Origin of the sequence: Porphyromonas macacae DSM 20710 = JCM 13914 (assembly GCF_000379945.1) — a bacterium.
In the GTDB taxonomy this organism is placed as follows: Bacteria; Bacteroidota; Bacteroidia; order Bacteroidales; family Porphyromonadaceae; genus Porphyromonas; species Porphyromonas macacae.
This window is the reverse complement of sequence record NZ_KB904126.1, coordinates 1-57,671: the sequence shown is the minus strand read 5'-3', so window position 1 is coordinate 57,671 and position 57,671 is coordinate 1. Positions and strand designations below refer to the sequence as shown.

Annotated in this window: 49 protein-coding genes, 3 tRNA genes, 3 pseudogenes and 1 riboswitch; of the genes and pseudogenes, 35 read left to right on the top strand and 20 right to left on the bottom strand. The window is 43.5% G+C overall.

All coding sequences use genetic code 11. The features are described 5' to 3' along the window. The first annotated feature begins 1 nt into the window (after position 1). On the top strand, positions 2-937 hold the full coding sequence (locus A3GI_RS0103950) for a DMT family transporter (RefSeq protein WP_018360180.1): 936 nt from the start codon (positions 2-4) through the stop codon (positions 935-937). 50 nt (positions 938-987) lie between these two features. Here the strand turns inward: A3GI_RS0103950 and A3GI_RS0103945 are convergent, their stop codons facing one another. The 5 genes from A3GI_RS0103945 to A3GI_RS0103925 all read right to left on the bottom strand — a co-directional run bounded on the left by A3GI_RS0103945 (position 988) and on the right by A3GI_RS0103925 (position 5,974). Next, the gene (locus A3GI_RS0103945) at positions 988-1,683 is read right to left on the bottom strand and encodes a GNA1162 family protein (protein WP_018360179.1); all 696 of its coding nucleotides are present in this window, start codon (positions 1,681-1,683) and stop codon (positions 988-990) included. After that, the gene (locus tag A3GI_RS0103940) at positions 1,680-2,036 is read right to left on the bottom strand and encodes a DUF4810 domain-containing protein (protein ID WP_018360178.1); all 357 of its coding nucleotides are present in this window, start codon (positions 2,034-2,036) and stop codon (positions 1,680-1,682) included. The genes A3GI_RS0103945 and A3GI_RS0103940 overlap by 4 nt, the downstream gene beginning before the upstream one ends. Positions 2,037-2,057: 21 nt before the next feature. Beyond that, positions 2,058-2,411, bottom strand: coding sequence for a hypothetical protein (locus tag A3GI_RS0103935; RefSeq protein WP_018360177.1), 354 nt, complete (start codon positions 2,409-2,411; stop codon positions 2,058-2,060). An 11-nt stretch (positions 2,412-2,422) separates the two neighbouring features. Then, entirely contained in the window at positions 2,423-3,361 is a 939-nt protein-coding gene (locus A3GI_RS0103930; RefSeq protein WP_018360176.1) for a CsgG/HfaB family protein, read from the bottom strand. Positions 3,362-3,502: 141 nt separating this feature from the next. Further along, positions 3,503-5,974 (bottom strand): glycoside hydrolase family 2 TIM barrel-domain containing protein, encoded by a 2,472-nt coding sequence (locus A3GI_RS0103925; protein ID WP_244861545.1) that lies wholly within the window; start codon positions 5,972-5,974, stop codon positions 3,503-3,505. A 617-nt stretch (positions 5,975-6,591) separates the two neighbouring features. Here A3GI_RS0103925 and A3GI_RS0103915 point away from each other — a divergent pair. The 12 genes from A3GI_RS0103915 (at position 6,592) to ribF (ending at position 17,824) form a co-directional block, all read left to right on the top strand. After that, positions 6,592-6,665, top strand: a tRNA-Asn gene (locus A3GI_RS0103915). Positions 6,666-6,701: 36 nt separating this feature from the next. Further along, positions 6,702-6,775: transfer RNA gene (locus A3GI_RS0103910), tRNA-Asn, on the top strand. A gap of 173 nt (positions 6,776-6,948) precedes the next feature. Continuing rightward, positions 6,949-8,385 carry an MATE family efflux transporter gene (locus A3GI_RS0103905; RefSeq protein ID WP_018360173.1) on the top strand — a complete coding sequence of 479 codons (1,437 nt, stop codon included), beginning with the start codon at positions 6,949-6,951 and terminating at the stop codon, positions 8,383-8,385. Positions 8,386-8,395: 10 nt separating this feature from the next. Continuing rightward, positions 8,396-9,547 carry a metallophosphoesterase gene (locus A3GI_RS0103900; RefSeq protein WP_018360172.1) on the top strand — a complete coding sequence of 384 codons (1,152 nt, stop codon included), beginning with the start codon at positions 8,396-8,398 and terminating at the stop codon, positions 9,545-9,547. A 116-nt stretch (positions 9,548-9,663) separates the two neighbouring features. Continuing rightward, positions 9,664-10,044 carry a glycine cleavage system protein GcvH gene (gene gcvH / locus A3GI_RS0103895; RefSeq protein WP_018360171.1) on the top strand — a complete coding sequence of 127 codons (381 nt, stop codon included), beginning with the start codon at positions 9,664-9,666 and terminating at the stop codon, positions 10,042-10,044. Then, positions 10,041-10,550, top strand: coding sequence for a 5-(carboxyamino)imidazole ribonucleotide mutase (purE, locus tag A3GI_RS0103890; protein WP_018360170.1), 510 nt, complete (start codon positions 10,041-10,043; stop codon positions 10,548-10,550). The genes gcvH and purE overlap by 4 nt, the downstream gene beginning before the upstream one ends. Positions 10,551-10,747: 197 nt before the next feature. Beyond that, a complete protein-coding gene (ispG, locus tag A3GI_RS0103885) occupies positions 10,748-12,505 on the top strand; it encodes a (E)-4-hydroxy-3-methylbut-2-enyl-diphosphate synthase (RefSeq protein ID WP_051074580.1) in 1,758 nt (585 codons plus the stop codon). A gap of 7 nt (positions 12,506-12,512) precedes the next feature. Next, complete coding sequence (gene dut / locus A3GI_RS0103880) at positions 12,513-12,965, top strand: dUTP diphosphatase (protein ID WP_018360168.1); 453 nt, start codon at positions 12,513-12,515, stop codon at positions 12,963-12,965. 53 nt (positions 12,966-13,018) lie between these two features. Further along, on the top strand, positions 13,019-14,764 hold the full coding sequence (locus A3GI_RS0103875; RefSeq protein ID WP_018360167.1) for a tetratricopeptide repeat protein: 1,746 nt from the start codon (positions 13,019-13,021) through the stop codon (positions 14,762-14,764). A gap of 128 nt (positions 14,765-14,892) precedes the next feature. Continuing rightward, on the top strand, positions 14,893-15,630 hold the full coding sequence (locus A3GI_RS0103870) for a DUF4292 domain-containing protein (protein WP_169333226.1): 738 nt from the start codon (positions 14,893-14,895) through the stop codon (positions 15,628-15,630). A 2-nt stretch (positions 15,631-15,632) separates the two neighbouring features. Then, entirely contained in the window at positions 15,633-16,922 is a 1,290-nt protein-coding gene (locus tag A3GI_RS0103865) for a murein hydrolase activator EnvC family protein (RefSeq protein ID WP_018360165.1), read from the top strand. Beyond that, complete coding sequence (gene ribF / locus A3GI_RS0103860; RefSeq protein WP_018360164.1) at positions 16,910-17,824, top strand: riboflavin biosynthesis protein RibF; 915 nt, start codon at positions 16,910-16,912, stop codon at positions 17,822-17,824. The genes A3GI_RS0103865 and ribF overlap by 13 nt, the downstream gene beginning before the upstream one ends. Positions 17,825-17,858: 34 nt before the next feature. Here ribF and A3GI_RS0103855 read toward each other — a convergent pair whose 3' ends face one another. From A3GI_RS0103855 to A3GI_RS0103835, 5 genes are all read right to left on the bottom strand, one after another. Further along, entirely contained in the window at positions 17,859-18,557 is a 699-nt protein-coding gene (locus tag A3GI_RS0103855; RefSeq protein WP_018360163.1) for a thiamine diphosphokinase, read from the bottom strand. 4 nt (positions 18,558-18,561) lie between these two features. Next, complete coding sequence (gene pnuC, locus A3GI_RS0103850; RefSeq protein ID WP_018360162.1) at positions 18,562-19,170, bottom strand: nicotinamide riboside transporter PnuC; 609 nt, start codon at positions 19,168-19,170, stop codon at positions 18,562-18,564. A 78-nt stretch (positions 19,171-19,248) separates the two neighbouring features. Then, the gene (locus tag A3GI_RS0103845; protein ID WP_018360161.1) at positions 19,249-21,510 is read right to left on the bottom strand and encodes a TonB-dependent receptor; all 2,262 of its coding nucleotides are present in this window, start codon (positions 21,508-21,510) and stop codon (positions 19,249-19,251) included. Positions 21,511-21,600: 90 nt separating this feature from the next. Further along, positions 21,601-21,702: riboswitch (TPP riboswitch) on the bottom strand. A 197-nt stretch (positions 21,703-21,899) separates the two neighbouring features. Further along, complete coding sequence (locus A3GI_RS0103840) at positions 21,900-22,709, bottom strand: hypothetical protein (protein WP_018360160.1); 810 nt, start codon at positions 22,707-22,709, stop codon at positions 21,900-21,902. A 21-nt stretch (positions 22,710-22,730) separates the two neighbouring features. Then, positions 22,731-23,981, bottom strand: coding sequence for an ABC transporter permease (locus A3GI_RS0103835; RefSeq protein WP_018360159.1), 1,251 nt, complete (start codon positions 23,979-23,981; stop codon positions 22,731-22,733). A 909-nt stretch (positions 23,982-24,890) separates the two neighbouring features. On the opposite strand from A3GI_RS0103835, the gene A3GI_RS0103820 reads away from it, so the two are divergent. Then, a tRNA-Ser gene (locus A3GI_RS0103820) sits at positions 24,891-24,975 on the top strand. Between the two features lie 240 nt (positions 24,976-25,215). Here A3GI_RS0103820 and A3GI_RS11385 read toward each other — a convergent pair. Next, positions 25,216-25,395 (bottom strand): annotated as a pseudogene (locus A3GI_RS11385) (tyrosine-type recombinase/integrase); the annotation flags it as partial. Between the two features lie 288 nt (positions 25,396-25,683). Here A3GI_RS11385 and A3GI_RS0103815 point away from each other — a divergent pair. Genes A3GI_RS0103815 through A3GI_RS0103805 form a run of 3 tightly spaced genes read left to right on the top strand, consistent with a single transcriptional unit; the run spans position 25,684 to position 28,509 of the window. Then, the gene (locus A3GI_RS0103815; RefSeq protein ID WP_018360157.1) at positions 25,684-26,913 is read left to right on the top strand and encodes a site-specific integrase; all 1,230 of its coding nucleotides are present in this window, start codon (positions 25,684-25,686) and stop codon (positions 26,911-26,913) included. Positions 26,914-26,937: 24 nt separating this feature from the next. Beyond that, complete coding sequence (locus A3GI_RS0103810) at positions 26,938-28,140, top strand: site-specific integrase (RefSeq protein ID WP_018360156.1); 1,203 nt, start codon at positions 26,938-26,940, stop codon at positions 28,138-28,140. Between the two features lie 6 nt (positions 28,141-28,146). After that, positions 28,147-28,509 (top strand): hypothetical protein, encoded by a 363-nt coding sequence (locus tag A3GI_RS0103805; protein WP_018360155.1) that lies wholly within the window; start codon positions 28,147-28,149, stop codon positions 28,507-28,509. Positions 28,510-28,580: 71 nt separating this feature from the next. Here A3GI_RS0103805 and A3GI_RS0103800 read toward each other — a convergent pair whose 3' ends face one another. Both A3GI_RS0103800 and A3GI_RS0103795 read right to left on the bottom strand, forming a co-directional pair. Continuing rightward, positions 28,581-30,278, bottom strand: coding sequence for an ABC transporter ATP-binding protein (locus tag A3GI_RS0103800; RefSeq protein WP_026215917.1), 1,698 nt, complete (start codon positions 30,276-30,278; stop codon positions 28,581-28,583). 2 nt (positions 30,279-30,280) lie between these two features. Further along, positions 30,281-32,026 carry an ABC transporter ATP-binding protein gene (locus A3GI_RS0103795; RefSeq protein WP_018360153.1) on the bottom strand — a complete coding sequence of 582 codons (1,746 nt, stop codon included), beginning with the start codon at positions 32,024-32,026 and terminating at the stop codon, positions 30,281-30,283. A 201-nt stretch (positions 32,027-32,227) separates the two neighbouring features. Between A3GI_RS0103795 and A3GI_RS0103790 the strand changes: the two genes are divergently transcribed. From A3GI_RS0103790 to A3GI_RS0103760, 8 genes are all read left to right on the top strand, one after another. Then, the gene (locus A3GI_RS0103790) at positions 32,228-34,618 is read left to right on the top strand and encodes a TonB-dependent receptor (RefSeq protein WP_018360152.1); all 2,391 of its coding nucleotides are present in this window, start codon (positions 32,228-32,230) and stop codon (positions 34,616-34,618) included. An 18-nt stretch (positions 34,619-34,636) separates the two neighbouring features. Next, complete coding sequence (locus A3GI_RS0103785) at positions 34,637-35,845, top strand: NHL repeat-containing protein (protein ID WP_018360151.1); 1,209 nt, start codon at positions 34,637-34,639, stop codon at positions 35,843-35,845. A gap of 125 nt (positions 35,846-35,970) precedes the next feature. Next, positions 35,971-36,951, top strand: a complete 981-nt coding sequence (locus tag A3GI_RS0103780; RefSeq protein WP_018360150.1) for a helix-turn-helix domain-containing protein — start codon at positions 35,971-35,973, stop codon at positions 36,949-36,951. 87 nt (positions 36,952-37,038) lie between these two features. Beyond that, positions 37,039-38,334 carry a hypothetical protein gene (locus tag A3GI_RS0103775; protein ID WP_018360149.1) on the top strand — a complete coding sequence of 432 codons (1,296 nt, stop codon included), beginning with the start codon at positions 37,039-37,041 and terminating at the stop codon, positions 38,332-38,334. 26 nt (positions 38,335-38,360) lie between these two features. Further along, positions 38,361-40,646, top strand: coding sequence for an efflux RND transporter permease subunit (locus tag A3GI_RS0103770; protein ID WP_018360148.1), 2,286 nt, complete (start codon positions 38,361-38,363; stop codon positions 40,644-40,646). A gap of 147 nt (positions 40,647-40,793) precedes the next feature. Further along, entirely contained in the window at positions 40,794-41,594 is an 801-nt protein-coding gene (locus tag A3GI_RS0103765; protein ID WP_018360147.1) for an outer membrane lipoprotein-sorting protein, read from the top strand. Positions 41,595-41,705: 111 nt separating this feature from the next. Next, positions 41,706-41,939: a hypothetical protein gene (locus tag A3GI_RS10460; RefSeq protein ID WP_018360146.1), complete on the top strand. Its 234-nt coding sequence runs from the start codon at positions 41,706-41,708 to the stop codon at positions 41,937-41,939. 22 nt (positions 41,940-41,961) lie between these two features. Then, a complete protein-coding gene (locus tag A3GI_RS0103760) occupies positions 41,962-42,288 on the top strand; it encodes an RteC domain-containing protein (protein ID WP_018360145.1) in 327 nt (108 codons plus the stop codon). Between the two features lie 87 nt (positions 42,289-42,375). Here the strand turns inward: A3GI_RS0103760 and mobA are convergent, their stop codons facing one another. Further along, positions 42,376-42,792 carry a conjugal transfer protein MobA gene (gene mobA / locus A3GI_RS0103755; RefSeq protein WP_018360144.1) on the bottom strand — a complete coding sequence of 139 codons (417 nt, stop codon included), beginning with the start codon at positions 42,790-42,792 and terminating at the stop codon, positions 42,376-42,378. A 694-nt stretch (positions 42,793-43,486) separates the two neighbouring features. On the opposite strand from mobA, the gene A3GI_RS0103750 reads away from it, so the two are divergent. From A3GI_RS0103750 to A3GI_RS0103735, 3 genes are all read left to right on the top strand, one after another. Beyond that, entirely contained in the window at positions 43,487-43,915 is a 429-nt protein-coding gene (locus tag A3GI_RS0103750) for a DUF3408 domain-containing protein (protein ID WP_018360142.1), read from the top strand. A 790-nt stretch (positions 43,916-44,705) separates the two neighbouring features. Then, positions 44,706-45,689 (top strand): hypothetical protein, encoded by a 984-nt coding sequence (locus tag A3GI_RS0103740; RefSeq protein ID WP_018360139.1) that lies wholly within the window; start codon positions 44,706-44,708, stop codon positions 45,687-45,689. 1 nt (position 45,690) lies between these two features. Next, the gene (locus A3GI_RS0103735; protein WP_018360138.1) at positions 45,691-46,590 is read left to right on the top strand and encodes a putative phage abortive infection protein; all 900 of its coding nucleotides are present in this window, start codon (positions 45,691-45,693) and stop codon (positions 46,588-46,590) included. Here the strand turns inward: A3GI_RS0103735 and A3GI_RS0103730 are convergent. The 3 genes from A3GI_RS0103730 to A3GI_RS0103720 form a co-directional block, all read right to left on the bottom strand. Beyond that, entirely contained in the window at positions 46,570-47,553 is a 984-nt protein-coding gene (locus A3GI_RS0103730; RefSeq protein ID WP_238319994.1) for a tyrosine-type recombinase/integrase, read from the bottom strand. The two genes, A3GI_RS0103735 and A3GI_RS0103730, sit on opposite strands and share 21 nt — an antisense overlap. Positions 47,554-47,621: 68 nt before the next feature. Beyond that, positions 47,622-48,794 (bottom strand): HNH endonuclease family protein, encoded by a 1,173-nt coding sequence (locus A3GI_RS0103725; protein WP_018360136.1) that lies wholly within the window; start codon positions 48,792-48,794, stop codon positions 47,622-47,624. A gap of 237 nt (positions 48,795-49,031) precedes the next feature. Next, positions 49,032-50,132, bottom strand: coding sequence for an adenine-specific methyltransferase EcoRI family protein (locus A3GI_RS0103720; RefSeq protein ID WP_018360135.1), 1,101 nt, complete (start codon positions 50,130-50,132; stop codon positions 49,032-49,034). Positions 50,133-50,337: 205 nt separating this feature from the next. Between A3GI_RS0103720 and A3GI_RS11605 the strand changes: the two are divergent. Next, a pseudogene (locus A3GI_RS11605) lies at positions 50,338-50,433 on the top strand (DUF3853 family protein); the annotation flags it as partial. Beyond that, positions 50,430-50,720: pseudogene (locus A3GI_RS0103715) on the top strand (AAA family ATPase); the annotation flags it as partial. The pseudogenes A3GI_RS11605 and A3GI_RS0103715, both read left to right, overlap by 4 nt. 61 nt (positions 50,721-50,781) lie before the next feature. Here A3GI_RS0103715 and A3GI_RS0103710 read toward each other — a convergent pair. Together A3GI_RS0103710 and A3GI_RS11600 are read right to left on the bottom strand one after the other, a co-directional pair. Next, the gene (locus A3GI_RS0103710; protein ID WP_018360133.1) at positions 50,782-51,000 is read right to left on the bottom strand and encodes a hypothetical protein; all 219 of its coding nucleotides are present in this window, start codon (positions 50,998-51,000) and stop codon (positions 50,782-50,784) included. Positions 51,001-51,726: 726 nt separating this feature from the next. Beyond that, a complete protein-coding gene (locus A3GI_RS11600) occupies positions 51,727-51,900 on the bottom strand; it encodes a hypothetical protein (protein WP_018360131.1) in 174 nt (57 codons plus the stop codon). A gap of 71 nt (positions 51,901-51,971) precedes the next feature. On the opposite strand from A3GI_RS11600, the gene pheS reads away from it, so the two are divergent. Both pheS and nth read left to right on the top strand, forming a co-directional pair. Next, entirely contained in the window at positions 51,972-52,997 is a 1,026-nt protein-coding gene (gene pheS, locus A3GI_RS0103695; RefSeq protein WP_370445995.1) for a phenylalanine--tRNA ligase subunit alpha, read from the top strand. Between the two features lie 9 nt (positions 52,998-53,006). Further along, positions 53,007-53,678, top strand: a complete 672-nt coding sequence (nth, locus tag A3GI_RS0103690; RefSeq protein WP_018360129.1) for an endonuclease III — start codon at positions 53,007-53,009, stop codon at positions 53,676-53,678. Between the two features lie 81 nt (positions 53,679-53,759). Here the strand turns inward: nth and A3GI_RS0103685 are convergent, their stop codons facing one another. After that, the gene (locus A3GI_RS0103685) at positions 53,760-54,800 is read right to left on the bottom strand and encodes a threonine aldolase family protein (RefSeq protein WP_018360128.1); all 1,041 of its coding nucleotides are present in this window, start codon (positions 54,798-54,800) and stop codon (positions 53,760-53,762) included. Between the two features lie 166 nt (positions 54,801-54,966). Between A3GI_RS0103685 and A3GI_RS0103680 the strand changes: the two genes are divergently transcribed. The 3 genes from A3GI_RS0103680 to A3GI_RS10455 form a co-directional block, all read left to right on the top strand. Further along, positions 54,967-56,154: an ABC transporter substrate-binding protein gene (locus tag A3GI_RS0103680; RefSeq protein WP_018360127.1), complete on the top strand. Its 1,188-nt coding sequence runs from the start codon at positions 54,967-54,969 to the stop codon at positions 56,152-56,154. A 41-nt stretch (positions 56,155-56,195) separates the two neighbouring features. Next, positions 56,196-57,362: a BPL-N domain-containing protein gene (locus A3GI_RS0103675; RefSeq protein ID WP_026215915.1), complete on the top strand. Its 1,167-nt coding sequence runs from the start codon at positions 56,196-56,198 to the stop codon at positions 57,360-57,362. A 150-nt stretch (positions 57,363-57,512) separates the two neighbouring features. After that, the coding region (locus tag A3GI_RS10455) for a DUF4372 domain-containing protein (RefSeq protein WP_018360125.1) at positions 57,513-57,671 on the top strand (159 nt) is incomplete at its 3' end.

Here is a 57,671-nt window from a genome sequence, read left to right as displayed (position 1 = left end):
AATGACCACTGAAGTAAAGAAATCGCGCGGGCATCTTGCCTTGATTATTGCTACCTTGATATTCGGCCTGAATGGGCCATTCTCCAAGATTTTATTGTCGCCGGGCGGTATCACCCCCGAAGTACATATTCTGGTTCGCTTTGTCGGAGCCACGTTTCTCTTTTGGCTGACCTCTTATTTTTTACCGAGCGAACCTGTTAGAAAAAAAGATCGGTATAAAATTCTTGCGGCATCATTGCTGGGCGTATTAGGCAATCAGGGGATATTTGCATTGGGTATCTCTATGACCTCACCGGTAGATCAGTCGCTTATTTCCACCTTAGGCCCGATCATTACCATGATATTGGCTGCCATATTCCTGCGTGAGCCCATAACTTTGAAGAAAGCCGGAGGGGTTTTGGTCGGAGCAACCGGTGTGGTCTTTTTAGTTATGCAGGGTACGCACTCGGGGCAATCTTCTGCCTTGGGAAATGTATTATGCGGAATGGCTATGCTCTGTTACACACTCTATCTGACGCTTTTTAAGGATATTATAGACCGCTATTCTCCCATTACTCTGATGAAATGGATGTTTCTGATTTCTACCGTTATCACTATGCCGTTTTTTGCTCCCGCTTTTGTTCATACCGCATGGCGTTCTTTCGATCTAACGTTTTATCTACAATTGGGATTTGTGGTTTTCTTCTCCACTTTTATTGCATATATGTTGTTGCCTATTGGACAAAAAGCATTACGCCCTACGGTAATCAGTTCGTATAATTATGCCCAGCCGGTACTGACGACTTCGTTTGCTTTACTTTTGGGATTAGACCGGCTGACTCTGGATAAAGTAGTGGCGGCTATTCTGGTATTTACAGGAGTTTATCTGGTTACTCGAAGTAAGAGTAAGGCTGACCTGAAAGCACGGAAACGAGATTGCAGTTATATAAAAACATAAGGACTTCCGAGGCAATTCCGGAAGTCCTTTTTCGGTAAACTAAACGTATTTTAGCGCACGGTGGTACCGCTTATGTTTTGCGGTTTTGCACTTTGTTTCTTATCTATACCATACATGGGTGAATATTTTCCCTCCGGCATATCGCTGACGATGAAACTGTTTGTTTTACGTGCACCTACGATTTTGTCCGTAGCAGCTGTGGCCAAAGCGTTTGCCACCATTCCCAACAATCCTGCATTTTGAGTTACACTGCAATCGACAACAATATCTGCATTGCGCCGGAAAAGCACTTCATTCGTGTGCGCCGATTTCAGGATATATTCTGCTTCGACGTTGATTGTAGACAGAATACCGGATTTATCCCATTTCTTTATGATTGTAAACAAAACAGCATCGGTATTGAATACATTCAAGAAGGGCTTTAGAGACGTATCGATAAATTGTTCGGCATCATTCGCACTCTCTTGTTGCAGAAGTTCTTCAGATAAATATGGAGAGAATATGTAATAGCCTTTTTCTGCCAATGGCATCATCAGAGAAGAATAGAAGTATTCTTTTGCATCAACATGGTTCGTTTGGTTGATAGGAGGCATTATCAGTATGGATACCGGTTTTTCTGCATGAATTTTCGGATATAATTCTTCTCGGGTAAGCGAGGTGCCGCATCCGGTCAATACTGTCAAAATCAAGATTAATAGCGGGAAAGACTGTAGCTTTTTAATGAAATAGCTATCGAAGGTGTTCATTTCTGTAGCTGTTTAATGATTCTATTGATAAAGACTTCACTCTCAGGGTAATATTTAATTTCCATTTCCAGCATTTGGATTCCTTTCTCCACATTGCCTTTCCTGGCTAAAATATATCCGTATTCGGCATAAATGCCCGGAGGAACCATATTTCTGCTGCCACTCTGTTTTTGAATCATTTTCTCATATGTTTCAATTAATTCAAGTTCTCTTTCCGGAGTCCTTGTTTTATAGTAGGCATAAGAAACATTGTCGTATCCATGCCATGAGTAAAGGTGCTTTGATGGAAAGCAGCCGGTAAGAATGGATGCTGCAATAATTCCTGCTGTATATAAACAGAGTTTCTTTTTCATTGCTGTTATTTGATTTTCAGGTTAAGGTATCCGGATTATTTTGCTGTTGCGTGTAGATACAAAAATATCTTTATCAAATAATTTGTTTCCCATCTTGTCTACAACCATTATGCGATGTCTTCCCGGGGAAACGATTAATCGATCTCCTTTACGAACTGCCTGATTTTTTCTGAGTGCTTTCGTTAAGACAGGAGCTTCTTTGTCTATATGCACTAAAACTTCCTGTTTGTGGTATCTGTTCTGAGCAGCAACAATAATGAATGATTCGTCATTGAGCCCTCCGCTTACGGATGCTGTTGAGCCGCAGGATGAAAGCCCGATTATGGTTGCCGACAAGAGTGTAACCAAAGCGATGATGGATTTTATCGATTTCATATTGTTCGTTTTTATTTACGTTCTTGAATGTAATATTGGCCGAAGTTGTTTTTATCGAATTCTCCCTGCGTGAGTGTTACAATAGAGAATTCGGTTTCAGGGGTATCTCCTCCTGTCATTTCGATTTTTACGGACGCCACTTTCTTCCCGGGAAGTTCGAATGTCACACCGGTCTGCGGATTTTTCACTTTTTTTCCACGTGAGAAAACATCGAAAACATCGCCTTGACGCAAACCCTGAGTAGATCCTCCGGCTATAATGATGCCATCTTCATCTGCATTAATGATATAGGTTCGCCACGGTTTGTCGGTGCACTTATTAATAATGTTTTCCACAAGCATGTCGATTGCACCGGAAATCGCTTTGTCGCTTAGCGTGGCATCGAAACCCGCTTTACCTCCGAATCCCAAAGTGCTTTTAGAAGTTGTCTGAGCCATACCCTTACCTTCTTCCGAATAGATAATCAATCCGGTGGCAACATCTACGATACGTATGCTTACACCGGCTTCTACGATTTGATTCTTTTCGGAATTGAAAAGTCCCTCTTTCCCGGTCGTTTTTCTACCGAATTCCGTAATCGAACCGAGAATCAGGTAGTCGGCATTTATCCGTTGCCTCTCGCCTCCGCCGGTTATCTCTGCTTCCAATTTATCAAGGTCGTCCCGCTCCAACAGGATAAATTTATCGGAGGCGCTCAGTTTCGTTGAGAGAATGTCCAATGCCTGCTTGGCCATCGGATCGTTTTCCCTGTCATAGAAAATTCCTTTGCCGTATTGCGTCTCATTGGAGAATCTCCCGATAGCCACTTTCCATTTAAGCGCTCGATTCGTTTGTTCTTGCGAGGATGCATTGACTTGCTCATTGACTACGATACGCTCCGGTGTTTGAGCATGTAATGAACAGATGCAAGACAAAATAACGAAAGCTGTTGTTGCTAAAATTTTGTTCATGATGTATTCTTATTTATGTTTATCTAAATCCATTTGTGAAAAGACCTTTTTCGGAAAGATTCCGTAATTTATGAAATCCTGCGCAAAAGTTCGTTGATTTGTTTCTTTTATTTCTGAAATGTATCCTTTTGTCTTTGACGATCAGGGATGAATGTCTAATTTGACGGAGGCTTTTTTAAGACCTTTTCCTTCGACTGTCAGCTCTGCTGTGCCTGCTTCTTTCTTACTTTGTACCAATACCGTGAGCATGCCGTTGAATGCATGGTGTTTGGGTTCGTGAAAGAGATCCAGCGAAGCCGGATTGCCCGATGCAGCAGCCCTGAAAGTTCCGGCCCCTTTGACTTTGAAGCGGAGCAAGCGGTTATCCGTAGGGCACAGATTTCCGTCTTTATCTACGATCCGTACAGTTACGAAAGCCAAATCTTTTCCATCGGATTTCAGTGTGTTACGGTCTGCATCTAACTCTATGCGTTCCGCAGCACCGGCTGTTTTCACCGTTACGGAATCAGCGGGTAATCCATTGTTGTCATATGCGACTACTTTGACTGTTCCCGGCTTATATACGGTATTCGTCCACATCAGGCGATAACGTTTTTGGCGTGTCAGGTTGTTTTTATCTTCGTCGTTTTCTGTTTTCTGCCAATCTATGGAAAAGTCTTTCTTTTGCCTGCCCATGCTTTTACCGTTTATCCATACTTCGGCCTCCGGATGGTCTGTATAAACGAAGATGGGGGTAATCTCTCCTTCGCGTCCGTGCCAGGTCCAATGCGGAAGTACATGCAGCGTATGTTCTTTTTCGTTCCAATGACTTTTGTACAGATAATAGCGATCTTTGGGAATTCCGGCCAGATCCACAATGCCGAAGAGCGAACTGTGGCTGGGCCAGTCGCTGTAGTAAGGAGTAGGCTCTCCAATATAGTCGAATCCTGTCCAAACAAATTCGCCCATAGCCCAAGGCATATCCTCGTGGACCATCCAGTCGTCCTCCGGCAAATTGCTCCAGCCACAGTGTTCGACATCGTAAGAAGAGGCTTGGTGATCGTTGTATTTGTGCATCGATCGGCGTTTAACCGGGAATTTGTACACCCCTCTCGAACTTAAAGTCGAAGCAGTTTCCGAGCCTAAGATAAAACCTTGCGGCAAACGTTTCTTTCCTTCGGGGAACAGGAACGGACGGTAATTGAAGCCCGGAATATCCATTGTGGCTGCCATACCGCTGTTCATTACTTCACGCGGAGCGTCCATACCGTTGCAAACAGGCCGGGTAGGATCTTCGCGATGGCATATCGCCTGTAGCATATAGGCTGTTTTTGCACCATCGACATCTTGCTGTTCGACCACTTCATTGCCAATGAAATACATCATTACGCTGGCACTGTTTCTGTATTGGTGCAACATATTCACAAGATCCCGCTCGTGCCATTCATTAAAAAACTTGTTATAGCCGTTCGGTACTTTGGCTTTAGCCCAACTGTCGAATGTTTCTACTGCAAGCATCATACCCATTTCATCGCAGATTTTTACGAATTTCGGGTCGGGCATATTGTGGCTGGTGCGTATGGCATTGGCTCCCATCTCTTGCATCATCCTAATCTGTCTGCGCATGGAGGCTTCGTTTGCCACAGCTCCCAAAGGCCCCTGATCGTGGTGCAGGCAAACACCTTTGAATTTTATTTTTCTTCCGTTCAGGAAAAAGCCTTCATTCTGTTTTAGCTCGATACTGCGGATACCGAAGGTAACAGTATCGGCATCGATCACGGTTTTCCCATCCAATAGTGCAACCGTGTATTTATAAAGATTCGGCTGTCCGATATCCCAAAGAAGAGGTTTATGTACCGTCAGGCCGGCATGCAGATTTTTATGGGCACTTTTTGACAGCGTATTTTGTCCGAAATCGTCCCAGATAACAGAGCCGTTTGGGGCAATGACGCTCCGATGCACGTTTAGTGGTTTTTCGGTGTATTCGAGTCCTTCGATAGTGGTATTTATGTGTACGATTGCTTTATCCTCGTCGATAAAGGGAGTCTGAATTTGCGTTCCCCATGTTTTTATATGCGTTTTATCCGTAATACGCAAATGAACGTCCCGGTATATCCCGGCTCCGGGATACCAGCGGCTGCTTTCGTGCTCATTGTTCAGGCGAACGGCAAGTACATTATCCTTGCCGGGTTTCACAAAAGGAGTGATATCCAGATAGAAAGAATTGTATCCATACGGCCAATGGCCTGCAAAGTGTTCGTTCAGGTAAACGTGTGCATTGCTCATCGCTCCGTCGAATCGTATTTCTATGTATTTGTTGCTCAGATCTTCCGGTAAGTGCAATTTTGTTCTGTACCAACCCGTGCCCACGAATGGCAGTCCGCCTGTTCGACCGGCATGCTCCATAGCTTTTTTTTGCCCGTCTTGCGTTATGGCCAGATTTTGCCGGTCGTTTTTGTAATCGAACGGTCCGTATATAGCCCAGTCATGAGGCAGATCGATGCATTGCCATTTACTGTCATCAAAAGTTTTGTTCTTGTTGTCTTCGCTGTCCGATCGGCTGAATCGCCAGCCTTTGTCGATTAAATGAGAGCTTGATTGCTGTGCATAAAGTTTTGGTGTCGTCTGTGCCATGAAAAGAGCGAGTATCCCCGCAACCGTAGCAAATCTTTTCTTCATGTCGATGCTTTATGTTGTGTAATTATTTATTTTGTAGAGTCTTATTTATAAAGATAATGAGATAAGTTTAGATAGAAAAAGAAAATTGATTGCTGCCATAACGGATAACTGCTTTGGGATTTCTGTCTGAGAACAAATTGTGTTCGGAACATTGCTTTTTCTTTGATGTGAAATAAAGAAAAATGGAATTTCAAAAAACCTTCCGTTGATGGATGGAAATTCTCTGCCTGACGGTTGAAAATTCTTAGCGCAATGGATTTTTGACGAAGTTAACTTGGATTTTTTTTCTTTGCCTGAAGAATTTTCAACCGTCAGGCAGAGAACTGACAAAGAAAATGTTATTGGAAAGAGGTTGAAAGGTAAGTGATTGTCAATGAGAGAGAACCGTGATACTCTCTGCTGTGATTTCCCCGGATAGAGCCTTGCTGATATTGTAAACTATGTTGCTCTTGAAAACCGGAATGTACCGACTGTTGTTCTTGATACCGGAGTGCGCAAACTTTGTTTTTTTGAGGTGTAATGTTTGCATTTTTAGAAAATAGTTATACCTTTGCAACGCTTAAGTAAAACATTCTTCCTTAGCTCAGTCGGTTAGAGCATCTGACTGTTAATCAGAGGGTCCTTGGTTCAAGTCCAAGAGGAAGAGCTTAGAGCTGGTCGGCTTGGTTTTCTTAAGATATATTCTTCCTTAGCTCAGTTGGTTAGAGCATCTGACTGTTAATCAGAGGGTCCTTGGTTCAAGCCCAAGAGGAAGAGCTTTTTCTTGGTTGCCAATCAAGTTGCGCTTTGTTACTTTACAGTACATCCGCCATTTGGTTGGTTCTTTTTTTATAGGGAAATTCTTTTCTTGCATGCCTTTTCTCTGTTTGTCAAACACGGGTAGTGTGTAAAAACATGGTTATGAGGCTGTCAAGGTTTATATTTCATATATGCATGTCAATAATACAGATATACCGGTTAAGGATCCCCGAACAGTAATGCTGGAGCACGAGAAGATTCCTAAACTTCTTCTCCATTATGCCATTCCTGCCGTCATTGGCATGTTGGTTAACGGGCTTTATAATGTGGTAGACCGTATTTTTATCGGCCAGGGGGCCGGTGAATATGCCATTGCCGGATTGACCATAACTTTTCCTATTCTTATTTTCATGCAGGCTTTTGGTATGCTTATCGGGTCGGGAGCTTCTGCACGTGTATCCATATATCTGGGTAAACATAATCGTGACGGAGCTGATGCTATTTTGGGAAATGCCATTATTTTGACCCTCATAACTCAGTTGCTCTGTATAGTACCTGTGATGATTTGGATGAAGCCTCTTCTGATTGCTTTCGGAGCAAGCGAACGGACTTTACCCTATGCCGTAGAATATCTGACCATCGTTGTACCCGGCAATATTCTGACAACATTGAGTTTCGGCTATAATGCCATTATGCGTGCGTCGGGTTATCCAAAGAAGGCGATGTGGACTATGATTATAGGTGCATTGACAAACATCATATTGGATGCTCTGTTTATTTTCGGTTTCGGTTGGGGTATCAGAGGGGCGGCATGGGCTACGTTTATAGCCATGCTTGTATCTGCGGTATGGGTGATGCATCATTTCTTTTCTAAAAACAGTCTGGTACGATTCAGGCGTTCGGCCATGAAGTTGTCTTGGAAGGAAAGTCTGGAAATTTTATCTATCGGTATATCTCCTTTTCTGATGCAACTGCTCAGCAGTGTGGTCAATGTGGTTATCAACCGTTCTTTTGTCGGTTATGCTTCTACATCGCAGGATGCCGATATTGCTATTGCGGCATACGGTATTCTGAATAGTTTTGCCATGATAGGAGTCATGTTCGTTTTGGGTATATCGCAAGGGATGCAACCTATTGTGGGGTATAACTATGGAGCACGATTATACGGCAGGGTGCTCCAAACGTTTAAAACCTGTCTTTCGGTTAATATCGCGGTCTCGGGCCTTACGGCGCTCAGCGCTTTGATCTTCCCTTATGCCCTGACCAGACTGTTTACAACGAGTGAGACACTTACGAACTACACTGTTACGGCTATCCGGGTGGGTATGTGCGCTTTTGTCTTTGTCGGTGTTCAGATTTCTTCCACCCAGTTTTTTCAAAGTATGGGTATGCCCATGAAAGCCATGGTGTTAAGTCTTTCACGTCAGGTTATCTTTTTATTACCATTATTGATTATCTTACCGGTCATAATCGGCGGATTGATTGGTGTATGGTTGGCGTTGCCGTTATCCGATGCTCTTTCCGGAGCATTGGCCATAACGCTTGTGGTCGGGCACGTAAGAAGAATGAAAAGAATGACTCACGATACTGCCGAGTTAGAGACTGAAACCGAAAAAGTCATAGATTAAATGAAAAAAGATGAGATTATTTAGCACTGTATTTTTAGTTCAACTTATCTTATCCGTTTATTTGGGCTATCGCATAGGGCAAACATTTCCCCGTAAAGGACCCTGGCGTGTATTTCTGTATGCATTATTGGGTATCGAACTCCTTATCTATTTTATCGGATGGGTTTTTATGGATATGTTTCCTATTCGAACATTAGGAGTGATCATGAAGTATTGCAACAGTTTTTTCCTGTTGTCCTGTTTGATGGTGTTGCCTGTGCTTTTGCTCAATCTTTTCCGGCGGTATTTCTTCCGGGGATACCGCATTAGATATGCTATTGAAAACGATAAAAAGATAAGGCGAATTTCTTCCGGGTTTATTTTGCTTTCTTTTGTGATCGCCCTGTTCGGAATGTATTTCGGAAAGAAGCGTGTTACCGAGCCGGTTGTACGTACTCTCTCTTTGGAGTTGGGAGAAAGCAGAGATATTCTTATTCGGGAAAAACGTGAACTGAAAGTGGCGTTGATAACGGATTTGCATATCAGTGAATCCATAGGATTGTCAGAGGTAAAGACTATAGTGGATTTGGTTATGTCTCAAAACCCCGATATTATTCTGATGGGTGGCGATCATATAGACCATTTCGGCTATTTTGCATATACTCCTGAAATTATTCATCTGCTTGGAGAAAAACTGCAGGCGCCATACGGAAAATATTATGTATTGGGAAACCATGAGTATCGGGCTGATATGGAGGAAAAGATACAATGGATTACACGGGTTGGGGGAACGCTACTTCGGGATGATATCGTTTTCCCTGCCGATAGTGCATTCTGCTTAATAGGGCGAGATGACGCAACGAATATCCGGCGCGAATCCCTGTCTTCATTGACCGGCAGAGCAGGAGTGCGGGATAAGGCGATAATCGTTTTGGACCATCAACCTGTTCCTTTGGATAGTTTGGAGGCTTGCAAAGTCGATTTGGCTCTTTGCGGACATACGCATGCAGGGCAAATCTGGCCTTTCGGTATGCTGGTGCGCCTGAAGTATGCTTCTCTGGCATACGGTATGCATCAACAAGGCAACAGCCGGATATATACCAGTAGCGGGGTTGGTGCAGCAAGCCCTGCTTACCGGATGGGCACAAGGAGTGAAATTGTCATTTTCGACTTAAAGCTTTAGAGTAGCAGCTAAAAAAGAAATATCATGGCTAAAAAGTGTTTTGGCCGTGAAAGTTTCCTATATTTGTTGGACAAAAAACGATATAGTTTTTAAACCTTATTATTAATTCTGTAAAGATGAATACTCCAAAAGATTTAAAGTACAGCAAAGACCATGAATGGGCACGCCTCGACGGCAGTTTTATTTACGTAGGTATTACTGATTATGCTCAAAGCGAGTTGGGTGAAATTGTGTATGTAGATGTTCCTACGGAAGGAGAGCAACTTAGCGCCGATGACGTTTTCGGTTCTATTGAAGCTGTTAAGACCGTATCCGATTTGATGATGCCCGTTGAAGGTGAAGTGGTTGAGGTGAATGCCGAATTGGAAGATGCTCCTGAATTGGTAAACAGCGATCCTTACGGTAAGGGGTGGATTATTAAAATCAAACCTGCAAATACGGAAGACTTGGACGGTTTGTTGTCTGCCGATGATTATAATAATTTGATCGCTCAATGAATTCCCCGCGCGTAAGCATTATTATGGGCAGCACATCCGATCTGCCCGTTATGGAAAAAGCTGCAAAGCGTTTAGACGCTATGGGGGTATCTTTTGAAATGCTTGCGTTATCTGCCCATCGTACGCCTGAGGAGGTTCGTGATTTTGCCATGAATGCTCAGGAGAGAGGGGTGCAGGTGATCATTGCTGCGGCAGGTATGGCAGCTCATTTATGCGGCGTTATAGCCTCGATGACCGCTATCCCCGTTATCGGAGTACCTATCGATGCTTCATTGAAGGGAATGGATGCGCTATTGGCAATCGTGCAAATGCCTCCGGGAATTCCTGTGGCTACCGTGGGAATTAATGCTGCCGAGAATGCTGCTATTTTGGCTGTACAGATTTTGGCGACAGCCGATAAACAGTTGGCCAGTAAATTGGTCGAGTTTAAGAATGGTCTGAAGGACAAGGTGATTAAGGCGAATAAAGACCTGAAAGAGGTCAAATACGATCACAAAACAAATTAGTCCGAAGACTGCTCTGAGCCGAAATACGACATCCGGTTTTGTGCCGACAAAAAACCGACCAGACGCTTATCCGATGAACTATTTCTATTCGCGATAAGTTGTATGGTCGGTTTGTTTTATATTACAAACGGTTAGCAGATTGGAGACTGCTGCTTTGATGCAACGGTCTTTATCATCAGATTTTATGGAACAACGCTATGACTGAATCATCAATATATTCTCCCTGTCCGTGCAAATATGTGAGGCGTCCGAGTGTGGAAGTCCGTATCGGAACGGTATGTGTGGGGGGAAAACATCCCATTGCAATACAATCGATGGCTTCTGTTTCGACGATGGATACGAATGCCTGTATAGAGCAGGCACAACGCATAATCGATGCCGGAGCTTCTATCGTACGCTATACTGCACAGGGTGTAAAAGAGGCAAACAATCTTGGGTATATCCGTGCGGGGCTTAATAAGGGCGGTTACACCCAACCGCTGGTAGCCGATATTCATTTTAATCCGAAGGCTGCGGATGCAGCATTGGAGCAGGTGGAAAAAGTACGCATCAACCCCGGTAATTATGTCGATACCAAAGGACATAAGGGAGAATGGACCGATGAGGACTTCGATAATATACATCGGCTGGTTGAAGAACGTTTCGGTGCTTTTGTGGAGCGTGCCAAGGCTTTGGAACGTGCCGTCAGGATAGGGGTTAATCACGGTTCCCTGAGTGAAAGGATGGTTCAGCGATATGGCGATACGCCCGAGGGCATGGTGGAAAGCTGTTTGGAATATCTCGATGTCTGTATTGCACACCGGTTTTACAATATAGTCATATCCATGAAATCGTCCAACACGATGGTTATGACACAGGCGGTGAGATTATTGGATAAAAGGTTACGGGAAGGATATTACCCTGCATTCCCTTTACATCTGGGGGTAACCGAGGCCGGAGAAGGAGAAGACGGACGCATTAAAAGTGCGGTGGGTATCGGTTCCCTTCTGGCAGATGGATTAGGCGATACGATACGTGTTTCTCTGAGTGAAGACCCGGAGTGTGAGGTACCGGTGGGATTTGCTCTTCGGGATTATATTCTGCAACGTGCCGAGGCTCTTATAGAGGCGGACGATTTGCCTGATTGGCAGGAATATGACAGCTATAGGATGGAAGGACGAAGACAAACATTCTGCGTAAGGAACGTTATCGGCGGTTCGGTTGCTCCGTGTGTGATATCGGATAGGGAGGATGCAGAGCTGGCAGATTTCCTGTACTCTGATGGAAAACTGCATGCAGTGGGCAAGGCTATAACAATAGATACAGTAGAACTGGATGCTGTGGCATGGGATGAAGATTTGGCCGGTAAGGCAGGGAATAACCCTGAGACTGTTATCATGCTTTGGTCTCATGGGGTAAATACCCTTGGCGAATGGCGTTTGGGGTATGTAAGATTGATGAGGAGAGGCATCAAAAATCCTGTTGTTCTTTGCCGTGATTATCGAACGGATATAGAGCGGTATCGTCTGTTCGCTGCTGCCGATGCCGGATCGATTCTTTTGGACGGCTGGGCCAACGGTCTAATGCTTCGGAACAGCGATGTTTCGGCCAAGGATGAAGTTGCTACGCAATTGGCTGTTTTACAGGCATCGAGACTCCGGATGAGTAAAACAGAATATATCAGCTGCCCCGGTTGTGGTCGTACTTTGTATGATCTTCAATCGACCATTGCCCGGATAAAAGCAGCTACATCGCATTTGAAAGGTTTGAAAATCGGAATCATGGGATGTATTGTAAATGGCCCCGGAGAAATGGCTGATGCAGACTATGGTTATGTAGGAGGAAGCCCCGGTAAAATAGATTTGTATAAACAGCAGGAATGTGTGCGGAAAGGAATACCGCAAGAAGAAGCCGTAGAAGAGTTGATTGCTCTGATTAAATCGAATAATGACTGGCAAGAGCCGGAAAACAAATGACATAAAGATGAATACACAGGATAAATTGAACGTGAGAGTTGTAAATAAATCTCATCATCCATTGCCTCAGTATGCTACACCGGCCTCCGCCGGTATGGACTTGCGTGCGAATTTGGAAGAGCCCGTCGTGCTGTTGCCGATGGAGCGAAAACTTATTCCGACAGCGCTTTTTATTGAATTGCCCACAGGCTGTGAAGCGCAGATTCGTCCGCGAAGCGGATTGGCTTTTAAGTCCGGTATTACGGTTTTGAACAGTCCGGGGACTATCGATGCGGATTATCGGGGGGAAATCAAAGTTTTGTTGATAAATCTTTCGAACGAACCGTTTACAATTAACGATGGCGAACGGATCGGTCAAATGGTTGTAGCCCGTCATGGAGTGGTGGAGTGGGAGCAAACGGATTCTTTAGAGCATACGGAAAGAGGTTCGGGCGGTTTCGGACATACTGGAAAGCATTGAAAAACGTTATATTTGTAATCAGTGCTTTATTTTGACACCACGCATGATTGAATATGCAGAAAACAAAACGTTTTTTCATTTATACCTTTTTTGTGCTGTTTGCAAGTGTCTTTTATGGATATTCCCAGACAAAACCGGCAGACCGGCAAAATATCGATAAGTTCAGTACTTATTTCTATCAGGGAGTTCTTGAAAGCAATCTTGCTCATTATGCCGAAGCCTTCGATTTGCTTAACTATTGTTACCGGATAGATTCGACCAATGCCGCTCTTCAATTCCAGCTTTCACGGTTATATTATGCATTGGATAACGAAGAGAAAGCAACCGAACTCTTGAAGAGTGCTTACCGGACAGAACCGTCCAATCAGGTTTATGCCGAAGGTTTGGCCACAATGTATATGGCTCGTAATAATTACGCCGAAGCCATTGATATTTATAAGAAACTGGTTCGTTTGTACCCCAATCAGGAGGTGCTTACTCTGAAATTGGCCGACCTGTATCGTAGAAGTGGTGACATAGAAGGGGCTATAAAGGCTTATGACCGTTTACAGGAGGTAACAGCTACCACTCCGATGGAAGATCTAAAGTTTACGGATATTAAAGTGCAACTTTATCAGATGACGGATGATGAAGCAGCAATTGTCCGCGAATATAAAGCCATGATGGGAAAGTATCCGGATATACCGGATTTTGCTATTCGTTTGGCTCAAGTATATCTTGAAAGGAATAAATTGGCAGAAGCCAAAGAAATACTCGACCTTTTGACGGAAAAAGGAGAAACCGGAAGTCAATACTATTTGGTATTGACTCAGTATTATCTAAAGAACAATATGTCCCGGGAAGCATTCAATAAAATGCGCATGATTTTGGGCGATAATGACATCGAGGTCAATCAGAAAGTTCTTTTGTTGATGCGATTTCTGGGGCAGGATAAGGATAAGGAACATAAGCCTAAGAAAGAGTACAATATACTGTTCGAGGAGTTTATGCAGCTGTATCCCGAAGAGTATTCCATCCCTTTTGCCTATTCTCAGGTGCTGGCTATGCAGGGAAATAACGCCGAAGCTGTTCGGATAATGGAGAAAGTGACTTATCTCAATCCGACACATAATCTTGCATGGGACTTTTTGCTTCAGAATGCTTTGCAAAATCAGGATTATGAACGTGTTGTCAAACTTTCGGAACAGGCTTTGCAGCATATACCCGATCATTCGCTTTATTATTTATACGGTTCCGGAGCATATATAGCTCAAAAGAAGTATAAGGAAGCGCAGCAGTTTTTGTTGAAAGGTGTGGAGACTTTGGGCGATTCCGGTTCTGCCGGTTTGTCTGACATCTATGGTCAGCTGGGTGATATTTCCGGTGAAATGGGGCAACACACAGAACAGTTTGGATACTACGAAAAAGCCTTGGAGTTTAACCCGGAGAATGTAGCGGTTCTGAATAACTATGCTTATGAACTCACCAAAATGAAAGGGGCGGATTTGAGTAAGGCCGAGAGGATGGCTGCAACGACGGTCAGAATAGAACCTGAAAATCCGATTTTTTTAGATACATACGGTTGGGTCTTCTTTTGCCGGGGAAATTATTCACTTGCGAAGTTATATCTGCAAAAAGCTGTAGATAAAAGCGAAGAAGAACCGGATGCGGATATTCTTGAACATTTAGGCGATTGTTATTACAAATTAGATAAGGTGGAAGATGCCGTAACTTATTGGAAGAAAGCCAAAGAAAGACGAGACGGTGAAACACCTTTGCTGGATAAAAAAATCAAGGAAAAGAAATATTTCGAAAAGTGAATAAAAACAGAATAAGCCTTTTTTCAAACATATTCCCTCTGTGCCTGCTATGCCTCTTATTTATGTTTGGTTGCGGCACGAGGCGTGAAGTTGCAACGATATCTCCGGAGGCTTCGTTCGTTAATCGAATGAATAAGAGCGAACTTATAGGTATGTTGCAGAAACAGGATGCTTTTCATAGTATGCAGGCATCTGCCAATGCAAAAGTGGATTTGGGAGGTAAGAGCCATTCTTCCCGTGCGAATATCACGATTGTGAAAGGGCAGGGGATACGTATCGTTTTTGTACCGTTGCCCTTTGTAGAGCTTGGTCGGATTTGGTTTACTCCCGAGAAAGTTGTTGTTACGGATGCCATACATAAATATTATGCCGAGTTGTCTTACGAAGAATTTGCAAATGAGACAGGCATACAGGTCGATTATCATGCCGTGGAGTCTTTATTCATCGGCCGTCTTTTTACTCCGGATTCTCCTGATGGCAATCCTCTGCGGTTATTTAACCTTTCTCATGATTCGGGCATGCCCGAGTTGGGTTATCGGAAAAGAGATATAGACTATCTTTTCACCATAAATACCGATGGTCGACTCTCATCTGTCAGTGCCAAGTCTGCGGAACAGAAACCTTCAGGAGTTAGATGGACCTACAATAAATATACAACCATTGCTCCCGGGGTTTTTTTCCCTTTGTCGCAAACTGTTGTAGCCAATCAGGCCGATAAGGACAAAATATATCGTTTGACTTTAGACATGAATGATCCCTCTCAGGTGCAAAATGTCGATACCTCTTTGGTTTTACCCAAAGTGAAAAGCAATTATGAGAAGCTTTCACTTCAAACATTGAAAGAACTTTTTAAGAAAAAACTGTAGTCGTGAAAAAATTTCTGTGCTTTATCCTGCTTTTTCTTATTTCTTCCTTTTTGACTTTGCAGGCACAGGTCAAGTCGGCCAAAGTGCGTCAGCTCGAACGCCAACGCAAAGAGGTCTTACGCCAGATTAATGAAACGGATAAAGAACTGAAGCAAACCCGGAAGAATAAGAGCAATGAGGAGAAAAGACTTAAGCTGGTTAAGAAGTTAGTGGTGCAACGCCAGCAGATGGTGAAGATTTTGGATGGCGAAGTACAGGAATTACAGTTAACACTGAATACGCTTACCCGTCGGCGAGATTCTCTGTTGAAACGAGAGGATGCGTGTAAACGGCAGTATGCCAAATCTGTTGTTTCCATGCAAAAAAGAAGTGCTTCTTTAGATCGTCTTTTGTTCATTTTTTCTGCAAGTTCTTTTGATAAAGGTGTAAGACGTGAGGCTTTTCTCAACCAGTATGCCCGTGCTCACAGGCAAGCGGCTTCAGAGCTTAAAGATACTCGTCAGTTGGTAGAGAAAAATCGCAATGAAATTTCTACCACTCATTCACATAAAGCCGATTTATTGGCTATACGGGAATCTGAAAAAAAGAAATTGGAGGCAGAGCAGAAAACCCGTACGGCAGAGGTCAAGCAGCTTTCCGGACAGCAAAAAACATTGGAGCAGAAGCTGAGGAAACAGAAGTCTCAGGTGGAGGCCCTGAATCGTAAGATCGAACAGCAGATCGCTTTTGAAATAGCAGAGGCAGAGCGAAAGGCACGAGAAGAACAGGAACGCCTCGATAGAGAGGCTAAAGCAAGGGGTGCCAAAGTTGCCCCCAAAGCCGAACGTAAAGCTGCCGTAAAAGGCGGTTATGCCATGAATGCGGAGGAGCGGGCTTTGAGTTCCAACTTTGCCTCCAATAAAGGACGTCTACCTTCTCCCGTACGCGGCCGTTATGATTTGGTAGGACAGTATGGGGTACATTCGGTACAGGGACATTCCCGTGTACGTACGAGCAGCGGAGGTATCGACCTCCGGGTCGTATCGGATCATAATGCCTATTGTGTTTTCAACGGAGTTGTCACCAGTATATTTATGGTTAACGGATTTAATAATTCCGTAATTGTTCGTCATGGAAACTATCTGACGGTATATTCTAATTTGGTTAGCGTTTCGGTTTCAAAGGGACAGAAAGTGAAAACCGGTCAGGTGTTAGGGCGTATTGCCACCGATAGTAATACCCGGGAAACCATTCTTCACTTCCAGATCTGGAAAGAGCGTACCAAACAAAATCCTTCGGTATGGATCAAATAGCAGCAACGATAGGCACTTTCGATGGTGTACATCTGGGGCATCGTTCGCTTATCAATAAACTTTTGCAGGAGTCGGCCGTTCGTTCGTTACCTCCTGCGGTAATAACATTTGATGTTCCTCCGATCTCCGTTGTGGCTCCCAAACGCCCTTATCTGTTGTTAACGACACTGGCAGAGAAGCAGAGACTGCTCGATGATATGGGTATCCGTGTTATTACACTTCATTTTGATAAAGAGATGGCCTCCATGGATGCACAGCGTTTTATGGAGGAAATACTTTCAGATGTTTATGGCGTTAAATATCTTCTGATCGGGTACGATCATCGTTTCGGGCACAACCGCATGCAGGATTTCGATGATTATAAACGTATCGGCCATGCTTTGGGCATAGAATTGGGGCGTGGCCCGCAGTTGAATGTGCAGTCAGAACCGATCAGTTCCAGCCGGATACGAAAGTTGCTGAACAGCGCTCAAATCCAAGACGCAAACAGTTTGTTGGGCTATCATTATACACTAAGCGGGAAAGTTGTGGGTGGCATGCGTGTAGGGCGTACCTTAGGTTTTCCCACCGCTAATATTCATGTAGATAGCCGTCACAAACTAATGCCCCCCCACGGGGTATATGGTGTGCGTATCAAGTATGACAATGCTTGCCATGACGGTATGCTTTATATTGGTAGCCGTCCCTCATTGGATAACGGCTCTCATGTAACTATCGAAGTGAATATTTTTAATATCAATGCAAATCTGTACGATAAGGAGCTTACCCTTGAATTCGTTTTCTTCGAGCGTCCGGATCATAAGTTCGATACGCTGGATGAACTTCGTGCTCAGATTAGTGCAGATCAGGCTTCTATTATGTCTAAACTGCATCATTATAAGTTACATTTCCCGGCAAGATAGTTTCTCTTTTCTATCTGTTGACCGAGATGCCGGTCTACTTCGGTTGTCTTACCTCATGGGCAATATAAACCAAAGCATTGCCTTCGGTTGCGGTAACTTCGAACGTGTCGTTTTCTGCTCTGTTAAGCGTACCCATCCATAGCTCTTCTAAAGTCGATTCATTTAAGGGCCAGTGTAATCCTTCGGTGTCGAATTTTACTCCGGGTGCCATTGCGAACAGGGATATTTGCTGTCCCGGAAGGGATTCGTAGGTATTGCGCATATCTTTGCATTGTACGTAAAAACAGCCGTAGTTCGATGCCGTAATCAGTTCTTTGGTTTCACCGCTGAGGAAAGTCTGTAATGTCGGCAGCAGGGAGATGTTCCCCATCATGTGATCTTCCCTCAGTCCTGTTGCACCCAGCAGCAAAACCCTGTCGGGAGAATATCGTTCGGCTATCACTCTGAAAGTTTTGGAAAGATCGTTCGTGTCCTGCTCCTTAATTTCAATTAAGATATCCCTGTGCATATCCTTCCATTCCTGAGCCAGAGAATCCAGATCTCCGACTATGAGGTGAGGCATGGGGAAGCCGGCTTTCAGTATTTTGTGTACAGCACCGTCGCAGCAAACCACAGTACCTTTGTCGTAGGCTCTTTGCAGAATCTTATGCAATAATTCGAGCGTAGGAAACTCCCCGTTGGCAATAACAATGAAATCGGGAGCTGTATCTAAACTAAGTCTTCGGTGATACATATGTTTATGAAAGATCCGTTTGAAGGTTTTGCTGTTTGCGCATCATCCGACTCCAATTGAACCAGCCGGCAATGGCAGCGATGGCATTGATGAAATATACGGTGGCCGAAACGGAGTCGCCGCCCCTGAGAAAAACAAATGGACTTATCAGGTTGGCAATAATCCAGCAGAGCCAGTGCTGTCTGTATTTTCTGGCCATCCAGATCATCCCTATGAAGCTTATCGCCGTGGCCAAACCGTCTGCCCAAGGCAGCGAACTGTAGTTGCGGAACATAAAATACATGCCCGCAGTAAGCGGTATTCCTGTCAGGATAGAGATAGAAAGCGTTTTTACCGGTATATTCCCGATTCCTTCGGCATCGCTTTCGGCTTTTCCTTTTCTCAGCCATAGGTACCATCCCCAGAGGCTCGTAACGAAGTAATAAACGTTAATGACAATATTGCCGATGAAGTGTGCATTCCAGGAAAGATAGGCGTAAAATATCGGGAGTATTACGCCGACAGGCCACAGCCATACGGACGCTTTGTATTCAAAATAAATCCAGATAAAGTTGACCAAAGCAGCCAGAAGCTCTATCGGGTGTGCGGCAATGAAATTTATGATGATGTCCATTCGTTTTATTTCTTCATAAAAGTAAAGTAGCGATGTACCGTATAAGGAACGTGTGGGTATCTCAACCTTTTATAAGGCTCAGAATACCACATTCAGGTTGACCATAAAATTGATGGGAGCCTGCGGATATACCCATTTCCATGAGCTTTCGGTGAGTTTTCCGCCGGTATCCTTACTGTATGCAAACCCGGCACCTGCATTGCTGTAGTAGTCTTTATTCAATACATTTCTTATTTCTACGCCGAGAGTCATTTTTTCAAGTCCCAACCCTTTGAAATCGTAAGCAATGCGTGCGTTGTGTACAGTGTAGGCAGGCATCGAACGTTCGTTGCTTTGAGTGTTGTCCAGATATTGCTTGTCCACGTGCTGTGTGGTCCAAGCCAGGCTCAGGTCGTTGAGCATGAAAGTGAAAACATTAGTCGCAACGAAAGAGGGGGAGAAGGAAATATCGGTGTCTTTGTAAACATGCCGATCTATCGTATAGTCTTCTTTGCCGGGACCATAGACTTCGGCATACTGTGTGTACTCTTTAATCTTGTTTTTGCTGTAAGCTGCTGCAACGTCCCACCGGAAAAAACGGCATGGTGCATAAGTCATCGAAAGTTCTGCTCCGGTACGGTAGCTTTTATCCACATTGCTCGTCAACGCCTCGCCCACATCGCTTTGCCTGCCGTCCAGCACCAACTGATCTTTATAGTCCATATAGTAGAAGTTCAGGGCTGCATTGAAGTTGCGGTAACGAATCTTGTATCCTGCTTCATAATCTATCATGCTTTCTTTTTTGGGCTCCGGCAGATTGCCGGCTTCCGTATAAGCTTTTCTGTTCGGTTCCCGGCTTGCCATGGCAATGGATGCGTACAGCGAATGATTCCTGTTGATATCGAAGTAAAGTCCGAATTTGGGATTGAAGAAATTGAATGTCTTATCAAAATCCAATATCTGCATCCTTTTGTTCTTGCTGTCGTATCTGTCTGTAGGCCCTTCCATTGTTTGGCGTATATAACGGTATTGTACATCCCCGTACATGCCCAAACTACCTGCTATAAGCCAGTCGGCTTTCAGAAAAGCCGAGGCTTCGGTCTTGTCGGCATCGTTCCGGTAGTATTCAAAAGGCAAGGTCAGCGGTAGCGGATAATCTTTGACGAAAGTCAGCTTCCCGTAGTGTTTGTTGTCATATCTGTTGCCGGATAAACCCAAATTCAACTTAAAGCCCTTTGTTTGCCAGTTGAGGTTGCCGATGGCGCCATAAAAGTAGTTATCCAGATACTTTTCACGGATAAGGCTTGTTTTCTTCACCTCTTTACCGTTTGCATCCGTATAATTTTTCAGGTTGTACTCCAGCAGTTTACGCCCCGTTCGATATTCATCCGTATGGCCGATACCCCGTGTAAGGTGTCCCGTAATGTTCATGGTCAGGGAAGAGGAGAAACCATGTGTGAAGATCAGCTGATAGTGACGCTGACTGTAGTTATCGGTGTTTCTATAGTAATGAGGCGTGCCATCTGCATCTCGATACATCAGCCCGGCCGAATTGAAACGTCTGCCGTATTTGTCGATATCCGAAGGGCTGATACCGTTCCATGCAATACCTGTTCGCTCTTTTCCTCCGAAGGTTACGAATTTGAACATGCTGTTGCCTGTAAAGTATCCGGCCTGAAGGTAATAACTGTTCAGGAAAACTCCCGAACGGTCTATATAACCTTCATTTTTCTGAGTCGAGAGGCGTGCATCGATTGCAAAACGATCGGCTATCCTGCCCGAGCTGAACTTAATGTTGCTGCGTACGTGCGAGTATGAGCCGATGCCGAGGTTGAACTCTCCTCCCGTTTTATATCCGAAATTGTTGGTTTGCATATTGATGGTGCCGCCAAAAGCTCCTGCCCCGTTGGATGACGTCCCTATACCCCGCTGTATCTGCAGGCTTTCCAGAGAACTGGCAAAGTCCGGCATATTCACCCAAAAAACCTGTTGGCTTTCGGAATCCGAAAGAGGCACGCCGTTTATCGTAAAATTGATGCGGCTGGCATCGGCACCGCGCAGCCTCAATGAAGTGTAACCGACCCCCGTACCGGCTTCGCTGGTTGCGATGACACCGGGAGTAAGACTGAGAAGGTAGGGTATATCCACACCCGTATTGATTTCGGCTATCTGTTTTTTGTTCAACTCTATTTTCGTTACAGGAGCTTGCTTTGCAGCCCTCACGGCTACTACCTGAACCCCTTCCAGTTCAATGAGTTTTATGCTGTCTGAAGATGCTGCCTGCTGTGCGGAAGCAAAAGAAATTCCGCCGAAAACGGTTAAAAGTATGGAGGAGACAATGTGTGTGTAACTTTTCTTCATATTCTGTTTGGTGTCAGTAATGTTATTCGCTCACAAAAGAAGAAAAGCGTCTGCCGGCCCGGCTGTATTGGAAAGGAGCGTGAAAAACGGTGTGAGATTAGGAATCGTTCCTACGCCGGTATAACCCGGTTCAGGTGCCAAGGGTTTAATCTCAGCCGCTATTCATGGTCAGCGGCACCCCTCAATCCTCTGTGAATATGCTGCAAAGTTAATATAATTACCACTATTTATCGTATTGAGGGTATTTCGAGAATGTCGATAGGACAGGTTTTGGTCGCGTCGTTTTCGACCGGTAGAAAAGGCATTGGCTTTTTTCTCTTTTATACAGAATATATTACTGATATCTTTTTGCAAAAGATGTTTGGAAAATGAATAGGAATAACCGGCTTTTAGCGAGCTTTAACCTGTAAATAGAAGTAGTCGTTGGCATTGTCGTTCTCTGCGTAGACAATGGCCAGTCCCGGCTTCATCCCCGTTACGACGGCATTGTTGCCGTTTTGTTCGGCTATGATATTAACGGCTTTGTTGGTTTGTCCGTTGAGCTGTAAGAAGGTGCCCCAAATCTTTACTGTTGACAGTTTTGCATTTATTTTAATGCTTTCGCCTACGGATATCGTTTTGTATTTGCGCTCCCCTTCCTCTTTCAGTTGTTTGCCCGACGAAAAGTAAATGGCATGTTTGTAAATAAAAGCTCCATCGCGAGTATCCACCACCGCATTGTTCTTTACAACCCAGGCATAAATATCCATATCTTTACGATAATAGATCTGGTCCGAATAGATTTGTTTGATTTCTATCGGCAATTCTCTTGCCGTTATCAGCTTGAATTTGTTCCGGATCATTTGAGGCTCCAGATGATCCCGATAGATATTTTCCTCGTATAAAGTTTCGATGTATGCCAGATTGATTTTACCCGTATCTTCAAAAAAGTTATAGGTAATCAGAGGAAAATCCAGATTGTTCGTTTTGAAAGATATACCCGTATTTTGATCGTTGACTGCGGGCTTCGTGCCTCTTAAATCCTCCCAGTTAAGGATGAAATCCATATTGTAATCCCAGTTCTTCAGAAAAGGATTCACGATGCCGTTTCTACCGATTTCAGGTTCTGTTTCTGTGTCGGATGCACAGCCGGACAATAGGAGTACGGCTGTAATCCATAAGAGAACAAGGGGATATATATGTTTGATTTTCTTTAACATAGTTATCAAATATAGTGAAATTTATTCAAATCTCATTGTTTCCGATGGGTTGATTCGAGAAATAATCCTTGTTGGCCCCCACGTCATTAGTAAGATTAGAAAAAGCGCTCCGAGATTAATTGCTATCCACTGAAAAATATTGATGGAAATCGGAACGACATCCATCAGATAGGCTTCGGGGTTTAACTTTACAATATTGAAATACGACTGCAAAAAGCAAATGACCAAAGCGGTTGCATTGCCCCAGAATAGTCCTTTTATAATCAGGATGGCCGAAAGATTTTGAAAAACCTTTCGTATCGATTTGTTTGTGGATCCCAGTGCTTTCAGTGTGCCGATAAGAATCGTATTGTCCAATAAAAGAATTATCAATCCTGTGATCATGGTAAACCCGGCCACCAGAACCATCAGGGCCATTAGAAGAGCCACATTGCCGTCCAGCATATTTAGCCAGCCGAATATGACAGGATATATTTCTTCTGCAGTATTGATGCCTAATCTTTGGGAGCCCAACAGTTGCTGATTGCTCTGTAACGATGTCACGATTCGATCGCTGATTTCCCTGTTATCTGCTTCTGTTTCTCCCCAGATCATCAATTGCGAAAAATTATCCGGCTGCCAGTTATTTATTTTCTGGAGCGTCGTGATGGGACATAAAGCTGTAGATTGATCTGCTTTTGTGCCCGACTCGTATATCCCGACGATGGTGAACGAGCGAACTTTTATATTCTCTCCGATAAAGTATATCCTTATTTTTTCTCCGGTTTTTAGTTTTAGTTTTTCGGCTGTAACCTTCGGCAATAAAAGAGGGTTTGTTCCTTCCAAAGAGGTAAAAAGCTCGTCGATGTTACCGCTACGGAGATTTTTTTCATAGAAACGGGTATCGAAAGTCGAGTCTATGCCCAGAAGTAATGTGCTGTTATAGGCACTGTCCGTTTTGATGACTCCCACTTGGCGTACGGCTGGGGAAACTCGACTGACACCGTCCACATTGTTAATTGCGTGTAGAAAGTCTTTGCCTGCCTTTATGAATTGCGTCGTATTTCCCGGTTCCGTTCCGTATGGATAGATGGTTATTTGCCCCGATAGGTTATAGGCATGTTTCCGTACCTCTTTCTTGAATCCCCGCATAATGCTCACCGATAAGAGCATAACGCTCAGGCTGATGGCTATGCCGATAATGGTCAGCCTGACCATGGGGCGGGTGTTAGCCTTATTGGCATCTTTCTCTTTCTTGGATATTCTTAATGCGATAAATCGTTCGAAATTCATGTAGCGGAGGGCAATATCGTCTTTGATGTTTTTACAACAAAATGTATTTGTAAAACAACAATTGCATTAGACAAAAAAGGATTTTCAAAGATATTCGACTTGTGCGAAAGTCTCTCCTTTTCTTTATTAAGAATAAAAGTAATACTATTTTTTATGATACTTGCCGGTCGGGATTAAAAGAGTGTTGGGTGGTTGTCGGTGTAAAGGTGGTTCGTAGTTCGAATAGCATAATTCGGCGATGAGCGCTTGTCTATTTTATCGAATGGTATGAATTTCGATTTTATGGTTTGTATTATAAAAATATGGTATGCAGATGAGATATTACCCTTCTTTCGTTCTGCTTCGCAATTTTTCTCTTTCAAAAAGAAGAGTCGGACTTTTTCTACAGAGGTAAGTGTAAATATTTTTTTGAAGAGGGTAGGTTTATCGAACTGAAAGAAAAAGATGAGATGAGGTAGGGGAAAGAAATTTTGGAGAACCGGTATTACCATAAAGCCATCGAAAGGCTTTTAGCTCTGTTATAGCTTTTTTCAACATGACGTGTACTGAAAAAATCTCTGCTTGATGGTTGAAAATTCTTCAGGCAAAGAAAAAAAATCCAAGTTAACTTCGTTGAAAATCCGTAGCGCTAAGAATTTTCAACCATCAGGCAGAGAATTTTCGGCAATCACGATTATGGGATTTCCGTGTTTATTTTCCATGTACGGCTATTGGTATCGAGTGTTGGTATGTGATAGGTTTACTCTTTATTGTTGTCTGTGGAATAAGGAGGTATCAGGTCGATGTCGGAATGAGCAAAAAGAAATAAGGCTTTGAAAAATTTGTCGTTATAAAAGAAACCATTATCTTTGCAGAGCAAAAAAGCAAAGGGCAAACCTTTAAGGATGTCCGTCGACGAAAGTCGATTCAGGAGAGATGGTAGAGTGGTCGATTACAGCGGTCTTGAAAACCGCCGTACCGAGAGGTACCGGGGGTTCGAATCCCTCTCTCTCCGCAAATAAGGGTGTAAATCAGCAGGTTATGCGATTTACACCCTTGTTTACACCCAAAAACTCAAGAGCAATAAAAATCTCCACCCAAGATGACAATCTTCGGTGGAGATTTTTTGTTTAGGGCTATCCTCCATGAGTAAAACTCCTTCTCTGAACTAATAAGGATTTCTTATGAGTTCAATCTCATTTCAACTTACAAGAAATGCTTGTGGGTTGTCACGACTTATTGTTGAGGTCATTTGCTATTTTAACTCAAGAAGCCGATTCATCTTCTCAATGCAACGTTTCTTTTGCTGCAAGTTTGGGTGTACATACAGATTGAGTGTCGTTGAAACATTGGAATGTCCGAGGATTGTACTGACAGTTTTATAGTCACATAGACATTCTATGCATCGGGTCGCAAATGTATGTCTGAGTCCATGGCAAATACAAGCCTAAGCAGGCGTAAGAGGAACATAGGTGGAAAAATGGTAACTGGTTGTGAATTAGTTGTTTTTCTATATTCTGCGACAGATAGGGATAGGCAAAACAGTATGGGATATTGAGACCTTTCAGTTACCAAACCGTTATCCTGTTGTTTCCCGAACAAACTGAGGTAACGATTATTGGAAGATTTTTTCTCATTCGGTTTCTTCCTGTCTGTTTATCAATGTTTTGCGTATCAGAGAATGCTTTGATAACGGGTAATTTTGCCCATAAAGTTAAAGCGTATGAAGATAGAGAAATTCAAGGTGTTGCTCTACCTGAAAAAGAGCAGACCCAACAAGTCGGGCAAAGCCCCGATTATGGGACGCATTACCGTCAATCGTTCGATGGTGCAGTTCAGTTGCAAACTCTCCTGTACTCCTGACTTATGGAATCCCCGTGAGAGTCGATTGAACGGCAAAAGCAATGAAGCCGTAGAGGTCAATGCCAAATTGGACAAGTTGTTGCTTTCCATTCATGCTGCATTTGACACCTTGGTGGAACGCAAGATGGATTTTGATGCAGAAGAGGTCAAGAATTTGTTTCAAGGAAGCCTCGAAACACAGATGACCTTGCTGGCAATGACGGACATCGTCTGCGAGGAACTCCGTAAACGTATCGGGATAGACCGGGCAAAAGGAACATACCCCGCCTATTTCTACACCCGAAGAACCTTGGCGGAGTTCGTTCAAAAGAAATTCCACTCCAAGGACATTGCCTTCGGTCAGCTGACCGAACAGTTTATTCACGACTATCAGTCTTTTGTTGTTGACGATAAAGGACTTGCCATAGAGACCAGCCGACACTACCTTGCCATCATCAAGAAAGTATGCCGTAGAGCCTATAAAGAAGGGTATGCCGATAAATGCTTTTTCGCTCATTTCAGTCTCCCCAAGCAAGAAGAAAAGATACCGAAAGCCCTAAGTCGGGAATCCTTTGAGAAAATCCGTGACTTGGTCATTCCCGAACACCGTACCTCCCATATTTTGGCAAGAGACCTCTTCCTCTTTGCCTGCTATACGGGAACTTCCTATGCTGATGCGGTATCGGTTACACGGGACAATCTCTTCACGGATGATGAAGGAAGTCTATGGCTTAAATACCGTCGCAAGAAAAACGAACTTCAAGCCTGTGTCAAGCTCCTGCCCGAAGCCCTTGAATTGATAGAGAAATACAACGACGATACCCGTCTGACACTCTTTCCAATGCTGTATCACCCCAATCTCCGTCGCCTGATGAAATGCCTTGCGGTTCTCGCCGACATCAAGGAAGACCTGACCTACCACGTCGGAAGGCATTCCTTCGCTTCGTTGATTACTCTGGAAGCAGGAGTGCCCATAGAAACCATCTGCAAGATGCTGGGACATTCGAACCTGCAAACTACTCAGAGATACGCGAAGGTTACCCCAAAGAAACTCTTCGAGGATATGGACAAATATATCGAAGCGACAAAGGATTTAAAACTCATATTATAAACACCCCATAATAACAAACGAATTATGCGTAGCACATTTTCTTTACTATTCTATATCAATCGCAACAAGGTACGTGTGGATGGTACAACTTCGGTCCTTTGCCGAATTTCCATTGACGGAAAGAACACCGTCATCACCACGGGCATCTCCTGCAAACCCCAACAATGGAACGCCAAAAATGCAGAGACCTCAGATGCTCGGACAAACAATCGTCTGAAGAAATTCCGCAGTAATGCGGAACGACTTTATGAGGATCTGCTCAAGAGATACGGTGTTGTCAGTGCAGAGCTACTGAAAAACGAAATTGCGGGACATGTCGTAGTCCCCATTCATTTACTCCGGATGGGAGAAAGGGAGCGAGAACGTCTTGCAGTAAGAGCCAAGGAAATAGGCTCAAACTCCACATACAGAAGTTCAAGATATTACCAAAGTTATATTCGAGAGTTTTTGGAGTCAAAAGGCATGAGCGACATTGCTTTCTCGGACATCACCGAGGAGTTCGGACGGGAATACAAGGTTTATCTGAAACGATACAAAAACTTCGGAGCATCGCAGACCAACCATTGCCTTTGTTGGCTGAACCGATTGGTTTACCTTGCCGTCGACCATGAGATTATCAGAGCCAATCCATTGGAAGAAGTCGAATATGAGAAAAAGCCACCTGCCAAGCGTATGCACATCAGCAAAGCGGAACTGAAACAGTTATTGGAACTTAAATTGCCACAGAACGACCCGTTGAAAGAACTGGCTCGACGGACTTTCATCTTCTCCTGTTTTACGGGGCTTGCCTATGTTGATACACAATTGCTTTATCCGCACCACATGGGAAAGACGGCCGAGGGACGACGTTATATACGGATTAACCGCAGGAAGACGAAAGTAGAGTCATTCATTCCCCTGCATCCGATAGCCGAGCAGATTATCAATCTATACAACACGACAGATGATACGCAACCCGTCTTCCCTTTGCCAAGCAGGGATATGATGTGGTTTGAGATACATGAAGTGGGTGTCATCATCGGACGCAAGGAAAACCTGTCCTACCATCAAGCAAGGCATAGCTTCGGATCGTTCTTGATTTCGGAAGGTATATGTACGGAAAGCATTGCCAAGATGATGGGGCATGCTTCCATTAGCAGCACGCAGAATTATGCGAAGCTTTCGGAGAAGAAGATCTCAGAAGATATGGACAGGCTGATGGAAAGGCGAAAGAACAATGAATACTAAATAACGATGAAAAAAGAAATTATAACCATAGATGAGAAGGGAAATGTGCATATCCCATCAACTTCTGTTTGGATGTCGGCTTGTGAGATAGCCGACCTGCTCGGAGCTTTCTCCGGCAAGGTGAATGCACAAATCAAAACGATATTCAAAGAAAGGCTTTTGATGGGGACGGAAGCAATGAGAACAATCCAATCTGAACAAGGATTTATTGATTTGTATAGTATGGAAATGATAACGATGCTGTCGTTTCGTATAGCCACGCCACAGGCAAAGACTTTACGCAAGTGGATAATCGACAGACTTTCAGAAAAGAAAGTTTCTACATCTCCCATGATAATCTGCTATACCGTGGGTTTCGGATCTTGCTAAAAGATTGGTGTAACCTAAGAGAGGACAGGCCGCGGAAAAGATTTCCAATAGCCTGTCCTTCTTTAGCGAACTTACTGCATCGACAGAAGTTTGCAATACATTCCGTCTTTTACTGCAAGTTCCGCGTGTGTGCCTTTTTCTATAAGGCGTCCCTTGTCCATCACGATGATCTGATTAGCATTACGGATGGTTTGCAAATGATGGGCAATGACCAAGACTGTGCGGTTTCGGATAAGGGCGGACATCGCCTGCTGTATCCTGTACTCATTGACGGGATCGACATTGCTTGTTATTTCGTCCAACAGGAGGATGGGAGCGTCTTTGAGGAAGGCGCGAGCGATGGAGAGGCGTTGCTTCTGTCCGCCCGAAAGTCCCAAACCGTTCTCCCCAATTTTCGTTTCGTAACCATCAGGCAGACTGACAATGAAGTCGTGTATCATCGCCCGTCGCGCGGCTTCCTCGACTTCTTTCTGTGTGGCATTGCGATTGCCTACTTTGATGTTATTGGCAATCGTATCGGAAAAAAGAATGATGTTCTGCATTACCACACTGATTTTGCCGAGTAGATAATCGTAGTCCATTTCCCGTATGTCCACTCCGCCGATACGGATGCTGCCCGCCTGCGGTTCCCAAAAGCGGAGCAGTAGATTGGTGATGGTGGTCTTGCCCGAACCTGACGAGCCGACAAGGGCCGTTACCGTCCGTTCGGGTACGTTGAACGTGAGGTCTTTCATCTCAAAGCCCTCTTTTTCATAGTGGAAACCGACACCATCAAACGAGAGGTCAAAATGTTCCGCCGTTTTAGGTTGGTCGGGATTGACGATAACAGGAGCGTCCAACAAACGAGAAATGCGTCCGTAACTGTCCTTTACCTTGATGTAGTTCAGCCAGTGGCTCTCCATATTGACAAAAGGTTTGTAGAACTCCTTGGATACGATGATGAACATCAGATAAACAAAAAGGGAAGTTTCACCATGCCAAGTCCACCAAAGACCGAGCGTTGCCATCAGAGCGAAAGCCAATTCTATCAGAAAGGTGTATCTACCCACACTCACAGCTGCCAAACGAGAAGTATTCTTACTGCTTTCTCCAAATTCACTAACAGAGTGGTCGAGTCTGTCACGGAACATTCCTTTTCCTCCGAAAACTTTCAGCACGGGTATGCCCTTGACATATTCCACGAAGAGACTGACCATATCTGCCAAACCGTCTTGTGCCTCCTGTTGCGCTTTCATTCCCGAACGGATGCCCCGATACAAGGAGAAGAGGGCAATAGGAAGGATGGCGATCATCGCCAACCCCATACGCCAGTCCACACAAAACAATCCGATACCAAGTATCAGCGCCACGATGAAATCGGCGGACATCCGCGTCCAAAGGTGCCCCACCACCATTTCCATATTATCCACGTCTTTGTGAATGACGGTGCTTATCTCGCCCAGACGCTCATTGGTGTAGAAGCCGAGCGAGAACATTTTCAGTTTCAAGATGATTTTCTCGCGAATGCGTTCCACGAGGTCGAAGCCGGCAAAGTGCTTGCTCATATCGGCTACGGCATTGGATATGGTTTTCAAAACCAGCAGACCACCGAGTATCCACGCTGCCGAAATTAAAGAGATGCTTTCTCCCTGTATATGACGGTCGATAAAAAACAAGACAGTGAGCATTATCGCCGTGCCACAGAGGGCATAAATTACGAAAAACAGTGCGGAGACAATCAGATGTCGCACTCCGCGGGCAGTCAGTTCATTCAATATTTTGCGTACCATTGTCATACCTCCTCTTCTTTTAATTGCCATTTGCTTACCTGCTCCTGCGTTTCCGTCATATTACGATACAGAGGGCAGTTGTTCATCAGTTCTCCGTGTGTTCCTGTCGCCACGACCTGCCCCTTGTCCATCACGACAATGCGTTCCACCTCCTGAATGGTGTTGAGCCGGTGAGCGATGGTGATGACGGTCTTGTTGCGTTGCAATTCGTCCAAAGCCTCTTGGATAAGCTTCTCGTTCTCCCCGTCCAGTGCGGCGGTAGCTTCGTCAAGAATGACAATCGGTGAGTCTTTGAGCAACATACGCGCAATGGAAATACGCTGCTTCTCTCCGCCCGAGAATTTTACGCCCGCTTCACCTGCCAAGGTATCGTAACCATTGGGCAGTCCCACGATAAAGTCGTGTATGCGTGCCCTTCGCGCCGCTGTTTCCACCTCTTCTTGCGTGGCGGAGGGCTTGCCGATACGGATATTGTCCCGAATGCTTGTGTTGAAAAGGAACACCTCCTGTTGTGCCATAGAAAAGAAATCGGCAATATTGTGTTCGGAAAGTTCCGCAAGGTTCTCGCCGCCCAGTCGAACGGTTCCCGACTGCGGTTGCCAGAAACCCATCATCAGGCTTGCTAGTGTGCTTTTGCCTGACCCCGATTCACCCACAATAGCCGTATGGCTACCCTTGGAAAATTGCAGAATGACATCGGATAATGCACTGCCTTTCTTATTCGGGTAGGCAAATGTCACGTGCTCGAAACAGACATCGGTCTGTATGGCATCCATATCCCTGTCTGCCGTATCCTTTGCAGGTACTTCGGTAATCGACTGAACCTTCGCCAACGATTGACCATAGACAATCCTGAAATGCTGGAACGTAGCCAGTTTGGCAAAGGAAGATGAGAACAGTCCGCCCAATATCAGGGCGAGAATAAAACGTGCTACGGTCAGTTCGCCCGAACTCATCAGCCATAGCCCGACAAGGGTCATTACCACGATACCGCCCTCTAAAAACATCGTGATGAGCGTCATCGGTACGGTAACGCTGAACATACTTCGCTTTACCCAGTGAATATAATCGCGCATACCGCCAAGTACTCGTTCCGTGCGTGTTTCCTCGTGGCTGAATGCCTTGATGACCGGTATCGTAGCCACATATTCCAAGAGATCTTCCGACATCTTTTTCGTGCTTTCCATGAAATGGCGAAAACTTTTACCCCACAGACTTTTAACTGCCATCTGCAAAAGAAACGCCAACGGTAGCAGCGAGATGAGCGACAGTCCCAGCCGCCAATCCAATACCATAACAATTCCCCATAGCAAGGTGGGGAAAAGCGTTGCCGATAGGATTTCGGGCAGTCCGTGCGCCAAATAAATCTCAATTTGTTCCACATCGTGGTTGATAATGTTCACCAAGTCGCCCACCTTACGCTCCTGAAAGAAGCCGAGCGGTAGCCGTTGCAAGTGGCTCACGATACGCAACCTCAACCGTGTGAGGGCGTTGTAAGCTGAGCGGTGCGCCCGCCAGATCGAAGTTCCGTAAAACATGCCGCGAAACAGGGCAAACAGCACCATCACCGCCCCGACAATCCAAATCATTGTAGAAGTGAGCGTATCGCTCATCAGCCTGTCCACCGCCCACACCACGAGCAATAGGGGCAATGTGCCGAAAACAAGATGCAGTATGACCACTGCATTGGAGAGCAGGCTGCGACTCTCCCGTTCCTCATCGAGAGGCTTGATTTTTTGTTTATCCATATGTATGTATCATTTTGTTTTTCTAAGATGCAAAAGTACGGAGACGCACAGGGGTAAAATAACCCGAATGAGCATTACACTGCCCGAAAACGATAACTTGACACATATAAAACTCAATAGGGGTATAAGTCTGGATAGCAGGGATATTTCTTTATTCGATAGGTGGGTAATTTTGCACGGGTTTTCACAAACAGATAAGATATGTCAATCGACTCAGTAGTCATTTATACAAAAGAGTGCTCATCCAAAAGAGTGCTCATCGTCAGCATCCTATTGCTGTGGGCTTATCCGATGTTCGCACAACAGCATTCCATCGAAATAAAAGTTATTGATGCAGAGAATGGAAACAGTATAGAATTTGCCACTGTGCAATGGAAAGGTCTGAACGATCCTTCGTACAAGAACGGTACAACCACCAACAGAAAAGGAGTGGCGAAACTAAATACGCCTGTCCATCAAAAACTTGTACTAAGGGTAAGTTACGTAGGTTACCAGACAATTACCGACACGATTACGACAAATGTGAAGCGTCATACCCTGAAGTTACGTCCGGAATCGACGGAGTTGGCAAATGTGGTAGTCTTCGGAAAAACAAAAGCACAGGTTATCAGAGAGTCGCCCGAAGCGGTTTCAGTGATAAACGCAAAGGAATTGCAAGGACGTTCCGTTTCTTTAGAAACCATCTTGAACAAAACCATCGGCTTGAAGGTCGGGCAGACAGGTGGATTGGGAAGCAGTTCGAGGATTATTGTTCACGGATTGGAAGGAAACCGCATTCAGATTCTTTGGGATGGCATTCCCATGAGTACCTCGGATGGAACGTTTTCTCTTGATGAGATTCCGATAGACATTATCGAACGGATAGAGGTCTATAAAAGCATTATCCCTGCACGTTTCGGTTGCGATGGCTTGGGTGGTGCCGTCAATATCGTCACGAAGGAGTTTAGTACGGACTATTTGGATGCTTCGTATGAACTGGGTTCTTACCGGACACACAAGGGAAGTGTCTTCTCGCGTAAGAACTTTCCCAAGAGCGGTATTCTGCTCGGTGCGGGAGGTTATTATACATCGGCAAAGAATGATTACTCATTTAGAGTTCCCGAAAGAGAGAACCTGTTGGTAAAGCGAGACCACGATCGTTTTCGTTCGTATATGTTGAAAGGGAAAATCGCTTTCACGAAACTCTGGTTCGATGAGATTAGTACCGAGTTCGGGTATTACAACCGTTTCAATGAGATACAAGGAGTATTGAAGAATATCCAGCACGCTGAAAACAAATCCGGGATGTTTATGCTCGAAAACAAACTGATGAAAAGCGGGATGCTGAACAATCGTCTTAACTTTGAGTCACATTTCTCCCTGTCGCATACGACGAACAATTTTGTGGATACGGCACGGGTGAATCACGATTTCGAGGGAAATATATATCCAAGCCCGAACGGACAGGGAGAAACGGGAGACGTCCCTCACAACTCAAACGACAAAGGTTTGGAAATCAACGAACGCCTTAACCTTGATTACAGATTGTCCGCCAATCATAGTCTGAACCTGAACACGCTTATCAACTATGCCCAAAGACAACCGAATGATGACATTGCAAGTCAGCACGCAGGATTTATTATCGGAGGATTTCCAAGCAAAAAGACCAGTGTTGTCTCAGGATTGACTTGGGAAGCGAAACTCTTCGACAGGAAACTGACGAATATGTTCTCTGCAAAGTATTTCCATCTCCATTCCGAGATAGAGGACTTGACCTCTTATGAGATAATCGAAGCTCCGAAGAAAAAGAGCAATACGACATCGCAAATCGGATGGATAGAGGCAATGAAGTACGAACCGTTCAGAGGCTTTCACCTGAAAGCATCTTACCAACGGGCAATACGCCTCCCTAATTCACAAGAACTATTCGGTGACGGTATCATCACCTTTCCTGCTGCCGGACTGAAACCGGAGAAAAGTCACAACTTCAACCTGGGCTTCTTGATAGACAAAAATGACGTATTCGGACTGTCGCGATTGCAATTTGAGGTGAACGGCTTTTATATGCAGGTGAGCGATATGATAAAACTGATGAAACAGCACATGGCAGCTGGATATGTGAATGCAGAAAGGGTACATATAAAGGGTGTAGAAACCGAATTGAAATTGGATATATCGCCGACGGTCTACGCCTATGGGAACCTGACTTATCAGGATGTACGCGATGTCTTGGACTATTTGCCGGGTACCCAAGCCCCCAATCCGACAAAAGGCTTGCGATTGCCTAATATCCCCTACCTGTTCGCCAACTTCGGAGCGGAATATCACAGCGACCGATTGTTCAAGGACTGGTATGTCAAGGCATTCTGGGACGGGAAGTTCACGGAAGAGTTCTTCTACTTTTGGGAGCTTACCGAATTGCAGAAACGGCGTATTCCTCGCAGTTTCGTCAATGATATAGGTCTGCTACTGACCTACAAGAATAAATATTCCATCGCTTTGGAATGCCACAACCTGATGAATAAAGAGGTCTGGGATCAGTTTCGCCAACCATTGGCAGGGCGAACATTCCATCTGAAATTCAGATGTGTCTTCTCGAAAGGAATTTTCTAATTTAATAAATATAAAAAGATGAACACAACAATTTTCAGTCGCATAGCCTTTTCTGCTATGCTGGTCGGCTCCATAGGGCTGACATCTTGTAACAAAAATGATGACCCTACGCCTACCCCTCAAGAGGTGCAGCAGCATTTTGTCTTTATCAATCAGATTGACCAAAAGACCGATTATTTGGGGACATTCTCGGATCTCTCGCAGAAAGAGGTCAACAATAAAAATACATACGAGTTTGGCTTCGGAACTTATCCCTTTGTCCGTGGCAATATAGTATTGATTGCCGAAGGAGTGTGGGGTGATAAAATTCATCAATTCACCAGAGATATCAAAGGACGTTTGGTAAAAGGTCAGACAATGACTTTTGGTCAGGACTCTCGTCCAGGAGAAATAGCTTTCCTCAATGATGAAACAGCCTATGCGTCGCTCAGTAAACGAGGAAAGATTGGCATATTCAATCCTCAAACGATGCAACAAAAAGGCGAGATAGATCTTGCAAAATATGCAACGAATGACAATAATCCAGATCCAGGCTGCAATGTAATCCGTGAGGGGAAACTATATGTCGCTCTTAATCAGAAAAATTCGCCTCACACCTCATGGCCTGGCACAGGAGCAGAAGTAGCCATCGTCGATTTGAAAACAAATACCGTGGAAAAAGTAATTAAAGATAATCGAACCGCATCCGTAGGGCTTTTCCGTCACTCAACCGCCATCAAAGATGAGCATGGTGATATTTACTTCTACAGTATAGGTATGGATGGAATGAACCCTTTGAAAGATGGCTTCTTACGTATTAAAAAAGGTACTTATGAATGGGATAAAAATTATTACTTCCAGCTGTCTAAGACCAAAGTAATAGGACTTGATAAAGAAGCAGCATATATCCTGCCATTCTATTATGCAGGAAACGGAATTGCGTATGCTTGCATCAATGTTCCGGCTTACACACAACACGCAGACCCTATGCAATCGTCAATTCTTGATTTCAACTATCAACCGGTTAAAATCAACCTTTGGAATAAAACCATCGAAAAACTCAATCTTCCTTTGACTACAAGTATGGGAGCTTTTGCTTGTACACGATACAAAGATTTTATCGTTTTTGGTATGACTTGCAAAGAAGGCACAGGGTACTATACTTACAATACCAAGACGGATGAATGCTCGCAAACACCCGTTGTTACTGCCGTGGGAGTACCGTCAAGTTTAGTTGCATTTGAGTAATCTACTATCAAAGAGTATTTCCTATGAAGTTGCTAATACTTTTTTAGAACGATACGGATAAAAACTTGCGATAATTCAAGTTTTTATCCGTATTTATTTGTAGTTTTGCAAAAAGACATGATAATATGACTATAGAATTTTGTGCCATCAACAAGCCCGAAGATTGGATGGAGATGGTTGCCGAGCAATTCGGCACATCGTTAACGAACGATGGTTTTACCGTTCCGCCCTCAGTGGGCAGTGGCTTTTTCAAGCAATACTACCCGTTGTCATGGCTCACATTGACCTACATCAGTTTCATGTCGTATGAACCGATGACAATGGTGCGTCGCTCGGTGGAAAATTCGAAATGGATTCCCGTGATGTTCTATATCAACGAGCATAAGCACGAGCAGATTATCGGCACAAGCACGAAAACGGTCGGGGTGGACACGCTCGACGGTATCTTCATGCCTTCGAGCAATATCCCTACGGAATGGTCTTTCGCTCCCAAACGGCAGTATGAAAACATCACATTGACCTTCAACAAGGATTGGATAGAGCAAATGGATGCGACTCACGAGACCTACATCGGTCGGCTGCTCCGGTCGGACAAGTCTTTTTATCTCTTCGAGACCATCACACCTGCTATGCAACGAGTATTGGATGGCATTAAGGCCACAGCCAAAAGCGATGTGCTTTTCTATCCCCTCCATTTGCACGGAAAGGCAATAGAACTGCTGACAATATTCCTTGAAAAACTTGAAAAACGGTCGGAGGTAAAATCTCTTTCCAACTTGAATTTGAACGATGTGGAGGCTGTCTTCCGTGTCCGTCGCCGGATTTTACAAAGCTTAAACAACGTACCGAGCATTCCCGAACTGGCACGTGAAGCAGCAATGAGCAGCTCCAAACTACAAAAGTGTTTCAAACAGGTTATTGGAAAAGCCATCGCCGAGTATGCCCTGTCCGAAAAGATGGAATGGGCAAAACGATTGCTTTCCACTCGTCTTTACTCTGTATCCGAAGTGGGCTATAAAATCGGATATGCCAATCTCAGCCACTTCACGGAGGCTTTCCGCAAATATCACAGAATAAAACCCAAACAATATCTCGACTCTTTGTAAGTATGATGCAATAGGGATATTACTTACCGTTTAAGGGTTATTTTGCCCTAAGCAATCTTCCGAACTTTGCCTGCAAAACATCAGGCAATGAAAATAACGACATTTAAGTTTCAGTTTATTGCCGGAGTAACAATCTTTTCATTGTTTTCCGGTATTTCTGTTTATGCGCAATCTCCGAATGAAGCGGATTCTCTCCAGACAGAAGAAATCTCGCAGGATAACCGCATTAAAATCAACGGCTACCTCCGTGCAGGTATTTTCGGAGGAGAAAAAGAAATACGTAATTACTACGGAGAAGGTGCTTTGAAATTGGAAGTTCCCATCGGTACGAATGCTTCCGCCTTTTCGGAAGTGCGTTACAGAGCCGATGGCAACAACAATCATAAGTTCGACATCCGCGAGGCTTATGTAAATCTTAATCTTGGCAAGTTCGATTTTCGTGTGGGTGAGCAAATCGTTCTCTGGGGACGGGCAGACGGTTTTAATCCGACCAATAACGTTACACCCCAAGACTTTTGTGTGTTCTCACCGGAGGAAGACGATAAACGTCTGGGAAATTTTATCGTGAAAGGAGTCTTTAATCCTTATCCGTTCCGTATCGAAGTGGATTGGATACCCGTTTACAAATCGTCATTGTTCCCATTCATCGGAAAGCCTATGGGAGATGGGATTGTATGGAAGAATGAAAAACAGCCATACCGATGGAAAGACCAGTCTTTCGGAGTGAAAATAGATTTGGAAAAACCCTCTTTCGACCTCTCTCTTTCCTATTACAACGGGTTACATAAATTTCCCGGCATCGCTTATGAAAAGACTCCTTCTGAAATCCTTTTGTCGCAAAAGCCCTATCGGGTGCATGTTGTCGGAATGGACTTTTCCACCTCGTTGGGCAACTACGGATTAAGAGGCGAGTTTGCCTGTTCACTCCCCGAAAAAAGTAATAATTCCATCTATTCCGTTCCCAACAAGCAGGTAGAATATACGATAGGGATTGACCGAAACTGGGATAATTTCAGTCTGATTGTACAGTACATTGGTAAGTATATTGCGGACTTAAAGTCTGACATCAAAGGCAACCCGATGGAACGGAAACTTAACTCGCTGAATCGTATCGTCTTCACGCAGCACGAGCGTTGGAATCATTCGGTTTCGGTCAGACCAGCACTGTCATTACTCCACGAAACATTGAACGTGGAACTGCTCGGACTGTGTCAGTTCAGTACAAAAGAATACTTCTTCCAACCCAAGGTTCGCTATGCCATAGCCGATGCCGTTACACTCACGGTGGGAGGTCAGCTGTTTTACGGACCGGACGACCGCTTGTTCGGGATATTGGAAAAGACCAAGAACTCGGTTTTTACGGAGTTGAAAGTTTCGTTTTAGATTATCTAATCTCAAAATAATATCGAATGAAGAAGTTAGCTGAATTTGTGATACGATACCGCTGGGCGGTCATCGTGTTCTTTCTTGCACTGACAGCCTTCATGGGCTTTCAGATGAAAAATGCAAGTTTTAATCCCGACCTGCTTACCTATCTGCCGGAGCATTTGCCTTCCCGTATGAACCAAAAACAGATAGAAAAGATGTTTGGAGGAACGGATATGGTGATGATTGTCGTACAGACGGATGATGTCGTAAACGACAAGACGTTGGAACGTGTAGAGCATTTCTCACAGGATATGCAGAACATCAAAGGCATAGAACGGGTAATGTCTGTCTTTGAATTGAAAAACGTCCGCAGCGAAAATGATGCAATGACCGTTGATGCGGCCGTGAAGATGATTCCACGGACTGCTGAAGATGTTGCCACTATTAAGAAAGAGCTTGCCGGTAACGACCTTGTCTATGGAAGCGTGGTTTCCAAGGATTTTACGACCACAGCCATTATCGGATTGCTTGAACCCGGAGCAAAGGACAAGGAGGTAATAGACCAAGTGGAGGCAATGATTGCCAAATATCCCGGTGCAGAGAAAGTTCTTTTGGGAGGCTCTCCGTATATGCGGATGCAGAATGCGGGAATGATGCAGAAGGATATGGCTCGGCTCATTCCTCTCGGATTGTTGTTGATGATGGTCTTTCTCTTTATCAGTTTCCGTCAGTTCAGAGGCGTATGGCTTCCCATTCTAATTGTGGTTATGGCGATATTCACGGCATTGGGTGCAACGCCTTTGTTGGGATGGAAGTTTGCCGTTACGACCATTATTTTGGTTGTATTGCTGATAGCCACCGCTAATTCCTATGGCATACACATGTTTGCTCGCTACCAAAGAGACAATCTTCCCGGAAACAATTATACTCCCAAAGAGCTGTCTGTCAAGATGGTTACAAGTCTCGGTGCTCCCATCATTTTGTCTGGACTGACAACTATCGCAGGGCTGCTCTGCATGTTGGGACATGTGCTGATTCCCGGTGGGCAGATGGGTGTCCTCGGCAGTATCGGTATCGGGCTTGCCTTGATTGGCAGTCTGTTCTTTATTCCCGCATTGAGTTCGGTACTTCCCAAAACGAAGCCTCGATTGAGAGCGGATGACAATCCTAAAAACAAAAGAGGAATAGGGTTGGACAGATTGTTGGATTTTATTGCCAATTGGGTAACGAAAAAGCCCAAGACCATTTTAGTTTTATTCGTAGTCATTTCTCTAATCGGAGCAGCCGGACTATTGCGTTTCAGCATCAATTCAAATCCCGCCGAATTGTTCCCTGACGGACATCCAGCCAAAGAGTCCGCACAAATTATCAATAAGGAATTGGGGGGCTTCTTCCCTCTCTGTGTCGTGTTCGAAGGCGACATCAAAGAACCTGCCTTGTTGAAGAAAATCGATGATTTAGAGAAGAAGGTACGTGAAATACCTGAAGTGGGGACAACACAATCCATCGCCAAAGTTACGCGCCAGATTAGCCGTGCTCTTTACAACAAAGGGGAAGAAGGATATGATAAAATCCCCGACACCTATGATGCCGTATCGCAATACTTCGAGTTGTATCTGATGAGCGGCAGTCAGAGGGATTTGGAAAAGATGGTGGATTTCAATTTTGAGAAAGCCCTTTTGATGATTCGATTCAAGGAATTGAACACGCCTGTATTGCGACAATGTGTTGCTCAAATCAGGGAGATGGTAAAAGATGACCCCAATGTAAAGCTTGTTGGCGGCAATGCCGATGTATTCACGGATATGGACAAGCATGTCGTAAACGGACAGTTTCTTTCTCTGTTGATTTCACTCGTTGTTGTATTTATCATTATATCTCTCGGCTTCAAGTCGCTCAAGGCAGGATTACTGCAAATTGTTCCGCTCGTGTTTGCCATGTTGATGCTTTTCGGATTGATGGGATATTTCGGTATCGACCTAAACTTTATGACCGCCTTCCAAGCCTCTATCCTTATAGGTGTAGGTGTGGACTACACGATTCATGTCGTCTGGAGGTATCGGGAGGAACGGCGTGAAGGTTATGATGATAAGGAGGCAATCCACCGTTTATTTAAGGCTACGGGACGCGGTATCGTATTCAATGCCATTGCCGTTATTATCGGATTTGTGGTTTTGCTCTTTTCAGGCTTCCTGCCTGTCCGCTTTTTCGGAATGATGATGGTGACAATCATCTTCGTATGCCTCATTGCCGCAGTGCTACTCGTACCGGCGCTATGTATGGTGCTGAAACCGAAATTCTTGATCCAGAAAGCATGTAGCAAATGACATAAAATGACTGAGAGAATAAAACCTCAAGAAGAAGCCCTCAAAAGCTCCTAAGCTTTCCCGAGAAAGCCACTAAGCTTTTGCCCGAAAGCAGATTTGCTTTTCAAAGAAGATTGATATATGAATATTCATCAAACAATAAATACAATGAAAGTTTTTTTATCAGCGATTATAACCATCGCAACTATGTGGGCAAATGTTGCTCATGCACAGGGAGGATTGTCTCCCCAACAAATACAGCAGAAAGCCATTGAAACCACTCGTGTTGCCGGGATGGAAACACAATCGTCCATGACTATTTACAGTCCGTCGGGAGATAAACGGGTTCGCAAGATGACTATCGTCAGTAAACTCTACGAGAATGGGAGTCTGGAAAAGAAACTCATTCGGTTTACCGAGCCTGCTGATGTGAAAGGCACCGGGTTTCTATCGTTCGATTATTTGAAGAAGAACGACGACAAGTGGATTTATATGCCAGCCCTTCGTAAAACCCGACGCATTGTGAGTTCTGAAAATGCAAAGAGTTTCATGGGGTCTGAGTTTTCTTACGCCGATATGTCCACACCTGCTGTCGAAGATTTCGACTATAAATTCTTGACTGAGCAGAAAGTCGATGGATATGATTGTTATGTCTTGGAAATCACACCGAAAAACAAGACGATTGCCAATGAAAACGGATTCTCAAAGAAAATCTCCTATATCGATAAACGGATTTTCGTTATTCGGAAGGCTACTTATTATAACCTTGCCGGTGAGAAAGAAAAGGAAATGACCGTCTCCGCAATTACCGAAGTGGATACAAAGAACCATAAGTACCGCTTCAAGGAAATGACTATGGTTAATTTGAAAAACAAGAGAAAATCGGTATTAAACAACAATGCCATTAAATTCACACCTTCAATATCAGATAGTTATTTCACCACCCGTACTTTGGAACAAGGCAGGTAAGACTTCTCTTCTCCCTGTGACCTCCATTTGTTGCAATTAGAAATTGTAACAGATGGAGGTTTTGTGCATTTATCATAAGTACAAATAATTTAGCAATATAAAAATCATAATATGAAACGACTGATTGAAACAGAATCCTTTGAACAGCTGTTTTCAAACAATAGCAAAACTGCAACAGACAATCTTGTCAGGGAAATTATAAGGTTAGGAGAAACCGAAGCAAATCTTGCATCATTATATCGTATTTTCCATTACACTCGATTCCATTTGGGTGGTATGGCTGAAAAATCAGAAATAACAACTGAATTGGGGAAAAAATGTATCAGAGCTACTTTTTGTCATTGACACGGAGCTTGAATTACTGAAGATGCGAATACAGGGACTTCTTCCTGCCTTGCCCGTTAAAGCAACCAAGAAATTCTGTTGGACAGGCAAAGCAACAGATTTAGTTGAACTACTCTATGCCTTTGACACTTGCGACTGTATCAACAACGGAGAAATAGGTGTAGAGGAACTAGCAGACGCTCTTTCCGAAATCTTCGGAGTGGAGATAAAGAACTGCTACAACGTATATATGAACATGAAACGTCGCAAGGATGACAGTCGCACCTATTTCCTTGACGAACTCCGAGAGAAACTCAATAAGCGTATGGTAGAGAGCGACCTGAAAGGAGGCAAGTTCAAGAAACGGTAATCGCCATCAAAAGGTTAATCAGGCTTCCCTCTCATTTTGAGAAGCCTGATTTTCTTTCATTAAGGAGTAATAATACAATGTAAATGGCTATTGTCGATGTTGCCATTTCTCCTGAAACTCACGAGTAAGTTGTACTATTTCACCTCCAATAATAGCCAATTCAAGTGTCATTTTCTCCAACTTGGCGAGCATAGCAAAGGCTTTCTTCTCGGTAAAATTGCTTTTCAAAGTGACCACAGTTTGATTATAATTCACCCCGACACTGCGAAATTGTCCGTACAAAGTTATCAGTTTCTGATAGTAATCGAGCAACGAACGATCCACTTTTATCACCCGAAAGGTCTCATTAAAGACCCTTGCCTTGATGAAAAGTGATAGACTTTGCACACCGCTTTCCTCTTTCATCGTGAGAAAATGAGCGTATTCCGTCGGCGTGAAATTGACCGAAACACGCTTTTCTGTCTTCTCTTTGGAGCGTATGCTCCGAATTTTCTTCATTTTCATTTCTTACCTTGGATTTTAGTGTTTCACGACATCACCGGCATTTGAGGCATCGCATTCTCCCTTCCAAGAAAAACGACTTCGGAGTTTTTCAGCCCTCTGCAAGAGCAAGGGTTTTATGCTGCAAAAACGAAGTCGTGCTGCATAAAACATACCTTGCTATTTGCCCGATGCAAATAAGTCTGTCCATGAAGGACGAAAACGAATCACTCAAAAAAGAGCACTTTATGTCTCGAAAGCTTCGGCTTACCGCTTGGGTGCAAAATTACTAAGCGTCATGTCTAACTTCGTTACCTCATATGAAGTCACAACTATCCAAATTAACGCCACAAGTACGCACTAAAGGAAATCACGCTGATTACAGCATCTCCGAGCCATATATTTGCACTGTCGAATATGTCGGTGGAGGGATGCGTCTTCGATAACATCACGTTTCGATGAGCGATATAGGCAAGGGGGGATATCAAAGAACATATCCTTGATTCTCTCACTCGAACGTTGGGATGTGCGAAAGCAGATACAATCGAACGGTTGTCCTGATAAGCGAAAATGGAACACCCTGTAGGAATACATAAACAATAAGGGGATTCTATCCACGGCAGTTTCAATCTTCGATAATGGGGAGATTCTTTCGGAGAGGGGAATATGCCCGTATTGAAACAGATAATAGAATGTATCACAATTAAAACAAAAAAATATGACAGAGAAGAAAACCGGAACGATTGATTCCATTGCCATTCGAGAACTTTTCTCGCAAGGTATTCCCATGAAACAAAAAGAGAGTGAGATGAAACGCTCTCTATCAGAAGAGCAGTGTGTCGAATCGAAACGTCCAAATGACGAACCAATATCAAAGGATTTTTCAAAAGTCCCAAGAAGAGAAAGGCGAAAGGCTGACGAGGGCGATTATGAGTCGCTTTTCATCTGTCGCAATACTTTGAAAAATCGCAAGACCATCTATATTGCCAAAGAGTTGCAAGACACGCTGGCGGAAATAGTCATGTCGATGAGAAACAGAGATGTGACCATTGGTATCTATGTGGAGAACATTATCCTTCATCACCTTGAGACCTACAAAGATGAAATCAACAGATTGGCAGAGATAAAATTCAAGAAGCTATTGTGAGGCATTTAGCAATGGCTTTTTGTTACTTTTGAGCCGTATCAACTCGCTGTCAAAAGTAACGAACTGTTTTTCATTGGGGGGGCTTTGTCCGCCCGAAGCATAAGAAAGAAAAGGAGCGATCGGCAAATCTGCCGACCGCTTTACTTCATCTGTTCTTCTTGAATGACTATTTTTGATTTTATGCGGATTCCAGAGGAGAGGGAGTTGAGTTTCAACTTTTTCTTTTTCCCTGCTTCTCGCATATCCGACATTTTCTTATGCGTTTTTCCGTCAGGTCGGTCGTTTTCGTTTCAGTGGCGTAAAAAGGTAGGGCTTAGGACAAACAAGGTTTTACGGCGAGAATACTACCTGCAATGAAATGGAAGTGTGGAGATTGTCGTCTAAACGGCTTGCCGCCCCGACCTTTTTTGTCCGTAGATGCCCGGAACTACCTTTGCCGCTGACAACGAACAACCGATTCCGACATGATACACGAGCATAAGTGGAGGATGTGCAGGGACAGAAGTAGGGCGAAAACAAAAAACGCCGTCTTCGGAGACTGCATTTCATCATAAGAATAGAATACACAGAAAACAAAAAGCCGTCCCAACAGACGGCTTTACGAAAAAATTAAGAGAGAAAATTCTTTTTTCTCACGACATACCCTTATCTTTGCAATAGGTTCTTTGAGCCATGCAAAATGCTGTATATCATTGTTATAGTTTTATCGACTAATTGTTTCTACAGTATTCTATAACTCAAGAATCTGTTGACATTCAATTGGTAATTTAAAATAAAAGAGACACATCTTATGGCAAGAAAAATTAGTTTAGCCCTCTATCAATTATCGATAAACAGAAAAGGAAAAAGGGATGACCGAATAGTGCTTTCGGACTTTATGAATGGATTTGATATTATTGATATTATTAATGAATTGTTTAACACCTTAAGGTATAATTCAGTAAATGAAGATGTTGCTCAAAATCGAGATGAAGAAAAATTCTTTCGAATTATGAAAAGAGATGGGAGGGATTTGCTATTTACTGACGGAAGGTATATCTCTGGAATTATTGAAACAGGTGATTACGGAACAGAAGAAAATATGGTTAATGTTTTAACAGGAGAAGCAACACATACCAAGAGTGTAAATGAAGCTCTTCTTATTCCTTTCTATTTCCTTTTTTATGTTCCTGAAGATTCTAAAGTTGCTTTTTTGCTTTTAGAAAGAATTGGGAATCTAGGTATCTATAGCTTATTGGAAAGTAAACTGAGAGGATATTTAGCCCCCCGAATTATTGAAGATGATGAAAACAATTTTGTTTTAAAAATCAATCCATTAGTTTTACAAAGACTTATAAATCAACATCTTGGTTCTATAGGAGGAGGGGCAAAGAAGATAACTTTTGAACAGGTGCACAAGGAAGATCTCAAAGTTTCGCGCATGACAAACAATGAAATATCTAATGATGAGGTGGGAAATACAGAAATTGTTTACACTGCTAAAAGAAATAATTTCTTTAATATCAGAAGCCTTCTTAATAGAATACAGCGTGTTGATTCATCTAATGTTTTTAGCATTGAAGGTGTGCAATATGGAGATGTTAAATTTGAAGTAATAATTGAAGGGCAAGCAAGGCAGTTATCAGTAAAAGACATAGAAAAACTGGGAACTTTTATGGATATAACAGACAATGTTGAGCTTGCTTCAAACAATTATCCTACTTATGAGTCGCTTAATAGGCAAGCACATCTGTTGACAACATTTATTATAAGGGAAATACAAGAGGATAATTAGAATGAAGAAAAATTTGATGTTTTGGATGGCAATTATTTTTTTAGTTGCAGGCATACTCCTATGTGTATACTTTTTGTATATGGGTATTTCACAAAAGGTGTTTAGTAATAGTTATGTTGTTGAACAACTAAAGAATAACCTTGGAAGTTTTATTTCAGGTACAATTGGTATACTCTTTACAATAACAGCAACTATCTTCTTATTCATAACATTCAGAGAACAACGGAAACAGTTTGAATTATCTAAACAGTCTCAAGAGCAATCTCGCTTTGAAACGACATATTTTAATCTCCTATTAATGTTAGATGATGTTAGGGATAATGTGAATAAAAACATTGCTCAACACTTTAATACCCCCAACATTACAACGATATGGGACTATTATGGATTAATGAAAGAATATTACACAATCTATCCAAAAGAAGAGAACAAGGATAATTTTGAAACTATTATGGATAGGCTGTCAAGCAATTCATTGGATACAGAGAAAGATATGGCTCAAGGCTGTATACTAGATTTTTTTGATTCATTCGTTGGAAAGCACAATTTTAGTATAGGCTATTTTTTTAGATATATTTACAATACGATCAACTTTGTCGTAACAGAAAGGAATGCAGTTCAAGATAAAACCGAGAATACTGACATTCAACGTTATTTAAATATTTTACAAGCACAATTGTCAGACGAAGAATTAGCCTTGATTTTTTACGATGCTCTTTCATCCTTTGGAAAAAATAAGTATGGGTATAAGCAATTTCATACTTTATTAGATACATACCAATTTTTGGAAAATATTAACGAGCATTTTTTATTACATAGAAATCACCATGTATTTTATCAAAAAACATTTTTCAAATTTTTAAATAGAGATGAGAGGCGTTTAAAAAAGAAATGCCTCTAAAGAGAGATATCTTTCATGGATAACTAATAAAAAAGTAGATAAATATTTGTCTTTCTGTTTAGAAAATAATATTTTTGCAAAACTAAAAAGCGGTTCTTTGAAATGGCAAAATAAGGTGGAGTATAGAAGTTTGCTGGTTTCCTTATCGTTACCTCCCTTTATTAACGAACAACATAATCTATTGATTATTTGACGCTTATAAAATTCTCTATGCCTTCTGGTATGAAAAACAATAGGTGGTATTTGCAGTTGCTTGAGTACTCGGGTAAAATAATCTCGATAGGTACGAGGGTCTATAGCACTGATGGAGGAGCCAACCACAAAGGACGAGACGGAGTGCTTCTTCACTGTACATAAAGCCTCGAATAGGTGTCTGGACATAGGAATCTCTCGAAACGAATGCTTCGTTTTGGGAGTACTAAAGACTTGCTCGGTAGCTCCTTTTTCGCAATCATATATGCGTGCGACTGTCTGCCTTATCCGAAGTATTCGATGAGACAAATCCACACAAGACCATTCTAATGCACACACCTCTCCAATGCGCATACCGGTACAGAGCGAAAGTAATATCCCTATATTTCTAGAGTTTGGTTGCTCGATGAGGTAAGTCATCAGCTTGCGTTGATGCTTCAGTGACAGTATAGGTAGCCTGCTTCCGCTCTCGATTGTAGGGTATCTTAGCTGCCAATTCTCTGACTCAAATATATTTTGTCTCGCTCCGTACTTGATAATAGCCCTGAGTACGGCAACGATATCTCGAACGGTTTTCTTGGACAGCCCTTTGTTTATCTTGTCGATAATGAAGTTTTGGACATCGGTCTCTGCTATCTGAGTCATTTGCCCAAATCGAGGTAGCAAATGAGAGCGAAGAGTTAGGCGATAGGCACACATTGTCGAATACTTCACTAGTGGTTGCTTCGCCTGACTCCATAGTTGTGCGACTGCTGCAAATGTTGTTTTCATCTTATACATTACTTTTGTTGTCCATAGATATATTATTATCACCTGATATGTACGAGATGAGAAACAGTTTATTTATTCCCTTTGGACTTATTATGCGTCTTGCAGAGCATTTCGCAGTTGGCAAGAGTTGTGCTGCCACCTTTGCTCCATGCCGTTACATGGTCGGCATCCATCTCTGAGAGTTTGTAAATACGTGTTTTATTGGCGTTTTCTCCAGTGGCACACAATGGGCAATTCGATTTCCCTTCTTTCTCAGCTCGTTCCGTCTGTCGCTTGTAGGCTGCTTTCTTATCCTTTTCGTCAAAAAAGCGCACATCAAGCAGACTTGTATTTTGCTCTCCTCCTAGTACATATTCATAGATATTACGAGGACACTTGATAGCCTCATCTTCTATGAGTGCTTTCACGCGTGCTGTGATATGATCGATACCATAGGGTGTAGTGTGATATGTTTCGTAGAGACGCCCCCATTCCAAACCACACATCTCTTTTTCGGTCATGGTGAAGATCGTGGCAACCCAATCGATTACCGAGCGGAAGTAATGCTCTAGCTCTGTAATCTCCACATCGTGCCTGTGCATACTCATATAGGCATCGATCGTCTTATGCAGGCTTGCACTTACCCACTCGAGAGCAATCTTTAGATAATCTTGTCGCTTGACATCGCCCTTGATATAGTGGCTCCACTTGTGTACCTCGGCATTTTGCGAGTTACTGAAGATTCGTTTCGCTGCATTGACAAATGTCCCCGAGTAGATAGCATTGAGTAGCTCCTGTTCGTTGAGTGCTACTCCTACGATATTGATGGTTTTGAACCATTCTTTGACCTCTCGCTCTTCGCCTTGACAGACATACACCAAGAGCTTTGAGCCTAAGATGAGTTGTTGCTGCTCCGCAGGTAAGCCCGAGAAGTATTGGATATTGCCATTGGCATCTTCGATAGCAAACTTCCCCGTTACAAAACGCCCGATAGAGGTAATGCGCTGCTGCCCGTCTAGTACCTCATACTGCCCCTCGGAAGTGAGATTGAAATAAATCAAGCCCAAGGGGTAAGCACTTAAGATTGACTTTATCACCGCAACATCTTTCTTACCATCGTTATAGATGTAATGCCGTTGATACTCTGGCTGTATTGTGAGCTTGCCGTCTAAGCCGAAAAGCCCTTTGCCCTCAAGCTCGTTGTAAACAAAGCCTTTGCAGATGTCGGCTACTGTCCATTCGGTATGTAATTCTGTTTTCATTTATTGCATTGTGTATTTAGTTACTTAGTTGAAATCTTAGGGTGTAATAGAGGGGTGGAGCAAGATCCTAACGGCATCTACGGACGAAGTTCCTACATCAAAGGAAAGGAAGTGTTTAAACGTCTATTTATACGAAGAAGTTATTTGAAATCTTAGGGATAGACCGATATATAGAAAATAATCCTATCCCAGGTAGGCGGTTCACCATTTACAATAAAGAGGTCTATGCGAGAATACTCATTCGGATATTGCTTTGATGAAAAGACGTTTATATACCCTTTGGCTTTGTACAAGAGGCTGTGCAATACCACTTTCTTTACACCAAAGTCCATTAGAAAATCCTTTTCCTTCGCTTTCAGTGCACCCTAAGATTTCAAATTGCTCCGGGCAATATTTATCCAAAAAAGATATAGGAACTCCCATGACGCCATCATAGTCGGAAGGGATTGCATCGGTAAAAGACACCTCGATAGCATCATAGTTATCGTATTGGTCGTAAGCCACCTTACCCTTCATTTTCTTGTTGTATCGCAGATTGTCTTCCATCGTCATAAGGGCTAAAGGTTGGTGACGACGTCCATGTTCAAGGTTAGAATACCAACAAGAGTTACCTAATCTTGTATAGTCTCCAATATACCCTAACCGAGCTGCCTTTTGCTTATCCTTTTCATCAACTTTAGCACCTTTAGGAACTGCAAATACCATATCTTTTCCATTTCCTGTCGCCCCCAGCCAGATTTTATTTCCTTTAATTAGAGGAAACACTTCCTTGTAAGTAATCGCATTCATATTACCAATGATGGCAAACTGCTTGCCGCTCTCCATGATCCAAGCCAAAAACTCACGGAAGAGTGAAAACGGGGGATTAGTAATAATGATGTCGGCTTCGTCTCTCAGTGCCATTAGCTCAGGACTACGAAAATCGCCCGTCCCCTCCAGATACTCCCACTCAAGGTCGTCTATATCGATTTTCCCGTTATGGTTGGTGTCATGTGTGAGCGTAAAAATCTTACCACAAACAGCTGTTTTCTCTGCATTAAAACGAGGGTCTTCTGTTTCAAAAAGGGTCGGTTGCCAATCTGTTTGGTAATTCTTGCTCTCCTGAGCAAAGCTCGTACTGATGAGCTTCTTCAGCCCAAGTTCTTCGAACTTAGCTACAAAGAACCTTGTAAAATTACTCCATTCGGGGTCGTCGCAGGGTAAGAGAATCGTCTTGTCTCTGAAAACATGCTCATTGTATTCTAGGTATGCATTCATCTCTATCTCAATATCGTGATATTGAGTGTAGAATTCGTCGTTCTTTGCAGCCTTGGCTTCTTTGAGGTTTTTGTTTGCCATATATCTGGTTCTGATTGAGTATAACTTATTTACAAAGATATGAAGTTATCGGGAGAGGGGCTAAAGGGATTCTCTATTCAACACAGAAAACTTCTTTTTCGGATTTGAGGGTGAGAGAAGAAGGTGTGAGGCGTTTAGGTGGTGATGCTCTGCGAACCTCTTTTTGTGTGAATGTGAGCGACAGATTTGCCACGATGACAGTCTTATACCTCGAACCATTATCCAAGTCAGGCGTAAGATTGTCGTGGACGCAGACCTCACCCTCGAGTTAGCTGGTTGCAAAACAGGGGGACGCAGATGAATACAACAGACTACGAAACCATTTGGCAACAATCACTCATTCGGGTGACGGACGAGTTTAGTCTACCGCCTATCGTGCTGCGTGTGGACGATGCCGTCATCGGCACGCAGGGCAATTTCAGTGTCTCGACAGGCAAAGCCAAGGTAAAGAAGACTTTCAATGTGAGCGCCTTGGTCGCCTCCGCACTCGCTGGTGGGCAAGTGGTGGAGTATCGGGCTTGCTTTCCCGAGAGCAAACGGGATATCCTCTACTTCGACACCGGGCAAAGCCCCTATCATTATCAGCTAGGGACTTGATAAAGTAAGTAGCTGAACGAAAGGGGGGGGTGGTATTTATCAGTCCGAGGTGTTACCATTCGGTGACATTAACTGTATTCTGGACTTCAACGTCTACTGTATTATCAACATCCACACTTCCACTTACATTAACTTCTCCTCCAGTCACATACACCTTCTGGGAAGTAGGTATTACTCCTGCATTCTGCAGGACAATAATCCAAACGCCACAAGCGATTACCAACAAAATAATCTTAGAGGAAATAGCCTCAACTTTTTCTTTCAATGACATAGCTCTATTGTCAACTTTTTTCAGTACACGTCAGTCCGATATTATCTAATTCTTTCGTATTTGATTTAATCTTTAAGATGAATAAATGTTAAAAGAAATACTCCCCCAAGTGTAATAGCAATCATATCGTACCAATCACCCTGACCTGTCAGTATGTCAAGGCCTTCATACAAATAGTTTCCAGTCACCACAGCTCCCAACAATATATACTTCCACCTAACATTAAGAGTCTTGGATTTCCTTAAATAATAGATTTTGAATACTAAATATTCGAGAAGCACAGCAGAGAAACTCGGATAGTTATTCACCACAGAAAAAGCAAATCCGACCTTTTCATCGCAATTGGCATAAACGTACGGGCGATACAGCCAAACTAATGAAACATGAATGACAAGTAACAGGACAATTATAATCAGTTCTGAGCGTTTAGTATTCGCCTTAAATTGTCTTTTTATGATACTAAAATTACACCACTCCACAATCTACTTTCTTGCAGCCTTATAACCTTCCATAAACTGCTTACTGATTTTCTTTCTGCAAGGTTATAAATGAAAATTGAGATAGACAATCTTTTTGAGATATTTCTGCGTTTTTTCGTTCCTGCTTACTCCTTTGATTTCCTGCTTCATCCTAAGTCTTTTGTGCCTGTTTTTCACTTATATTTTTGCGGGTAGATGATGAATTACTCACTCAATAGCAAAGTATTATGGAATCGAACAACAATGATTACGTACCGGTGATACCGGAATGTGCAGGCAGAGAAAATATAAAACAATCTTCTGTTGTTGAATGGATGAGGTGGTGCAATACGTTTATTTCGGGTTTTAACTGCCGGATGGTTTCGAACTCACAGCGTGTTGCTTCTATGCTGTCATCGCTTCCAATCTTTTTAATAAACATCTTGAATACGGCATTTTTCCTTAATTTTGTTATTAACTAACAATTACATGGGTTCTTACGGACTTTTTACTATGATACAAGAAAAGATTGAAAAGATACTTAACGAGATAAAAGAGGTCAAAGCTCAGAAAGCCGAAGAGGTGGAAGCTCTTCGCATCAAATATTTAAGCAAAAAAGGCTCTATTTCTCAACTCTTCGACGAATTTAAGAATGTGCCCAACGAACAAAAGAAAGAAATCGGGCAACGGCTGAATATTTTGAAAACAACCGTTTCGGAGAAGATAAAAAACCTGAAAGAACTCATTGAAAAGTCTGCAGTTACCAAAGAAAACAATATCGACTGGAGCCGTACGGCATATCCCACGCCGTTGGGTACACGCCATCCTCTGACTTTGGTGAAAGAAGAGATCTGCAATATTTTCAGCCGTATGGGATTCAGTATTGCCGAGGGACCTGAAATCGAGGATGACTGGCATGTGTTTTCGGCCATGAATTTTGCAGAAGACCATCCGGCTCGCGATATGCAAGACACTTTCTTTATTGCACACAGGCCGGATATTGTTCTCCGAACCCATACGAGCAGCGTGCAAAGCCGTGTAATGGAAACCACTCAGCCGCCCATAAGGGTAATCTGCCCGGGAAGGACTTATCGCAACGAGGCTATTTCTTATCGTGCACACTGTTTTTTTCATCAGGTGGAAGCCCTTTATGTGGACAAAGATGTTTCTTTCGCCGATTTGGAGCAGGTGCTGCTGTTTTTTGCGCAGGAAATGTTCGGCCCCGATACCAAGATACGTTTGCGCCCCAGTTACTTCCCTTTCACCGAACCTTCGGCAGAAATGGATATATCCTGTAATATTTGTGGCGGTAAAGGTTGTAATTTCTGCAAACATACCGGATGGGTGGAGATTTTAGGTTGCGGTATGGTCGATCCCAATGTTTTGGAAAATTGCGGTATCGACAGCAGTATTTACAGCGGTTATGCCTTAGGTATGGGTATCGAACGGATTACCAATCTGAAGTACAGAGTTAAAGACTTGCGTTTGTTCTCGGAAAACGATCTTCGTTTCTTAGAGCAGTTCAAAGGCACCCATTAACAATGGTATATGACTAAAACGGAACGTTATCGGGGCGTCGTAGACTATTTTAGTCGAACGATGCCTTCTGCAGAAACGGAACTGACCTATAAAACCCCTTTCGAACTGTTGGTTGCCGTGATGCTTTCGGCACAATGTACGGATAAAAGGGTCAATATGGTCACGCCGGCACTTTTGGCACGTTATCCCGATGCCCGTACTATGGCTTCGGCTTCTTTTGAGGAGATACTTCCCTATATAAAAAGTGTCAGTTATCCCAACAGTAAAGCAAAGCATCTGGCGGAGATGGCGGGTATGCTTGTTGAAAAGTTTCATGGTGAAGTACCTCGAACCATGGCAGAGCTGACTTCGTTGCCGGGGGTGGGGAGAAAGACGGCTAATGTGGTGATGTCCGTGGCTTTCGAACAACAGGCTATGGCTGTCGATACACATGTTTTCAGAGTTTCAAATCGTATAGGACTGACAAACAATTCGAAAACTCCTCTTGAAACCGAAAAGGAGCTGGTCAAGAATTTTCCGAACCACTTGCTGTCCACAGCACACCACTGGCTCATTCTGCACGGAAGATACGTTTGTATCGCACGAAAACCGAAATGTGAAGAATGCGGCATTCAGATCTATTGCAAGTATTTTCAGGCAGAGCAGAAAAAGAATAAGAAAGAACCACAGATGCCGAAGTAGGTGTTTGTGGTTTTTTATAGAGGTAAATCCATAAGAAGAGATTTACGGTAATGTCGCTTCTTACTTTTCAATTCGCCCGGATTATGCCAGAGTTTTCTTTAGCATGGCGATGAAATTTTCCACTTCCTGTTCGGTGGTATCGAATGAGCAAACCCAACGCACTATATTTTTATCCTGCTGCCATATATAGAAGAAACATTGCTCTTGCAGTTTCGGAATGACCTCTGCAGGCAAACTCATAAAAACGGCATTTGCCTGAACGGGGTAGACCGGTTCCATTCCTTTTATACTTCGAATGCCCTGCAATAATTTCTGTGCCATACTGTTGGCGTGACTTGCCGATTTCAGCCATAAACCGTCCTCCAGTATTGCGTTGAACTGTGCACTGATAAAGCGCATCTTCGAACCCAACTGCGTCAATTGTTTACGTATATAGCAACCGTCGACGGACAGTTCGGGATTAAGCACCACAACCGCTTCTCCTATCATCATGCCGTTTTTTGTTCCTCCGAAACTCAGCACATCCACGCCTGTATCGGTTATCATTTCTTTGGCCGAACAGCCTGAGTATGCAAGAGCATTTGCCAACCGTGCTCCGTCTACATGCAGATACATATTGTTTTGGTGGGCGAAATCGGCTAATGCGCTTATTTCATCAGGTTTGTAGACTGTTCCCAGTTCGGTACACTGGCTGATAGAAATAACTCTCGGCTGCGAGCGATGTTGATCCCCTTGATTTTCAAAGACCACACGGCTGATCATTCGGGGTGTCAACTTGCCTTCCGGTGTGTTTATGGTAAAGAGTCTGCAACCCACATGGCGTTCGATAGCTCCGCATTCATCTACAGCGATATGGGCAGTATCGGCACAAACTACGGCGTGATAACTGTTGGCAGCCAGAGATAAGGAGAGTGTGTTAGCCCCGGTACCGTTGAAGACGAAGAAAACCGGACAAGAACAACCGAAGATTTCGCGAATTTTTGTCGTGGCGAGCTCTGTATATTTGTCGTCTCCGTATGAGTGCACATGGTTCGTGTTGGCTTCGACTATCGCCTGCAATACCTCCGGCAAAATACCCGAGAAGTTATCGCTGCCGAATCCTTTTTCTTTTTCAGACATCATATTTATGATTGATTTTATTGCCGAAAGTTAGCAATTAGACAAAATTAAACATAACTCGACAGGCCTGTTCTTTCATTTTCTGTCTCCATTTTTGTATAAAAGCTCTTATATCAGCCTTATTCTCAGAGCATTTCGCTATCTTTGAAAAGATAAATCGCCATCCATAATGAAACACAATTCTACCATTTATATTCAGGGTTTAATCTTTATTCTGCTCCTTACCTTCACCGGATGCCGGCAACAACACTCGAAGCCGGGCAAAATATCCGGTGCAGACTCTTTGTCCGGGAGTCTTAACTTCGCTACGCAGATCAAACATGCCAAAGGACTTCGAATATCAGTGTGGCAAAAAGGGTATAAGTCGGTTATTATTACGAATCCGGTCAACCCTAAGGATACTTTGGCAAGATATATTTTAGGCGAAAGTCCGTTACCGTCGAATATGCAAGAACAGGCACATCCGGAAAGCATATTCATACAGTTGCCATTGAATCGCATAGTTTGCCTGTCGGCCACGTATGTAGGCGGATTGGATATTTTAGGTTACGCACACCGCATCGTGGGAGGTATCGACGTAGAGAAATATTGCGGCCCCGAAATAAGGAAGCACGTATCTGAGGGACAAATACAAAATGTGGGGCAGGGAATGGAGGTAAACAACGAGCTTATCATAGCCCGGCATCCCGATCTTATTTTACATTCCCAATATGATTTCAGGAGCCGTCGGGGAGGGTTGAAAGAAAGCGGCATCAGCATGGTGCTGGTTAATGAATGGCAAGAGGAAACGCTTCTCGGACGTGCCGAGTGGCTGAAACTGTTTGGAGAACTCATGGGATGCGCCGCACGGGCTGACAGTATTTTCAATGGAATAGAGGCCGACTACATGATGACGGCACAAATGCCCGCACCGGAGACGAAAAAGACGGTTTTGCACGGACAGGAATTTCAAGGTGCCTGGTATCTGCCATCGAGCAACAGTTATGCGGCAAATGCTCTTCGCCAGGTGGGAGCGGTTTACAATGCTCCTCGATACGTCGATAAAAAGACACCGCTAAGCACAGAGCAGGTTTTGCATATACACCGTAATGATGATGTATGGTTTATGTGGGGGATTACCGGTGTTAAAAATCTGGACGATTTGAAGCGCACAAACCCTAAATACGCTTATTTCAAAGCTTTTGAAACGGGTAATATCTATATGAATGACAAGCGTTCCAGCAAGGAGGGCGGCAACGACTTTTGGGAGAGTGGCATATACAGGCCGGATTTATTGCTCAAAGATTTCAGAAAGGCTATTTATCCCGAAACTCTGCCCGGCTATGAGATTACTTACTGGCGTAAAATCGAGCATTGACACAATGAGATACATGTTCTAACATTTAACAATAAAAGCGTATGGGTAGAAGATTAACGATTTTGATGTTATTGCTGTTTTCCGTAATCCTTTGTGGTTGTACCAACCGGCGAAAAGAGCTTGTTCCGAATGAAAGCAACTCTATCAAAGTGGGTGTTTTCAAGGGATACGGAGGTGCTGCGGTTTGTATAAGGGAGGCTTATGCCGCGTGTCTGATAGATCCGGGTATGGAGGTTACTTATATAACACCGGACGATATCTCCAGAGGCTCTTTGCAAGGGTTGGATGCATTTATTATTCCCGGAGGAAGTGGTAGCAGACAGTATATGGATATGGGAGAATCCAACAGGGAAACCCTTAAAAAATGGGTCAAGGAGGGTGGAACGGTTTTCGGGATATGTGCCGGAGCGTATATGCTTAGCAATACCCCCGAATATGCCTGCATGAATATGATCGGAGCAAAAGCCATCGACATCGAACACGATAATCGGGGGCATGGTATCTGTAAGGTAACGCTTACGCCCGAAGGCAAGAAAACATTCCCCGAAGTGGCCGACCGGGATACGCTCTATCTGATGTATTACGAGGGGCCTGCACTCGTAAACGCCGATGAAGCAGATGCTCCCCGGTATAATATTCTGGGTACGATGATGAGCGATGTACACATCGAGGGAAATGCTCCTGCAAATATAACCGGCAACAAGCCGTTTTTTACACATACCCGATACGGTAAAGGCCATGTAATCGGCTCCGTAGGACACCCCGAAGCCACTCCAGGCATGCAGTGGATGGTTCCACGCCTGTTGCGTGCTGCCATGGGGGCAGAACTGATTGCATATAACGATGTCAGCGTCGATCCCGATAAATTCAACAAGGAAATACTGTGCACCGAAGATGTGGCGGTGAGGGAAAAAGAAATTTTTATGTTATTGCAAAAAGAAGCTACTTCGAAAGAAAAGATCGAAGCCATAGAATACCTTTTTTCCGTTTGTTCCTGGGATGGCAAAAACTGGGTACGGGGAATGCTGTATGAGCAAAATCCATCCGTACAGTTAGCGGCTGCACGGTATATGAATCATTCGGGATATACTGCTTTCTTCGATGATATGAAAGAAGCCGTGCGTATCCAGAAAGATCCCGTTGTACAACAGAAACTTCAAAAACAATGCGACAGTCTTTTGCTGCAAATCAGAGGAAAATCCTGGTAAAATCGCTCCTCTCACAGAATTAAATCTCATTACGCAATTATTGGTGTCCGATAAAAATTTTTGAAGTAATAAATTAAGGGCTGGCTCCTGTATCAGGAAGTCAGCCCTCTTTTCGTTACTTTGTTGTCGCCAAACCAATGCAAGGTAACGATGAGTAAAAGTAAGCATTTCTTCGGACAGCCCATCTATAGTCAGCTGCTCCACCTCTTAGACAAGTCTCAAGTCCTCCAACATAGCCGAACACACACAGGAGAAAGGTACATCAAGCGTTTCGATGCCTGGACCCATCTGGTTGTCATGCTTTACGCC

What these genes read in the sequence shown, in the direction of transcription:
- A3GI_RS0103930 (WP_018360176.1), bottom strand. Translation starts at nt 3,361, where the DNA reads ATGAACAAAATTTTAGCAACAACAGCTTTCGTTATTTTGTCTTGCATC.
- A3GI_RS0103680 (WP_018360127.1), top strand. Translation starts at nt 54,967, where the DNA reads ATGAAACACAATTCTACCATTTATATTCAGGGTTTAATCTTTATTCTG.
- A3GI_RS0103900 (WP_018360172.1), top strand. Translation starts at nt 8,396, where the DNA reads ATGAGATTATTTAGCACTGTATTTTTAGTTCAACTTATCTTATCCGTT.
- A3GI_RS0103815 (WP_018360157.1), top strand. Translation starts at nt 25,684, where the DNA reads ATGAAGATAGAGAAATTCAAGGTGTTGCTCTACCTGAAAAAGAGCAGA.
- A3GI_RS0103735 (WP_018360138.1), top strand. Translation starts at nt 45,691, where the DNA reads ATGAAGAAAAATTTGATGTTTTGGATGGCAATTATTTTTTTAGTTGCA.
- A3GI_RS11600 (WP_018360131.1), bottom strand. Translation starts at nt 51,900, where the DNA reads ATGTTTATTAAAAAGATTGGAAGCGATGACAGCATAGAAGCAACACGC.
- A3GI_RS0103945 (WP_018360179.1), bottom strand. Translation starts at nt 1,683, where the DNA reads ATGAACACCTTCGATAGCTATTTCATTAAAAAGCTACAGTCTTTCCCG.
- A3GI_RS0103720 (WP_018360135.1), bottom strand. Translation starts at nt 50,132, where the DNA reads ATGGCAAACAAAAACCTCAAAGAAGCCAAGGCTGCAAAGAACGACGAA.
- A3GI_RS0103835 (WP_018360159.1), bottom strand. Translation starts at nt 23,981, where the DNA reads ATGAATTTCGAACGATTTATCGCATTAAGAATATCCAAGAAAGAGAAA.
- A3GI_RS0103775 (WP_018360149.1), top strand. Translation starts at nt 37,039, where the DNA reads ATGAAAATAACGACATTTAAGTTTCAGTTTATTGCCGGAGTAACAATC.
- A3GI_RS0103765 (WP_018360147.1), top strand. Translation starts at nt 40,794, where the DNA reads ATGAAAGTTTTTTTATCAGCGATTATAACCATCGCAACTATGTGGGCA.
- A3GI_RS0103845 (WP_018360161.1), bottom strand. Translation starts at nt 21,510, where the DNA reads ATGAAGAAAAGTTACACACACATTGTCTCCTCCATACTTTTAACCGTT.
- A3GI_RS0103800 (WP_026215917.1), bottom strand. Translation starts at nt 30,278, where the DNA reads ATGGTACGCAAAATATTGAATGAACTGACTGCCCGCGGAGTGCGACAT.
- A3GI_RS10460 (WP_018360146.1), top strand. Translation starts at nt 41,706, where the DNA reads ATGAAACGACTGATTGAAACAGAATCCTTTGAACAGCTGTTTTCAAAC.
- A3GI_RS0103710 (WP_018360133.1), bottom strand. Translation starts at nt 51,000, where the DNA reads ATGTCATTGAAAGAAAAAGTTGAGGCTATTTCCTCTAAGATTATTTTG.
- A3GI_RS0103875 (WP_018360167.1), top strand. Translation starts at nt 13,019, where the DNA reads ATGCAGAAAACAAAACGTTTTTTCATTTATACCTTTTTTGTGCTGTTT.
- A3GI_RS0103790 (WP_018360152.1), top strand. Translation starts at nt 32,228, where the DNA reads ATGTCAATCGACTCAGTAGTCATTTATACAAAAGAGTGCTCATCCAAA.
- A3GI_RS0103675 (WP_026215915.1), top strand. Translation starts at nt 56,196, where the DNA reads ATGGGTAGAAGATTAACGATTTTGATGTTATTGCTGTTTTCCGTAATC.
- A3GI_RS0103905 (WP_018360173.1), top strand. Translation starts at nt 6,949, where the DNA reads ATGCATGTCAATAATACAGATATACCGGTTAAGGATCCCCGAACAGTA.
- nth (WP_018360129.1), top strand. Translation starts at nt 53,007, where the DNA reads ATGACTAAAACGGAACGTTATCGGGGCGTCGTAGACTATTTTAGTCGA.
- A3GI_RS0103725 (WP_018360136.1), bottom strand. Translation starts at nt 48,794, where the DNA reads ATGAAAACAGAATTACATACCGAATGGACAGTAGCCGACATCTGCAAA.
- A3GI_RS0103780 (WP_018360150.1), top strand. Translation starts at nt 35,971, where the DNA reads ATGACTATAGAATTTTGTGCCATCAACAAGCCCGAAGATTGGATGGAG.
- A3GI_RS0103935 (WP_018360177.1), bottom strand. Translation starts at nt 2,411, where the DNA reads ATGAAATCGATAAAATCCATCATCGCTTTGGTTACACTCTTGTCGGCA.
- mobA (WP_018360144.1), bottom strand. Translation starts at nt 42,792, where the DNA reads ATGAAAATGAAGAAAATTCGGAGCATACGCTCCAAAGAGAAGACAGAA.
- A3GI_RS0103925 (WP_244861545.1), bottom strand. Translation starts at nt 5,974, where the DNA reads ATGGCACAGACGACACCAAAACTTTATGCACAGCAATCAAGCTCTCAT.
- A3GI_RS0103840 (WP_018360160.1), bottom strand. Translation starts at nt 22,709, where the DNA reads ATGTTAAAGAAAATCAAACATATATATCCCCTTGTTCTCTTATGGATT.
- A3GI_RS0103795 (WP_018360153.1), bottom strand. Translation starts at nt 32,026, where the DNA reads ATGGATAAACAAAAAATCAAGCCTCTCGATGAGGAACGGGAGAGTCGC.
- A3GI_RS0103740 (WP_018360139.1), top strand. Translation starts at nt 44,706, where the DNA reads ATGGCAAGAAAAATTAGTTTAGCCCTCTATCAATTATCGATAAACAGA.
- purE (WP_018360170.1), top strand. Translation starts at nt 10,041, where the DNA reads ATGAATTCCCCGCGCGTAAGCATTATTATGGGCAGCACATCCGATCTG.
- dut (WP_018360168.1), top strand. Translation starts at nt 12,513, where the DNA reads ATGAATACACAGGATAAATTGAACGTGAGAGTTGTAAATAAATCTCAT.
- A3GI_RS0103750 (WP_018360142.1), top strand. Translation starts at nt 43,487, where the DNA reads ATGACAGAGAAGAAAACCGGAACGATTGATTCCATTGCCATTCGAGAA.
- A3GI_RS0103730 (WP_238319994.1), bottom strand. Translation starts at nt 47,553, where the DNA reads ATGAAAACAACATTTGCAGCAGTCGCACAACTATGGAGTCAGGCGAAG.
- A3GI_RS0103855 (WP_018360163.1), bottom strand. Translation starts at nt 18,557, where the DNA reads ATGTATCACCGAAGACTTAGTTTAGATACAGCTCCCGATTTCATTGTT.
- gcvH (WP_018360171.1), top strand. Translation starts at nt 9,664, where the DNA reads ATGAATACTCCAAAAGATTTAAAGTACAGCAAAGACCATGAATGGGCA.
- pnuC (WP_018360162.1), bottom strand. Translation starts at nt 19,170, where the DNA reads ATGGACATCATCATAAATTTCATTGCCGCACACCCGATAGAGCTTCTG.
- A3GI_RS0103760 (WP_018360145.1), top strand. Translation starts at nt 41,962, where the DNA reads ATGCGAATACAGGGACTTCTTCCTGCCTTGCCCGTTAAAGCAACCAAG.
- A3GI_RS0103870 (WP_169333226.1), top strand. Translation starts at nt 14,893, where the DNA reads ATGAATAAGAGCGAACTTATAGGTATGTTGCAGAAACAGGATGCTTTT.
- ispG (WP_051074580.1), top strand. Translation starts at nt 10,748, where the DNA reads ATGACTGAATCATCAATATATTCTCCCTGTCCGTGCAAATATGTGAGG.
- A3GI_RS0103950 (WP_018360180.1), top strand. Translation starts at nt 2, where the DNA reads ATGACCACTGAAGTAAAGAAATCGCGCGGGCATCTTGCCTTGATTATT.
- A3GI_RS0103805 (WP_018360155.1), top strand. Translation starts at nt 28,147, where the DNA reads ATGAAAAAAGAAATTATAACCATAGATGAGAAGGGAAATGTGCATATC.
- pheS (WP_370445995.1), top strand. Translation starts at nt 51,972, where the DNA reads ATGATACAAGAAAAGATTGAAAAGATACTTAACGAGATAAAAGAGGTC.
- A3GI_RS0103770 (WP_018360148.1), top strand. Translation starts at nt 38,361, where the DNA reads ATGAAGAAGTTAGCTGAATTTGTGATACGATACCGCTGGGCGGTCATC.
- A3GI_RS0103940 (WP_018360178.1), bottom strand. Translation starts at nt 2,036, where the DNA reads ATGAAAAAGAAACTCTGTTTATATACAGCAGGAATTATTGCAGCATCC.
- A3GI_RS0103685 (WP_018360128.1), bottom strand. Translation starts at nt 54,800, where the DNA reads ATGATGTCTGAAAAAGAAAAAGGATTCGGCAGCGATAACTTCTCGGGT.
- ribF (WP_018360164.1), top strand. Translation starts at nt 16,910, where the DNA reads ATGGATCAAATAGCAGCAACGATAGGCACTTTCGATGGTGTACATCTG.
- A3GI_RS0103785 (WP_018360151.1), top strand. Translation starts at nt 34,637, where the DNA reads ATGAACACAACAATTTTCAGTCGCATAGCCTTTTCTGCTATGCTGGTC.
- A3GI_RS0103810 (WP_018360156.1), top strand. Translation starts at nt 26,938, where the DNA reads ATGCGTAGCACATTTTCTTTACTATTCTATATCAATCGCAACAAGGTA.